Annotated in this window: 53 protein-coding genes and 1 riboswitch (2 of these 54 only partly in view); of the genes, 27 read left to right on the top strand and 26 right to left on the bottom strand. The window is 72.2% G+C overall.

Features of this window, described 5'->3' with window-relative positions:
* Positions 1-361 carry the 5' portion of a hypothetical protein gene (locus tag ACFWPQ_RS06905; protein ID WP_384030688.1) on the bottom strand. The gene continues 5,420 nt to the left of window position 1, outside the view, so only the first 361 of its 5,781 coding nucleotides appear in the window; its start codon is at positions 359-361; its stop codon lies beyond the left edge, outside the window.
* A 298-nt stretch (positions 362-659) separates the two neighbouring features.
* On the opposite strand from ACFWPQ_RS06905, the gene ACFWPQ_RS06900 reads away from it, so the two are divergent.
* The 3 genes from ACFWPQ_RS06900 to tyrS all read left to right on the top strand — a co-directional run bounded on the left by ACFWPQ_RS06900 (position 660) and on the right by tyrS (position 5,008).
* Positions 660-2,183 carry a TldD/PmbA family protein gene (locus tag ACFWPQ_RS06900; protein ID WP_384030685.1) on the top strand — a complete coding sequence of 508 codons (1,524 nt, stop codon included), beginning with the start codon at positions 660-662 and terminating at the stop codon, positions 2,181-2,183.
* Between the two features lie 82 nt (positions 2,184-2,265).
* Positions 2,266-3,660: a metallopeptidase TldD-related protein gene (locus ACFWPQ_RS06895; RefSeq protein WP_384030683.1), complete on the top strand. Its 1,395-nt coding sequence runs from the start codon at positions 2,266-2,268 to the stop codon at positions 3,658-3,660.
* A 79-nt stretch (positions 3,661-3,739) separates the two neighbouring features.
* Entirely contained in the window at positions 3,740-5,008 is a 1,269-nt protein-coding gene (tyrS, locus tag ACFWPQ_RS06890; protein WP_384030681.1) for a tyrosine--tRNA ligase, read from the top strand.
* A gap of 88 nt (positions 5,009-5,096) precedes the next feature.
* Here the strand turns inward: tyrS and ACFWPQ_RS06885 are convergent, their stop codons facing one another.
* The gene (locus ACFWPQ_RS06885) at positions 5,097-5,378 is read right to left on the bottom strand and encodes a GlsB/YeaQ/YmgE family stress response membrane protein (RefSeq protein ID WP_384030679.1); all 282 of its coding nucleotides are present in this window, start codon (positions 5,376-5,378) and stop codon (positions 5,097-5,099) included.
* 245 nt (positions 5,379-5,623) lie between these two features.
* On the opposite strand from ACFWPQ_RS06885, the gene ACFWPQ_RS06880 reads away from it, so the two are divergent.
* On the top strand, positions 5,624-6,025 hold the full coding sequence (locus tag ACFWPQ_RS06880) for a DUF3099 domain-containing protein (RefSeq protein ID WP_384030677.1): 402 nt from the start codon (positions 5,624-5,626) through the stop codon (positions 6,023-6,025).
* A 231-nt stretch (positions 6,026-6,256) separates the two neighbouring features.
* Positions 6,257-6,490: a hypothetical protein gene (locus ACFWPQ_RS06875; RefSeq protein WP_384030675.1), complete on the top strand. Its 234-nt coding sequence runs from the start codon at positions 6,257-6,259 to the stop codon at positions 6,488-6,490.
* A gap of 6 nt (positions 6,491-6,496) precedes the next feature.
* Here the strand turns inward: ACFWPQ_RS06875 and moaA are convergent, their stop codons facing one another.
* The 3 genes from moaA to ACFWPQ_RS06860 all read right to left on the bottom strand — a co-directional run bounded on the left by moaA (position 6,497) and on the right by ACFWPQ_RS06860 (position 9,612).
* Positions 6,497-7,486, bottom strand: a complete 990-nt coding sequence (gene moaA, locus ACFWPQ_RS06870) for a GTP 3',8-cyclase MoaA (protein ID WP_384030673.1) — start codon at positions 7,484-7,486, stop codon at positions 6,497-6,499.
* 153 nt (positions 7,487-7,639) lie between these two features.
* Complete coding sequence (locus ACFWPQ_RS06865; protein ID WP_384030671.1) at positions 7,640-9,259, bottom strand: cation acetate symporter; 1,620 nt, start codon at positions 9,257-9,259, stop codon at positions 7,640-7,642.
* Positions 9,256-9,612, bottom strand: coding sequence for a DUF485 domain-containing protein (locus ACFWPQ_RS06860; RefSeq protein ID WP_361284477.1), 357 nt, complete (start codon positions 9,610-9,612; stop codon positions 9,256-9,258). Before ACFWPQ_RS06860 ends, ACFWPQ_RS06865 begins: the two co-directional genes overlap by 4 nt.
* Positions 9,613-9,960: 348 nt before the next feature.
* Between ACFWPQ_RS06860 and ACFWPQ_RS06855 the strand changes: the two genes are divergently transcribed.
* The 4 genes from ACFWPQ_RS06855 to ACFWPQ_RS06840 all read left to right on the top strand — a co-directional run bounded on the left by ACFWPQ_RS06855 (position 9,961) and on the right by ACFWPQ_RS06840 (position 15,612).
* Positions 9,961-11,487, top strand: coding sequence for a S8 family serine peptidase (locus tag ACFWPQ_RS06855; protein WP_384030668.1), 1,527 nt, complete (start codon positions 9,961-9,963; stop codon positions 11,485-11,487).
* Between the two features lie 62 nt (positions 11,488-11,549).
* On the top strand, positions 11,550-13,085 hold the full coding sequence (locus ACFWPQ_RS06850; RefSeq protein ID WP_384030666.1) for a S8 family serine peptidase: 1,536 nt from the start codon (positions 11,550-11,552) through the stop codon (positions 13,083-13,085).
* Between the two features lie 39 nt (positions 13,086-13,124).
* The gene (locus ACFWPQ_RS06845; RefSeq protein ID WP_384030664.1) at positions 13,125-14,501 is read left to right on the top strand and encodes a CoA transferase; all 1,377 of its coding nucleotides are present in this window, start codon (positions 13,125-13,127) and stop codon (positions 14,499-14,501) included.
* A gap of 109 nt (positions 14,502-14,610) precedes the next feature.
* Complete coding sequence (locus tag ACFWPQ_RS06840; RefSeq protein ID WP_384030662.1) at positions 14,611-15,612, top strand: CopD family protein; 1,002 nt, start codon at positions 14,611-14,613, stop codon at positions 15,610-15,612.
* 73 nt (positions 15,613-15,685) lie between these two features.
* Here ACFWPQ_RS06840 and ACFWPQ_RS06835 read toward each other — a convergent pair whose 3' ends face one another.
* From ACFWPQ_RS06835 to ACFWPQ_RS06800, 8 genes are all read right to left on the bottom strand, one after another.
* Positions 15,686-16,732, bottom strand: a complete 1,047-nt coding sequence (locus ACFWPQ_RS06835; RefSeq protein ID WP_361284462.1) for a zinc-dependent alcohol dehydrogenase family protein — start codon at positions 16,730-16,732, stop codon at positions 15,686-15,688.
* Positions 16,733-16,768: 36 nt separating this feature from the next.
* Complete coding sequence (locus ACFWPQ_RS06830; RefSeq protein ID WP_384030660.1) at positions 16,769-17,434, bottom strand: lysoplasmalogenase; 666 nt, start codon at positions 17,432-17,434, stop codon at positions 16,769-16,771.
* Complete coding sequence (locus tag ACFWPQ_RS06825) at positions 17,431-18,297, bottom strand: sterol desaturase family protein (RefSeq protein WP_361284456.1); 867 nt, start codon at positions 18,295-18,297, stop codon at positions 17,431-17,433. The genes ACFWPQ_RS06830 and ACFWPQ_RS06825 overlap by 4 nt, the downstream gene beginning before the upstream one ends.
* Before the next feature lie 100 nt (positions 18,298-18,397).
* Positions 18,398-19,111 carry a VIT family protein gene (locus tag ACFWPQ_RS06820; RefSeq protein ID WP_384030657.1) on the bottom strand — a complete coding sequence of 238 codons (714 nt, stop codon included), beginning with the start codon at positions 19,109-19,111 and terminating at the stop codon, positions 18,398-18,400.
* A gap of 65 nt (positions 19,112-19,176) precedes the next feature.
* Positions 19,177-20,409, bottom strand: a complete 1,233-nt coding sequence (locus ACFWPQ_RS06815) for an amidohydrolase family protein (protein WP_384030655.1) — start codon at positions 20,407-20,409, stop codon at positions 19,177-19,179.
* Positions 20,406-21,692, bottom strand: a complete 1,287-nt coding sequence (locus ACFWPQ_RS06810) for an amidohydrolase family protein (protein WP_384030653.1) — start codon at positions 21,690-21,692, stop codon at positions 20,406-20,408. The genes ACFWPQ_RS06815 and ACFWPQ_RS06810 overlap by 4 nt, the downstream gene beginning before the upstream one ends.
* Positions 21,693-21,705: 13 nt before the next feature.
* Entirely contained in the window at positions 21,706-22,590 is an 885-nt protein-coding gene (locus ACFWPQ_RS06805) for an SDR family NAD(P)-dependent oxidoreductase (RefSeq protein ID WP_384030651.1), read from the bottom strand.
* The gene (locus ACFWPQ_RS06800) at positions 22,590-23,396 is read right to left on the bottom strand and encodes an acetoacetate decarboxylase family protein (protein ID WP_384030649.1); all 807 of its coding nucleotides are present in this window, start codon (positions 23,394-23,396) and stop codon (positions 22,590-22,592) included. The genes ACFWPQ_RS06805 and ACFWPQ_RS06800 overlap by 1 nt, the downstream gene beginning before the upstream one ends.
* Positions 23,397-23,646: 250 nt before the next feature.
* Between ACFWPQ_RS06800 and ACFWPQ_RS06795 the strand changes: the two genes are divergently transcribed.
* The 5 genes from ACFWPQ_RS06795 to ACFWPQ_RS06775 all read left to right on the top strand — a co-directional run bounded on the left by ACFWPQ_RS06795 (position 23,647) and on the right by ACFWPQ_RS06775 (position 28,466).
* Positions 23,647-24,639, top strand: coding sequence for a DEDDh family exonuclease (locus ACFWPQ_RS06795; RefSeq protein WP_384030763.1), 993 nt, complete (start codon positions 23,647-23,649; stop codon positions 24,637-24,639).
* A gap of 133 nt (positions 24,640-24,772) precedes the next feature.
* On the top strand, positions 24,773-25,006 hold the full coding sequence (locus tag ACFWPQ_RS06790) for a hypothetical protein (RefSeq protein WP_361284438.1): 234 nt from the start codon (positions 24,773-24,775) through the stop codon (positions 25,004-25,006).
* 49 nt (positions 25,007-25,055) lie between these two features.
* Complete coding sequence (locus ACFWPQ_RS06785; protein WP_384030647.1) at positions 25,056-25,850, top strand: SURF1 family protein; 795 nt, start codon at positions 25,056-25,058, stop codon at positions 25,848-25,850.
* Between the two features lie 70 nt (positions 25,851-25,920).
* Positions 25,921-27,705 carry a glycoside hydrolase family 15 protein gene (locus ACFWPQ_RS06780; RefSeq protein WP_384030645.1) on the top strand — a complete coding sequence of 595 codons (1,785 nt, stop codon included), beginning with the start codon at positions 25,921-25,923 and terminating at the stop codon, positions 27,703-27,705.
* Between the two features lie 5 nt (positions 27,706-27,710).
* Positions 27,711-28,466: an SDR family oxidoreductase gene (locus tag ACFWPQ_RS06775; RefSeq protein ID WP_384030643.1), complete on the top strand. Its 756-nt coding sequence runs from the start codon at positions 27,711-27,713 to the stop codon at positions 28,464-28,466.
* A gap of 114 nt (positions 28,467-28,580) precedes the next feature.
* Here the strand turns inward: ACFWPQ_RS06775 and amaP are convergent, their stop codons facing one another.
* The 5 genes from amaP to ACFWPQ_RS06750 form a co-directional block, all read right to left on the bottom strand.
* The gene (amaP, locus tag ACFWPQ_RS06770; protein ID WP_384030641.1) at positions 28,581-29,159 is read right to left on the bottom strand and encodes an alkaline shock response membrane anchor protein AmaP; all 579 of its coding nucleotides are present in this window, start codon (positions 29,157-29,159) and stop codon (positions 28,581-28,583) included.
* Between the two features lie 4 nt (positions 29,160-29,163).
* Positions 29,164-29,772 carry a DUF6286 domain-containing protein gene (locus tag ACFWPQ_RS06765; RefSeq protein WP_384030639.1) on the bottom strand — a complete coding sequence of 203 codons (609 nt, stop codon included), beginning with the start codon at positions 29,770-29,772 and terminating at the stop codon, positions 29,164-29,166.
* Positions 29,772-30,131 (bottom strand): Asp23/Gls24 family envelope stress response protein, encoded by a 360-nt coding sequence (locus ACFWPQ_RS06760; RefSeq protein WP_384030637.1) that lies wholly within the window; start codon positions 30,129-30,131, stop codon positions 29,772-29,774. The genes ACFWPQ_RS06765 and ACFWPQ_RS06760 overlap by 1 nt, the downstream gene beginning before the upstream one ends.
* A complete protein-coding gene (locus ACFWPQ_RS06755; RefSeq protein ID WP_053654947.1) occupies positions 30,128-30,322 on the bottom strand; it encodes a hypothetical protein in 195 nt (64 codons plus the stop codon). The genes ACFWPQ_RS06760 and ACFWPQ_RS06755 overlap by 4 nt, the downstream gene beginning before the upstream one ends.
* Before the next feature lie 86 nt (positions 30,323-30,408).
* The gene (locus ACFWPQ_RS06750) at positions 30,409-30,873 is read right to left on the bottom strand and encodes an Asp23/Gls24 family envelope stress response protein (protein ID WP_089101589.1); all 465 of its coding nucleotides are present in this window, start codon (positions 30,871-30,873) and stop codon (positions 30,409-30,411) included.
* 87 nt (positions 30,874-30,960) lie between these two features.
* Between ACFWPQ_RS06750 and ACFWPQ_RS06745 the strand changes: the two genes are divergently transcribed.
* Positions 30,961-31,656 carry a nucleopolyhedrovirus P10 family protein gene (locus ACFWPQ_RS06745; RefSeq protein WP_384030635.1) on the top strand — a complete coding sequence of 232 codons (696 nt, stop codon included), beginning with the start codon at positions 30,961-30,963 and terminating at the stop codon, positions 31,654-31,656.
* Between the two features lie 98 nt (positions 31,657-31,754).
* Here ACFWPQ_RS06745 and ACFWPQ_RS06740 read toward each other — a convergent pair whose 3' ends face one another.
* The 4 genes from ACFWPQ_RS06740 to ACFWPQ_RS06725 form a co-directional block, all read right to left on the bottom strand.
* Positions 31,755-32,558 carry an enoyl-CoA hydratase/isomerase family protein gene (locus ACFWPQ_RS06740; RefSeq protein ID WP_384030633.1) on the bottom strand — a complete coding sequence of 268 codons (804 nt, stop codon included), beginning with the start codon at positions 32,556-32,558 and terminating at the stop codon, positions 31,755-31,757.
* 128 nt (positions 32,559-32,686) lie between these two features.
* Entirely contained in the window at positions 32,687-32,905 is a 219-nt protein-coding gene (locus ACFWPQ_RS06735; protein ID WP_046727957.1) for a helix-turn-helix domain-containing protein, read from the bottom strand.
* 410 nt (positions 32,906-33,315) lie between these two features.
* Entirely contained in the window at positions 33,316-34,914 is a 1,599-nt protein-coding gene (locus ACFWPQ_RS06730) for an ABC-F family ATP-binding cassette domain-containing protein (RefSeq protein WP_384030631.1), read from the bottom strand.
* A gap of 92 nt (positions 34,915-35,006) precedes the next feature.
* Positions 35,007-35,918: a hypothetical protein gene (locus ACFWPQ_RS06725; protein WP_384030629.1), complete on the bottom strand. Its 912-nt coding sequence runs from the start codon at positions 35,916-35,918 to the stop codon at positions 35,007-35,009.
* Positions 35,919-36,126: 208 nt separating this feature from the next.
* Here ACFWPQ_RS06725 and ACFWPQ_RS06720 point away from each other — a divergent pair, with 208 nt between their 5' ends.
* Positions 36,127-37,017 (top strand): neutral zinc metallopeptidase, encoded by an 891-nt coding sequence (locus ACFWPQ_RS06720; protein ID WP_384030627.1) that lies wholly within the window; start codon positions 36,127-36,129, stop codon positions 37,015-37,017.
* Positions 37,018-37,133: 116 nt separating this feature from the next.
* The gene (locus ACFWPQ_RS06715; RefSeq protein WP_384030625.1) at positions 37,134-37,547 is read left to right on the top strand and encodes a VOC family protein; all 414 of its coding nucleotides are present in this window, start codon (positions 37,134-37,136) and stop codon (positions 37,545-37,547) included.
* Positions 37,548-37,560: 13 nt separating this feature from the next.
* On the opposite strand, the gene ACFWPQ_RS06710 is transcribed toward ACFWPQ_RS06715, so the two are convergent.
* The 3 genes from ACFWPQ_RS06710 to ACFWPQ_RS06700 all read right to left on the bottom strand — a co-directional run bounded on the left by ACFWPQ_RS06710 (position 37,561) and on the right by ACFWPQ_RS06700 (position 41,323).
* Positions 37,561-38,943, bottom strand: coding sequence for a hypothetical protein (locus ACFWPQ_RS06710; RefSeq protein ID WP_384030623.1), 1,383 nt, complete (start codon positions 38,941-38,943; stop codon positions 37,561-37,563).
* A gap of 397 nt (positions 38,944-39,340) precedes the next feature.
* On the bottom strand, positions 39,341-40,468 hold the full coding sequence (locus tag ACFWPQ_RS06705) for an alpha/beta hydrolase (RefSeq protein ID WP_384030621.1): 1,128 nt from the start codon (positions 40,466-40,468) through the stop codon (positions 39,341-39,343).
* Positions 40,469-40,588: 120 nt separating this feature from the next.
* A complete protein-coding gene (locus tag ACFWPQ_RS06700) occupies positions 40,589-41,323 on the bottom strand; it encodes a class II aldolase/adducin family protein (protein WP_384030619.1) in 735 nt (244 codons plus the stop codon).
* 196 nt (positions 41,324-41,519) lie between these two features.
* Between ACFWPQ_RS06700 and ACFWPQ_RS06695 the strand changes: the two genes are divergently transcribed.
* The 10 genes from ACFWPQ_RS06695 (at position 41,520) to cobI (ending at position 55,439) form a co-directional block, all read left to right on the top strand.
* Positions 41,520-42,275 (top strand): lysozyme, encoded by a 756-nt coding sequence (locus tag ACFWPQ_RS06695; protein WP_384030617.1) that lies wholly within the window; start codon positions 41,520-41,522, stop codon positions 42,273-42,275.
* Positions 42,276-42,449: 174 nt separating this feature from the next.
* On the top strand, positions 42,450-43,706 hold the full coding sequence (locus tag ACFWPQ_RS06690) for an anion permease (protein WP_384030615.1): 1,257 nt from the start codon (positions 42,450-42,452) through the stop codon (positions 43,704-43,706).
* Positions 43,707-43,725: 19 nt separating this feature from the next.
* Entirely contained in the window at positions 43,726-43,953 is a 228-nt protein-coding gene (locus tag ACFWPQ_RS06685) for a hypothetical protein (protein WP_384030613.1), read from the top strand.
* A 142-nt stretch (positions 43,954-44,095) separates the two neighbouring features.
* A riboswitch (cobalamin riboswitch) is annotated at positions 44,096-44,236 on the top strand.
* 100 nt (positions 44,237-44,336) lie between these two features.
* Positions 44,337-45,347: a cobalamin biosynthesis protein gene (locus ACFWPQ_RS06680; RefSeq protein ID WP_384030611.1), complete on the top strand. Its 1,011-nt coding sequence runs from the start codon at positions 44,337-44,339 to the stop codon at positions 45,345-45,347.
* Positions 45,344-46,867 (top strand): cobyric acid synthase, encoded by a 1,524-nt coding sequence (locus ACFWPQ_RS06675; RefSeq protein WP_384030609.1) that lies wholly within the window; start codon positions 45,344-45,346, stop codon positions 46,865-46,867. Before ACFWPQ_RS06680 ends, ACFWPQ_RS06675 begins: the two co-directional genes overlap by 4 nt.
* The gene (gene cobN / locus ACFWPQ_RS06670) at positions 46,864-50,532 is read left to right on the top strand and encodes a cobaltochelatase subunit CobN (protein WP_384030607.1); all 3,669 of its coding nucleotides are present in this window, start codon (positions 46,864-46,866) and stop codon (positions 50,530-50,532) included. Before ACFWPQ_RS06675 ends, cobN begins: the two co-directional genes overlap by 4 nt.
* The gene (locus ACFWPQ_RS06665) at positions 50,529-52,574 is read left to right on the top strand and encodes a putative cobaltochelatase (RefSeq protein WP_384030605.1); all 2,046 of its coding nucleotides are present in this window, start codon (positions 50,529-50,531) and stop codon (positions 52,572-52,574) included. The genes cobN and ACFWPQ_RS06665 overlap by 4 nt, the downstream gene beginning before the upstream one ends.
* A complete protein-coding gene (gene cobO, locus ACFWPQ_RS06660) occupies positions 52,574-53,173 on the top strand; it encodes a cob(I)yrinic acid a,c-diamide adenosyltransferase (protein ID WP_217544094.1) in 600 nt (199 codons plus the stop codon). Before ACFWPQ_RS06665 ends, cobO begins: the two co-directional genes overlap by 1 nt.
* Positions 53,173-54,690, top strand: coding sequence for a cobyrinate a,c-diamide synthase (locus ACFWPQ_RS06655; protein ID WP_384030603.1), 1,518 nt, complete (start codon positions 53,173-53,175; stop codon positions 54,688-54,690). The genes cobO and ACFWPQ_RS06655 overlap by 1 nt, the downstream gene beginning before the upstream one ends.
* Positions 54,675-55,439: a precorrin-2 C(20)-methyltransferase gene (cobI, locus tag ACFWPQ_RS06650; protein ID WP_384030601.1), complete on the top strand. Its 765-nt coding sequence runs from the start codon at positions 54,675-54,677 to the stop codon at positions 55,437-55,439. Before ACFWPQ_RS06655 ends, cobI begins: the two co-directional genes overlap by 16 nt.
* An 11-nt stretch (positions 55,440-55,450) precedes the next feature.
* Here the strand turns inward: cobI and ACFWPQ_RS06645 are convergent, their stop codons facing one another.
* On the bottom strand, positions 55,451-55,912 hold the 3' portion of the coding sequence (locus ACFWPQ_RS06645) for a ZIP family metal transporter (RefSeq protein WP_384030599.1). The gene runs 267 nt beyond the window's last position; the window shows 462 of its 729 coding nt (coding positions 268-729); the start codon falls outside the window, past its right edge; it ends in the stop codon at positions 55,451-55,453.

Raw genomic sequence — 55,912 nt, 5'->3', positions numbered from 1 at the left:
CGGCGGTGGTGAGGGCGTTCAACGACGGGCCGATGTCATGTGCGTGGGGCGGCGGTTCGCAGTCGGCGGCGTGAAAGTACCTCTCCGGCTGCTCCTCGACCAGTTCCGCGACGGGCAGTTGGGCCGAGCGCGGATGAAGAAGGCCGTGAACCACGCATCGCGCGAACTCGGGGTCGAGCACCTCCAGCAGGGTGACGAGTTGTCCGGCGGTCGGCTCAGCGACCACGTGGCCCGGAAAGCCGTACTCGTCACGCAGCATCCTGGCCGCCCTGGCCACGGCACAGACCGCCGCGTCGGCCAACTGGGCCTCTTTCGCCCGGGCGAACCAGACCCGCGCGGCCTGTACCTCCTGGCGTGTCACGCCCTGGGCCGCTCGGGATTCCTTCGGGTAGCGGCAGACGCATCGGCGCCGCCGCAGGCACACATGGCGTATCAACAATCGCCGCATCCGGACATCGTCGAGCGACGACAACCAGGCACGGAACTGGCGTCCCCACCCCTCCATGCCCAGATATTGTCACGCCCCTCTGACAACGCGTGAGGTACTTGCGTCATCCGACGGGGACGCGGCCTGGCGCAAACCTTTGGCCGGTGGTGGTCGGGCGCGACATGATCAGGGTGACCACCACTCGTCGTCACGCCGGCAGGAAGAGACGCAGATGCCTCATACCATCGACGAAGCCTTCACGGCGCTTCCGCTACGGGCTCTGGCCGACGCCGCGCTGGCACGCGCGCGTGCGCTGGGGGCCGAGCACGCGGACTTCCGGTTCGAGCGGGTGCGCAGCGCGTCCTGGCGGCTGAGGGACGCCAAGCCCGCCGGATCGTCGGACACCACCGACCTCGGGTACGCGGTCCGGGTCGTGCACGGCGGCACGTGGGGCTTCGCGTCGGGGGTGGACCTGAGCCTCGACGCGGCCGCCAAGGTCGCCTCGCAGGCGGTGGCGATGGCGAAGCTCTCGGCGCAGGTCATCAAGGCCGCAGGGTCCGACGAGCGGGTGCAGCTGGCCGACGAGCCGGTGCACGCGGAGAAGACGTGGGTCTCGTCGTACGAGATCGATCCGTTCTCCGTGCCGGACGAGGAGAAGGCGGCGCTGCTCGCGGAGTGGAGCGCGCGGCTGCTGGCGGCGAACGGCGTCAACCACGTCGACGCCTCGCTGCTCACCGTGCACGAGAACAAGTTCTATGCGGACACGGCCGGGACCGTGACGACCCAGCAGCGGGTGCGGCTGCATCCGCAGCTGACGGCGGTGTCGGTCGACGAGTCCAGCGGCGAGTTCGACTCGATGCGGACCATCGCACCGCCGGTCGGCCGCGGCTGGGAGTACCTCACCGGCACCGGCTGGGACTGGGACACCGAGCTGGAGCAGATTCCGGAGCTGCTGGCCGAGAAGATGCGGGCGCCGAGCGTCGAGGCGGGTCTGTACGACCTGGTGGTCGACCCCTCCAACCTGTGGCTGACCATCCACGAGTCCATCGGCCACGCCACCGAACTGGACCGCGCGCTCGGCTACGAGGCCGCCTACGCCGGCACCTCCTTCGCCACGTTCGACCAGCTCGGCAAGTTGAAGTACGGCTCCGAGCTGATGAACGTCACCGGCGACCGCACCGCCGAGCACGGCCTCGCGACCATCGGCTACGACGACGAGGGCGTCGCGGGCCAGTCCTGGGACCTGGTGAAGGACGGCACGCTCGTCGGCTACCAGCTGGACCGCAGGATCGCGAAGCTGACCGGCTTCGACCGCTCCAACGGGTGCGCGTACGCCGACTCCCCCGGGCACGTCCCCGTGCAGCGCATGGCCAACGTGTCCCTGCAGCCGGACCCGGCCGGGCTGGCGACGGAGGACCTGATCGGCGGGGTCGACCGCGGGATCTACGTGGTCGGCGACCGCTCCTGGTCCATCGACATGCAGCGCTACAACTTCCAGTTCACCGGCCAGCGGTTCTTCAGGATCGAGAACGGCCGGATCACCGGGCAGCTGCGCGATGTCGCCTACCAGGCGACGACCACCGACTTCTGGGGCTCCATGGCGGCCGTCGGCGGCCCCCAGACGTACGTCCTCGGCGGCGCCTTCAACTGCGGCAAGGCCCAGCCGGGACAGGTCGCCGCCGTGTCGCACGGCTGCCCGTCGGCCCTCTTCAAGGGCGTCAACATCCTCAACACCACGCAGGAGGCCGGTCGATGAACGTCAGTGCAGGACTCGGCCGGGGGTCCGGGGGTTGCCCCTCGGGTAAGCACAGTCTCAACACCACGCAGGAGGCCGGTCGATGAGCGCCCGTACCAACAAGCCGCACGAGATCGTCGAGCGTGCGCTGGAACTGTCGCGGGCCGACGGCTGTGTGGTCATCGCCGACGAGCACTCCACCGCCAACCTGCGCTGGGCCGGCAACGCGCTCACCACCAACGGCGTCACGCGCGGCCGCTCGCTCACCGTCATCGCCACCGTCGACGGCAAGGAGGGCACCGCCTCGGGCGTGGTGTCCCGGTCGGCCGTGACCGCGGACGACCTGGAGCCGCTGGTGCGGGCCGCCGAGGCCGCCGCCCGCGGTGCCGGGCCCGCCGAGGACGCCCAGCCGCTGGTCACCGGCGTACCGGAGGCCCCGGACTTCGCGGACGCGCCCGCCGAGACCTCCTCCGCTGTGTTCTCCGACTTCGCCCCGGCGCTCGGCGAGGCCTTCGCACGCGCGCGTGCCGGCGGTCGCGAGCTGTACGGCTTCGCCAACCACGAGCTGGTGTCGACGTACGTGGGCACCTCGACCGGGCTGCGGCTGCGGCACGACCAGCCCACCGGCACGCTGGAGCTGAACGCCAAGTCGCCGGACCGTACGCGCTCCGCGTGGGCCGGGCGGTCCACGCGGGACTTCAAGGACGTCGACCCCGGCACGCTCGACGCCGAGCTCGCCGTACGGCTGGGCTGGGCCGAGCGGCGCGTGGACCTCCCGGCCGGCCGGTACGAGACGCTGCTGCCGCCGACCGCCGTCGCCGACCTGCTGATCTACCAGCTGTGGTCGGCGTCGGGCCGGGACGCGGCCGAAGGACGGACCGTCTTCTCCAAGCCGGGCGGCGGCACCCGGGTCGGCGAGAAACTGACCGACCTGCCGCTGACCCTGCGCAGCGACCCGAACGAGCCGGGTCTGGAGTCCGCGCCCTTCGTCCTCGCGCACTCCTCCGGCGGGGACCAGTCGGTCTTCGACAACGGGCTGCCCGTCGCCCCCACCGAGTGGGTCGCGCGCGGTGAGCTGAAGAACCTGACGACCACCCGGCACAGCGCGGGCCTCACCGGGCTGCCGGTCGCCCCGGCGGGCGGCAACCTGATCCTCGACGGCGGCCAGGACCGCTCCCTGGAGGACATGGTCGCGTCGACCGAACGCGGGCTCTTGCTGACCTGCCTCTGGTACATCCGCGAGGTCGACCCGGCGACGCTGCTGCTCACGGGCCTGACCCGGGACGGCGTCTACCTGGTGGAGAACGGGCAGGTCACCGGGCAGGTGAACAACTTCCGGTTCAACGAGTCGCCGGTGGACCTGCTGGGGCGGGCGACCGAGGCCGGGCGCACGGAAAAGACGCTGCCGAGGGAGTGGAGCGACTGGTTCACTAGGGCTGCGATGCCCGCGCTGCGCGTGCCCGACTTCAATATGAGCTCTGTCAGTCAGGGCGTATAACCTCGTAGCCGGTGGTCGCACGACTACCCGAAGATCATCCAGAGATCTGCCGAAGATCGTTCAAGGAGATACGAGAACCGTGACGGACATCGTCGACGAACTGAAGTGGCGGGGGCTCATCGCCCTCTCCACGGACGAGGACGCATTGCGCAAGGCGTTCGCGGACGGTCCCGTCACGTTCTATTGCGGCTTCGACCCGACCGCGCCCAGCCTGCACCTCGGCAACCTCGTGCAGATCCTCACGATGCGCCGGATCCAGCAGGCGGGCCACCGCCCGCTGGGCCTGGTCGGGGGTGCCACCGGCCTGATCGGTGACCCGAAGCCGAACTCCGAGCGCACGCTCAACGACCCCGAGGTCGTCGCCCAGTGGGTGGAGCGACTGCGCGCCCAGATCGCTCCGCTGCTGGACTTCGAGGGTCCGAACGCGGCGGTCATGGTCAACAACCTGGACTGGACGCAGGGCCTGTCGGCCATCGAGTTCCTGCGGGACATCGGCAAGCACTTCCGCGTGAACAAGATGATCGCGAAGGAGGCCGTGGCCCGGCGCCTGGAGTCCCAGGAGGGCATCAGCTACACGGAGTTCAGCTACCAGATCCTGCAGGGCATGGACTTCCTGCAGCTGTACCGGCGGTACGGCTGCACGTTGCAGACCGGCGGCAGCGACCAGTGGGGCAACCTCACCTCGGGCACCGACCTGATCCACAAGGTCGAGCCCGACGCCGTGGTGCACGCACTGGGCACGCCGTTGATCACCAAGGCCGACGGCACCAAGTTCGGCAAGACGGAGTCCGGCACGGTCTGGCTCGACCCGGAGATGACCACGCCGTACGCCTTCTACCAGTTCTGGCTGAACGCGGACGACCGGGACGTCTCCAAGTTCCTGCGGATCTTCAGCTTCAGGTCCCACGAGGAGATCGAGGAGCTGGAGCAGCAGACCGAGGAGCGTCCGCAGGCGCGGGCGGCCCAGCGCGCGCTGGCCGAGGAGCTGACGACGCTGGTGCACGGCGCCGACCAGACGGCTGCCGTGATGGCCGCCTCCCGTGCCCTCTTCGGGCAGGGCGAGCTGGCGGAGCTGGACGGTCCGACGCTGGCCGCCGCGCTGTCCGAGGTGCCGCATGTCCGGGTCGCCGAGCTGGGTCCGGTGGTCGACCTGTTCGCCGAGGTCGGGCTGGTGGCCAGCAAGTCCGCCGCGCGGCGGACCGTGAAGGAGGGCGGGGCCTACGTGAACAACGTGAAGGTGACCGCCGAGGACGCGGTACCCGCCGCCGACGAGCTGCTGCACGGGCGGTGGCTGGTGCTGCGGCGGGGGAAGAAGAACCTGGCGGCCGTGGAGGTCGTCGGTTCGTAGGGGTGCGGGGTGCGTTGGCGGCCGCGGGTTCGATGTGGCTGAGTTCGCCCACGCGGCGGAGCCGCACATTGGCACAGCCCCGCGCCCCTTACGGGGCGTGCTGTTTCCGCTTCCCCAGTGTCGCCGTGTACGCCATGTCGCCCAGGAAGACGATGATGATCGCCGCCACCAGCTGGAACAGGTGACGGGTCCAGTCGATGCCCTTCGTCTCCGCCACGCCCACCGCGCGGGCGATCGCGTTGCCGGCGACGGCGCCCAGGATGCCGAAGATGGTCGTCAGCCAGAGTGGACTGTGCTGCTTGCCCGGGATGACCGCCTTCGCGATCAGACCCAGCACGAAACCCACGATGATCGCCCACAACCAGCCCATGACTGCCTCCTCGTACGGCTCGACGTGAGCATTACGCCAAGTCTGGGTCCGTACGCCGTACGGCGCATGTCGGTAGGGCCGTACGCGCTACGGCGCAGGGCGTTCACGCAGGCGGGAGGGCGACCCGGTCTCGAAGGCGGCGCAGGCGCGGCGTAACGTGGAAAGCGTCCTGGCCCGGTTCCCCGAGCGGGTGCGGACCGGGTACGGGCCGGTGGGAGTCCGATGCGGGCGAATGGTGGAATGTGATGCGGAAGCAGCGCGGCGACGGCAACGTCCAGGTGTTCCGGATCACCGGAGCCCGCACCGGCCTGGCGGAGGACGTACGCGGCCGGCAGCGGCGGTACATCATCTCGATGACCGTGCGGACCATGTCGGTGATCCTCGCGGTGACGTTGTGGAACGTCGAACGGTACGTGGCCGTCGTGGCTTTGGTGCTCGGGGCGCTGCTCCCCTATGTCGCCGTCGTGATCGCCAACGCCGGACGGGAACGGCCGCCGTCGCTTCCGTCGACCTTCGGGGTCGCGCCGACCCGGCTGATGATCACGCCGCCGCGGGCGGAGGCGCCGCATGCGGAATCCGTCCCGGAGGACGTGGTGGCGGACCCGGCGGCGGGGGCGGTGAGGGGCGAGCGTCCGGATTCGGCCTGACGATCGGGACGTGTCGCGGACAGGCGGCGACCCGGCTCGAAGCTCAAGAAATGCTCAGATCTATCGTGCTGTTCCAGTGCCGGGCCAAGGGTGACCCGTGACATACTGCGTACGCGCTCCGCATCCCCCGTCGGAGCGACGGACCGACGCCGGGCAGCTCCCCCCGTGGCTGCTCGGCGTCGCCTTGTTTGCGGGGCTTTTTTGCGAGACGAAGCAGTGCGAGACGAAGCAGTGAGTGACGTTATTTGCTCAGCGAAGGGCTGTCGCGCCGCCGCCGTGTGGGTGCTGGCGTGGAACAACCCGAAGATCCACACGCCGGAGCGGCGCAAGACCTGGCTCGCCTGTGAGGAGCACCGGGAGCATCTCTCGCAGTTCCTGGGGGTGCGAGGGTTCCTGAAGGACGTGGTGCTGTTGCGGGAGTGGGAGTCGGAGTCGGAGGCGGATTCGCCCGGGCGGGCCGAGTAGGCCGGGCTAGCCGCCGATCGCGGACATCGGGCGGTCCGGCTGCACGAACGTCGGATCGTCCAGTCCCGCCCCTGCCTTCTTCCCCCACATCGCCAGCCGCCATCTGCGGGCGATCTCCTCGTCCGGCGCGCCCGAGCGGAGCGCGCCGCGCAGGTCCGTCTCCTCCCGCGCGAACAGGCAGGTCCGTATCTGGCCGTCGGCCGTGAGGCGGGTGCGGTCGCAGGCCGCGCAGAACGGGCGGGTGACGGAGGCGATGACGCCGACGCGGTGCGGGCCGCCGTCGACCAGCCAGCGCTCCGCCGGGGCCGAGCCGCGGTCGTCCGCGCCCTCGGGGGTGAGGTCGAAGCGGGTGCGCAGCGAGGCGAGGATGTCCCCGGCCGTCACCATGCTGTCGCGCTTCCAGCCGTGCTGGGCGTCCAGGGGCATCTGCTCGATGAAGCGCAGTTCGTAGCCGTGGGCCACCGCCCAGGCGAGCAGGTCGGGGGCCTCGTCCTCGTTCAGTCCCGGCATCAGGACCGTGTTCACCTTGACCGGGGTGAGGCCGGCGTCGTGGGCGGCCCGGAGGCCGTCCAGGACGTCCTGGTGGCGGTCACGGCGGGTGAGGGTCTTGAAGACGTCGGGGCGGAGGGTGTCCAGGGAGACGTTGACCCGGTCCAGGCCGGCCGCCTTCAGAGCCGTCGCGGTGCGGCGCAGGCCTATGCCGTTGGTCGTCAGGGACATCCGGGGGCGGGGGGCCAGGGCCGCCACCCGCTCCACGATGCCGACCAGGCCGGGACGGAGCAGCGGCTCGCCGCCGGTGAAGCGGACCTCCTCGACGCCCAGCAGACGGACGGCGATGTCGATCAGCCGGACGATCTCGTCGTCCGTGAGCAGGTCGGGCTTGGCCAGCCACTGCAGCCCCTCCTCGGGCATGCAGTACGTACAGCGCAGATTGCACCGGTCGGTCAGCGAGACCCTCAGATCGGTGGCCACCCGGCCATAGGTGTCGATGAGCACGTGGGCCCCCTCCCGCGTCCGGACCAGTTCTTTCCCGTCACCTGCGAGCCTACGTGACACCACCGACATCGCGAGGGGCCCGATGCCACGAGGTACGACGCGGCCGCGTCGTAGGACTCTACGATCCCGTCGACGCGGCCAGTCGTACGAAGCTCAGTGTGCTCCGGTACCTGTCAGGGACCGCACCTCCAGCTCCGCGTACTTCTGGGTGTCCGGTGCCTCCTTGGACAGCGGGGTGCCCACGACGCCGAGGAGGAATCCGACCGGGATCGAGATGATGCCCGGGTTCTCCAGCGGGAACCAGTGGAAGTCGACGCTCGGGAACATCGACGTCTCCTTGCCGGAGACCACCGGCGAGAACAGCACGAGGCCGACCGCGGTGACCAGACCGCCGTAGATCGACCAGAGGGCTCCGGCGGTGGTGAACCGCTTCCAGAAGAGGCTGTAGAGGATGGTCGGCAGGTTGGCGGAGGCGGCGACCGCGAAGGCGAGGGCGACCAGGCCGGCGACGTTCAGGTCGCGGGCGAGGGCGCCGAGCAGGATGGAGACGGCGCCGATGCCGACCGTGGCGTAGCGGGCCGCGTTGATCTCCTGCTTCTCGGTGGCCTGGCCCTTCTTGATGACGTTGGCGTAGATGTCGTGCGCGAAGGACGACGAGGACGCCAGGGTGAGGCCCGCGACCACCGCGAGGATCGTCGCGAAGGCCACCGCCGAGATGGTGGCCAGCAGGATCGCGCCCCAGTTGGAGTCGACGCCGCCGAGGTGGAGGGCGAGGAGGGGGGCCGCGGTGTTGCCGGACTTGTTGGACGCGATGATCTCGTCCGGTTTGATCAGCGCGGCGGCGCCGAAGCCGAGGGCGAGGGTCATCAGGTAGAAGGTGCCGATCAGGCCGATCGCCCAGAGGACCGACTTCCGGGCCGCCTTGGCGGTGGGCACGGTGTAGAAGCGGATCAGGATGTGCGGCAGGCCGGCGGTGCCGAGGACCAGGGCGATGCCGAGGGAGAGGAAGTCCAGCTTGCTGGTGCCGGTGGCGCCGTACTTCAGGCCGGGCTCCAGGAAGGCGGCGCCCTTGCCGCTGTTGTCGGCGGCCTTGCCGAGCAGGTCGGAGACGTTGAAGTTGAACTTGGCCAGGACCATGAGGGTCAGCAGCAGGGCGCCCGCGATGAGCAGCACGGCCTTGACCATCTGGACCCACGTGGTGCCCTTCATGCCGCCGATGGTGACGTAGACGATCATCAGGACGCCGACCAGGGCGACGATGCCGATCTTGCCGCCGTCGCTGGTGATGCCGAGGAGGAGGGAGACGAGGACGCCCGCTCCCGCCATCTGGGCCAGCAGGTAGAAGATCGAGACGACGATGGTGGAGGTGCCGGCGGCGGTCCGGACGGGGCGCTGGCGCATGCGGTAGGCCAGCACGTCGCCCATGGTGTAGCGGCCGGAGTTGCGCAGCGGCTCGGCGACCAGGAGGAGGGCGACCAGCCAGGCGACCAGGAAGCCGATGGAGTACAGGAAGCCGTCGTAGCCGAAGAGGGCGATGGCGCCGGCGATGCCCAGGAAGGACGCGGCGGACATGTAGTCGCCGGAGACGGCGAGGCCGTTCTGGAAACCGGTGAACTGGCGGCCGCCCGCGTAGAAGTCGGCGGCGTCCTTGGTCTGGCGGCCCGCCCAGACGGTGATGACGAGGGTCGCGGCGACGAACACCGCGAACAGGGTGATGATCAGGGTCCGGTGCTCGCTGGCCTCACCGGCCGCCAGCGTGATCGCGGGGCTCATGCGCCGCCCTCCATCCGGGACTTGATGGCCTCGGCCTTGGGGTCGAGCTTGGCGGCGGCGTGCCGGGCGTACCACCAGGCGATGAGGAACGTGGTGAGGAACTGGGCGAGGCCGAGGACCAGGGCCACGTTGATGTTGCCGACGACCTTGGTGCCCATGAAGCCGTCCGCGTAGCTGGAGAGCAGGACGTACAGCAGGTACCAGGCGATGAAGGCGACGGTCAGCGGGAAGGCGAAGGAGCGGTAGGAGTGCCGCAGTTCGGCGAACTCCGGACTCTGCTGCACCTCGGCGAACTCCTCGCCGGAGGGGAGCCGGGTCTGTGTGTTCGAGGGCGGTGGTGTCTCGGTGGCCACGGAGTCTCCTCGCGATACGGACATGCGGATTCTGACCTCACAGACATGTGGATCACCCACCCGTAGTGACGAAGCGACTCCGGTGAGTGAATCCGACGGGGGGCCTCGATCCTGCTGCGGCTCCCTCCCCGAGGTCACGGCGCCACGCGTGGACAGGTTCAACTCGCCCGGCTTCTTTCGGAAGTCGTCGGCGCAAGTGACCTCCGGTCATTGCTGGCCGGTGACTGCGGGAGATAGCTTCGGCCGTGCACCACCCGTCATGTACCTGCCCAAGCGCCACTCGCGTCTTGGGCGGTCCCGTTTTCGGCCGATGTTTTCGGCCGATGTTCCGGATGATGTGGAGACCCCATGGCTCATCTGCGTTCCAGACGCGGGCTGGCGCTCGCCGTCCCGGTCGTCCTGTCGCTGACCGCCTCGCTCGGCCTCGTGCCGGCGGCGGCCTCCGCGGCCCCGCTGACCGCCCGGGCCGCACAGTCGGAGGACGGGCCGAACCTGGCTTATGTCGTCAACACCAGGACAGACCATCGCACGATCGACTCGGTGCAGCGGGCAGTCGTCCGCAACGGCGGCACGATCATCGCGACGTACGACAGGATCGGCGTGATCGTCGTGCACTCGGCGAACCCGGACTTCGGCGCGGCCATGCGCGCGGTGCGCGGAGTGCAGTCGGCGGGCGCCACCCGGACCGCTCCGCTGAGCGCGGCGGGAACCACGGACGAGGGCGCCGTGCAGGTCCTGTCGAAGGCGGCGGCCGCGAAGGCCGAGCAGCGGGCGACGGCGGGCCAGGAGCCTCTCGAGGCCGACCAGTGGGACCTGCGGGCCATCGGCGCCGACAAGGCCGCCGCGATCAACCCGGGGAGCCGCTCGGTGACGGTCGGCATCATCGACACCGGCGTCGACGACACCCACCCGGACATCGCCCCGAACTTCTCCGCCTCGCAGTCCGCCAACTGCGTGAGCGGCAAGGCGGACACGACGTACGGCGCCTGGCGGCCGGTGGACGCCGACCACTACCACGGCACCCATGTCGCCGGTGAGATAGCCGCGGCCCGCAACGGGATCGGCGTGGCCGGCGTGGCACCGGGCGTGAAGGTCGCGAGCATCACCGTGGCCCAGCCCGACTCGACGCAGCTGTTCTACCCGGAGAGCGTCGTCTGCGCCTTCGTCTTCGCCGCCGACCACGGCATCGAGATCACCAACAACAGCTACTACGTCGATCCATGGCTGTACAACTGCATGGACGACCCCGATCAACGTGCCATCGTTGACGCGGTCAACAGGGCCCAGCTGTACGCCCAACGCAAGGGCACGCTCAATGTGGCCTCGGCGGGCAACTCGAACGACGACCTCGACTCGCACGCCCTCACGGACGACTCCAGCCCGGACGACTCGACGGCGACCACCCGGACGGTCGACCCGCACGAGTGCTTCGACGTGCCGACCCAGCTGCCCGGTGTGGTCACCGTGAGCGCGGTCGGCGTCAACAACACGAAGTCGTACTACTCCAGCTACGGCCAGGGCGTCATCGACGTGGCGGGCCCGGGCGGCGACAAGTACCAGATCCCGGACACGCCGTCGAAGAACGGCCGCATCCTGTCCACCCTGCCGAACGACCAGTACGGCTTCCTCCAGGGCACCTCGATGGCGTCCCCGCACGTGGCCGCCGTGGCCGCGCTGCTGAAGTCGACCCACCCGCACGCCACTCCGGCCCAGCTGCAGGCCCTCCTCAAAGCCGAGGCGGACAACCCGGGCTGCCCGTCCGGCCCGTACGACGGGGACGGCGACGGCGTCGTCGACGCCACCTGCGTGGGCGGCAAGCACGTCAACGGCTTCTACGGCTCCGGTGTCGTCGACGCGCTGCGCGCCGTCAAGTAGTCACCGCAGAGCAGGACTTCCCGCACGGCATGCCCGTTCCGCGAACGAACTGGAGACCTCAGATGACCGCGCCCAAGCCGCGCTACCGTCGCGTCCTCGCCCTCCCGCTCGGTATGGCCATGGCCACGGCCCTCGCCTTCCTGCCCAACGTCTCGGCGTCCGCCGCCGACACCGGCGCGGCTGCGTCCGCGGCCGCAACCGACGGCACGACATCCCTCAGCTACGTCGTCAACGTCCGCCCCGGACACGGCACTTCCGCGCGGGTCCAGAAGGCGATCGAGCGGGCCGGCGGCTCGGTGGTGATCGCGTACGACGAGATCGGTGTGATCGTCGTCCACTCGTCGAACGCCGACTTCGCCAAGATCATCCGCAAGGTGCCCGGCGTGGACTCCGCCGGGAACACCCGCAACGCGCCGCTGCCCGCCCAGTCGACCACCGACGTCGGCACGCCCGAGGTGCTGAGCTCCGAGCAGGTCTCGGCGGCGGACGCGCAGGCGACCGACGGGCAGGACCCGCTGGAGCCGCTGCAGTGGGACCTGCCGGCCATCAAGGCGGACAAGGCGCACGAGAAGACCCTGGGCAGCTCGAAGGTCACCGTCGCCGTCATCGACACCGGCGTCGACGACACCCACCCGGACATCGCCCCCAACTTCTCCGCCTCGCAGTCCACCAACTGCGTCACGGGCAAGCCGGACACGACGTACGGCGCCTGGCGGCCCACCGCGGCGGAGAGCCCGCACGGGACGCACGTGGCGGGCGAGATCGCGGGCGCCAAGAACGGGATCGGCATCACCGGTGTGGCACCGGGCGTCAAGGTGGCCGGCATCAAGGTCGCCACCACCGCCGGTTACTTCTACACGGAGGCCGTGGTCTGCGGCTTCGTGTGGGCGGCCGAGCACCACATCGACGTCACCAACAACAGCTATTACACCGACCCCTGGTACTTCAACTGCACGGACGACCCGGACCAGAAGGCGCTCGTCGACGCCATCACCCGGGCCTCGCAGTTCGCGGAGCGCAAGGGCACGGTCAACGTCGCGGCGGCCGGCAACGAGAGCTACGACCTGGCCTCCCACTCCATCACCGACCCGGTCTCGCCGAACGACGCCACCCCCAGCGACCGGGTGATCGACCCGCACACGTGCTTCGACATACCGACCCAGCTGCCGGGCGTCGTCACGGTCGCGGCGACCGGTGCGAGGGGCCTCAAGTCGTCGTTCTCCAACTACGGTCTCGGCGTCATCGACATCGCCGCGCCCGGCGGCGACGCGACGGCCTACCAGACGCCGGAGCCCCCGGCCACCAGCGGCCTGATCCTGGGCCCGCTGCCGGGCGGCCGGTGGGGCTACATGGCGGGCACGTCGATGGCGACCCCGCATGTCGTCGGTGTCGCCGCATTGATCAAGTCAACCCATCCGCACGCCTCCGCCGCGCTGGTGAAGGCCCTGCTGTACGCCGAGGCGACCGCGACGCCGTGCACCGACCCGTACGACATCAACGGCGACGGCAAGATCGACGCGGTGTGCGAGGGCTCCAGGAACCGCAACGGCTTCTACGGCTGGGGCACCGCCGACGCACTGGCGGCGGTGACCAGGTAGGTACATATATTGATCCAGTCAATAATGCATAGTGCAGTCATGACTGGAATCAAGTACGCGTGGTCCGCGCTGGGCGGCGATCCGTCGCTGCCCGCGCGGGTCACGACCGTGACGCGCGCGGGCACGCTTCCGGCACACCTTCCGGTACGCCGACTGGCCCGCGCCTGCGTCGGCGTGTGCGCACTGGCCGCCGCCGAGCTGGGAGCACGGCGGACCGGGGCCGCGGAGGTGCCCGGGGTCCGGGTGGACGACGGGGCCGTGGCGACGGCCTTCACCAGTGAGCGGCACCTGCTGGTCGACGGGCGGGCGCCCGTGCAGTTCGCCCCGCTGTCCCGGTTCTGGCGCACCGCTGACGGCTGGGTGCGCACCCACGCCAACTACCCGCACCACAGGGCCCGGCTGCTGGACGCGCTGGGGCTGGCGGAGGGCGCCTCGGTGGCGGACGTGGCGGCCCGGATCGCCGAGCGGCCCGCCCGGGATGTGGAGAACGCGGTCTACGCCACCGGCGGGCTCGCCGTGGCGCTGCGCTCGCCCGAGGAGTGGGCCGCGCACGAGCAGGCCGCCGAGGTGGCCGCGCGGCCCCTGGTCGAGCGGGGCCGCCTGGACGCGGCGCACGCGCGCGTGCTCCCACCGCTCGACGTCGGCGCCGCTCCCCTGCTGCCCGCCGCCGGCCTGCGCGTCCTGGACCTGACCCGGGTCCTGGCCGGCCCGGTCGCCACCCGCACCCTCGGGCTGCTGGGCGCCGACGTCCTGCGGCTGGACGCGCCATGGCTGCCCGAACTCCCATACCAGCACGCCGACACGGGCTTCGGGAAGCGCTCGGCGACGCTCGACCTGACGACGGACCGGGCTGCCTTCGAGGAGCTGCTGGCCGCGGCGGACGTCGTGGTCACCGGCTACCGGCCGGGCGCCCTGGACCGGTTCGGGCTCTCCCCCGAGGCGCTGGCCGAACGGCGGCCCGGGCTGGTCGTGGCCCAGGTGTCGGCGTGGGGCGCGTACGGGCCGTGGGGCGGCCGGCGCGGCTTCGACAGCCTGGTCCAGGTCGCCACGGGCATCGCGGAGATCGAGGGCTCGGCGGACCGGCCGGGCGCGCTGCCCGCGCAGGCGCTGGACCACGGCACCGGCTATCTGCTGGCGGCCGGCGTGCTGCGGGCGCTGACCGAGCAGTCCTACGACGGCGGCAGCAGGTTCGTACGGCTGGCTCTGGCGCGGACCGCGCGGTGGCTGATGGAGGAGCTGGAGCCGGGTTCCGGGACCGGTGAGCCGTACGACGGGCCGGACGCCTGGCTCGCGGAGACGGACAGCGCGCTGGGGCGGCTGCGGTACGCGCGGCCGCCGGTGTCCTTCGCGGGCGGACCGGCCGACTGGGCCCGGCCTCCGGTGCCCTGGGGGTCGGTTCCGGCCCGCTGGGTATGAAGTACGCACCGGATGGCCGGAAACGGACGAATAGGTGGTATGCCGTTCCGCCAGCTGTTTTCCTGTACTTGCCCGCTTCTGTGATGGCTGGTGGAGATCAGGGGGGCCGTTGACACGACCGACCGCCGAGGTGGCCGCGAGCGGCCCCGCGAGACGCCCGGGGACCTGGCGGGCCGTCGCCGTCCTGGTCCTGGTGGCGGCGGCCGCGCTGGTGCCGCTGCTCGGGCCGTCCATGGCGCTGCGGGACACCGGGGAGGCCGCGGCACCCGGGGTGGGCGGCATCGCCCTGCTGCGCGGGGTGCTGTTCGCCGCCCTGTGCGTGCCGTCGGGCGAGCTGTTCGTGGCCCGGCTGGTCCGCCGGCTGCCGGACGCGCCGCCCGAACGGCCGCCCAGTTGGGCGGTGTTCGCGGCCGTCGCCGGTTTCGTCGCCGCACTGGGGCTCGCGTCGGTCGTGTCGACGGGCAACCTGGTGCCGCGCTCGCTCGCCGACGTCGACGTGGGCGGCCTGTACCAGTCGCGTGACGGCAAGTTGGCGCTGATCGAGGTCAACGCCTTTCTGCTGGCCGGTCTGTGCGCCCGCTCGCGCCGCCCGGCGGCCCAGGTGTGGCCGCTGGCGGCGGTGGCCGTCGCCGAGGCGCTGCGCGCCCATCCCGCGCCCGAGCACAGCCCGTTGCTCGGCTCCGCGCTGACCCTGGTGCATCTGACGTGCGCGACGCTGTGGGTGGGCGGTCTGCTGCACGCGCTGCGCATGCTGCGCCGGTGGCGCGGCCGGGCGGCCGGGGCGGCGCTGCTCGGGCTCTACGCGCGCGTGGCGGCCGTACTGCTCGCGGCCATCGTCGCGACGGGCGTGTGGAGTTCGCTGCGGCGGATGCCCGCGGGCACGGTCCTGGACCAGCTGACGACGACGGCGTACGGGCGCACCCTGCTGGCCAAGGTGATCCTCGTCGCCGCCGTCGCCGTGCTCGCGCTGTGGGCGCGGTTCCGGCTGCGCCGGGCGGCCGACCCGCTGACCGCGTACGTGCCCGCGCGGGCCGAGGTGGCCGTGCTGGGGGTGGTGGTCGCGGTGTCGGGGGTGCTGACGGCGCTGCCGCTGCCGATCAGATGGACTTGATCGATGCTGCCGTTGCCGATCAGGCGGACTTGATCGATGGTCGGCTCGATCAAGTGTTGATCGGGGCGTTGATTCAGCCGTTGGTGACGAGCACCTTCAGGGCGGTGCGCTCGTCCATCGCCTTGTAGCCGTCGGGCACGCCCTCGATGCCGACGGTCAGGTCGAAGACCGGCGACGGGTCGATCGTGCCGTCCAGGACGTCGGGCAGCAGGTCGGGGATGTAGGCGCGGACCGGGGCGACGCCGCCGCGCAGGGCGATGTTCCGGTCGAACATGACGCCGAGGTCCAGGCCGGTGCCGCTGCCGTGCGGGACGCCGACGAAGCCGATCGCGCCGCCGTCGCGGGTGATCTCGACGGCCGTCCGCATGGACTGCTCGGTGCCGACGGCCTCGACGACGGAGTGCGCGCCCTGGCCCCGGGTGAGTTCGCGTACGGCCGCCACGGCCGCTTCCCCGCGTTCGGCGACGACGTCGGTGGCGCCGAAGCGGCGCGCGATGTCGGTGCGGACCTCGTGCCGGCCCAGCGCGATGATCCGCTCGGCGCCCAGCCGCTTGGCGGCCAGCACGGCGCACAGGCCGACCGCGCCGTCGCCGACGACGGCGACCGTGGCACCGGGCCGGGCGCCCGCGCCGAGGGCCGCGTGGTGGCCGGTGCCGAGCACGTCGGAGAGGGTGAGCAGGGCGGACAGCAGGTGGTCGTCGGAGGCGGCGTCCTTGGGCAGCCGGACCAGGGTGCCGTCGGCGAACGGGACGCGCACGGCCTCGCCCTGGCCGCCGTCGTACCCCACGGCGCCCCAGAAGCCGCCGTGCTCGCAGGACGTGGTCAGGCCCTCGCGGCAGTAGTCGCAGACGCCGTCGGACCACATGAAGGGGGCGACCACGAGGTCGCCGCGCCGCACGGTGCCCACCTCGGAGCCGGTCTCCTCGACCACGCCGAGGAACTCGTGCCCGATGCGCTGCCCCGGCTGCCGGGCCGACTCGCCCCGGTACGCCCACAGGTCGCTGCCGCAGATGCAGGCGCGCAGCACCCGTACGACGGCGTCGGTGGGCAGCTGCACCACGGGCTCGGGCACGTCCTCCACGCGCATGTCGAACGGGGCGTGGATGGTGGTGGCACGCATGGCGAGGGTCCTTCTCGTGCGGTGTCGTGGATGCGCTCAGGGGGTGGTCGAGCGCACTTCACGGTACGCCGTGGCCGATGCGGACCGCGCGTCGAGGGTGCCCCGGACCAGCAGGAACTGTGCCACCGCGTAGGTGAGCATGATCCAGAGGTCGGGGCGCGGCAGCTGCGGCCAGTCGGCGACGCCGGTCGCGATCAGCGTGTCGGAGAGCATGAAGAGCGCGCCGCCGAGCCCGGCGAGAGGGCCGAGCCGGGTGGCGGCGGTGTACGCCATGGCGGTGAGCAGGGTGCTGTAGCCGGCCACCGGGACGCGCAGGCCGGCGGGCAGGTCCGGCCACAGCAGGACGACCAGGATGACGAGGGCGGCCGCGTAGGCGGGGGCGAGGAGGCGGGCACGCGCGTGTGGCGGGCCCTGGCGGCGGAAGAGGACGAGGTAGCAGACGTGGCCGGCGGCGAAGGACGCCATGCCCGCCATGAAGGCGGGGTCGGCGTCGGAGAGGAGCAGGACGTCGCCGCCCCAGCCGCACAGCAGGGCGGCGACGAGGAGCCGCGGGGCACCCGCGCGGGCGGCGGACGCGGCCAGCAGGGGCATCAGGAGCACCTTGGCGACGGCATGCCCGGTGCGGAAGCCGACGGCCAGGCAGGCGAGGTCGAGGACGACGGCGAGGGCGAAGGCGGCGAGCAGTTCCCGGGACGCTCTCACGCGGCCACGGACTCCTCGGCCTGCTCCACGGCGGGCGCCGGCGCCCAGCCCGGTCCCCGGAACACCCGCCCGGCCCGCTCCCGCCAGCTGCGCGCGGCCCTGATGTCCTTGGCGATGGCCGCGTACTCGTGGGTGGCCACCTTGACGGGGTTGAACGTGTTGATGTTCTTGGTCAACCCGTACACGGGCCGCTCGGTCTCCGGCACCCAGGACCCGAACAGCCGGTCCCAGACGATCAGGATCCCGCCGAAGTTGCGGTCCAGGTAGCCGCCCTGGGAGGCGTGGTGCACCCGGTGGTGGGACGGCGTGTTGAAGACGAACTCGAACCAGCGGGGCATCTTGTCGATGCGTTCGGTGTGGATCCAGAACTGGTAGACGAGGTTGGCGGAGGAGCAGAAGGCCAGCGCGGCCGGGTGCACCCCCACGGCCACGAGCGGGACGTAGAACGGCCAGACGGTCAGCGAGGTCCAGGGTTGGCGCAGCGCGGTGGAGAGGTTGAACTTCTTGCTGGAGTGGTGCACGACGTGGCAGGCCCACAGGATGCGGATGACGTGGTGGCCGCGGTGCGACCAGTAGTAGAAGAAGTCCTGCGCGAGCAGCATCAGCGGGACCGTCCACCACAGGACGGGAACGCGCAGCGGGGTCAGTTCGTACACCGCCGTGTAGATCGCGACGATCGGGATCTTCCACACGAAGTCGAAGACGAGCGACCCGAGCCCCATGCCGATGCTCGTGGCCGCGTCCTTGGCCTGGTACCCGGCGGCATCGTCGTCGGGATGGATGCGGTAGCTGATCACCTCGATCACGGTGAGCAGCACGAAGGCGGGTATCGACCACAGCACGACATCGGGCAGGTTCGGCATGGGGGCACCGTAGAACCGCCGGTCGGCCGCGGCTAGACGTTGTTACCCACAAGTATTGGCGGCGGTACGCGCTTGCCTGTTGGCGATCTCCGCCAATGAGCTAGACCCCGGCGGCCCCCAGCAGGGTCCCCGCCGCATAGGTGACCCCCATGGCCAGCGCCCCGCCCACGACGTTGCGCAGCACCGCCGGACCCACCGCGGCCGCTCCCAGGCGTGCGCTGGCCCAGCCGGTCAGGACCAGCGCCGCCAGCACCGAGCCCACCGTCACCGGAAGCCGCCAGCCGGCCGGCGGCAGGACCATCGCGAGCAGCGGCAGCAGCGCCCCGACCGTGAACGCCAGGAAGCTGGCGAGGGCCGCGTTCCACGGGTTGGTCAGCTCGTCCGGGTCGATGCCCAGCTCGACGCTGGCGTGGGCCTTCAGCGCGTCCCGCTCCGTCAGCTGGACGGCCGCCTCACGAGCCACGTCCCGTGACAGGCCGCGCCGCTCCAGCAGCTCGGTCAGCTCCTCCAGCTCGGCCTCGGGCTGCTCCTTCAGCTCCCGTTTCTCCTGTGCCAGCGCGGCCAGTTCCGAGTCGCGCTGGGTGGAGACCGACACGTACTCCCCCGCCGCCATCGACATCGACCCGGCGAGCAGCCCCGCCAAGCCCGCCGTCAGCAGGGCGCCCCGGTCGGCGGTGGCGCCCGCGACGCCGACGACGATGCCCGCCGTCGACACGATGCCGTCGTTCGCGCCCAGTACGGCCGCCCGCAGCCAGTTCAGCCGGGAGCCGAGGGCTCCCCCGTGGGCCTCGTTGTCGTGCGTTGGTTCGGTCACAGCAGGGAGGATCGCACCCCGGGGCCGGTACACGCCGTACTGACTTCACCGGACCCGTACCGACGTCACCAGACCCGTACCGAGGCCCCGCGTGCGAACACCGGGCTCGTCGCGTCGGCCGGCGGCTCCGGCAGGGGCTCGGCGATCTCCGCGACCGTGGGTCCCACCTTCGCCGCGATCGGGTCCAGAAGGTCCAGGTCGAAGCCGTACACGCGGGCCGCGTTGCCGCCCAGCATCTCGGCGAGTTCCTCGCGCGGGACGCCGGCGAAGGCGAAGCGCAGGCCCTCCCTGGTGTACGGGTAGGTCCCCTCGTCGTGCGGGTAGTCGCTGCCCCACATGATCTTGTCCACGCCGATGCGGTCGCGCAGCGGTACTTCGTGCGGGCGCATGAAGCTGGCGCCGACGAAGCAGTTCTCGTGCCAGACCGAGGACGGCGGTTCGCCCATCGCCTCCGCCAGGCCGACTCCGAACTTCGACTCGGCGGTCGTCGCCTTCGTGGCCGCCGCCAGCATGCGGCCGTGGTAGTAGTCCAGCATGGCCAGCACCCCGGGGATCCAGCCGGAACCCTGTTCGGTCAGGACCAGTCTCAGCTCCGGGTGGCGGCGGAAGGCACCGCCGAAGACCAGGTGCCACAGCGCGCGGTGCGAGAACCAGGTCGTCTCGACCATGAAGACCGCGCGGGCGGCCGGTTCGTCGCCGAGCGGCGGAGACGCGGAGCCCGCGTGGTGGTTGACGGGGACGCCGAGTTCCGCGCAGACGGCCCAGATCGGGTCGTACACGCGCGCGTGCAGTTCGGGCAGGCCCGAGCCCGGCGGGGTGCCGGGGAGCATCAGGCCGCCTTTCAGGCCCGCCCCGGCCGCCCACCGGATCTCCTTCACGGCCTCCTCGACGTCGTTGAGGAGGATCTGGAAGACGCCCGCCCTGCGGCCAGGTGCGGCGGCGCAGAAGTCGGCCAGCCAGCGGTTGTGGGCGCGCAGGCCCGCCCAGCGAAGCTCGGACTCCGCCGCCGTCGGCGCGGGGGCCATGAGCGAGCCGGACGGGAAGAACGGCGGGATGGTGTTCGGGAAGATCACCTCCGCGACGATCCCGTCCTCCTCCAGCTCCGCGAGCCGCCGCGCGGAGTTCCAGTTCCGGTCCGCCGAGTCGGCGAGCAGGTCCTCGTACGGGTTGACGTACGTCGCCGCCCACACGTCGAAGTCGTCGTGGTGGCGCTTCTCCAGGTAGGGGCGGTAGTCGAGGAGGTCCGCGCCCGCGTGACAGTCGGCCGAGATCACCGTGTAGCGGTCCTGTCCGTTCATCGATCCGCTCCCAGCACAGGGAAGTCGTTGTCCGTCAGCCAGTGGCGGCCCACCTCGCGCGAGCGGGCCCAGGAGGCCTCCACGGCCGCCTGGTCGGCCTGCTGGCCGAGGTCGGCGGGGGTGGGGCCGATGCGGTGGGCCAGCGGGGTCAGGCGGTCCACGTCGAAGCCGAAGACCTCGGCCGCCGCGAATCCCAGCATCCGGCGGGTCTCGGCCACCGGGATGTCGTGGAAGGTGCTGCGCAGCCACGCGCGCGTGTCGGGCCAGGTGCCCTCGGGGTGCGGGAAGTCGCTGCCCCAGAGGATGTTGTCGACGCCGATCTCGTAGCGCTGGGCGAGTTCCCGGCGCTTGGTGTTGGTGGCGCAGACGAACACCTGGCGGTCCAGGTACTCGTGCGGCGGGCGTCGCAGCTCCTCGAACGGGGAGAGTTTCTTGCCGCCGTGCGCGCCGAGGTAGAGGCGGTCCATGAACCACAGCAGGTTCGGCAGCCACCAGCAGCCCGACTCGGCGACGCCGAAGCGCAGTCCGGGATGGCGTTCGAAGACGCCGGACCAGAGCAGGAACCACAGCGGGCGGGCCGGCCACCACGTCACCTCGCTGACGTAGATGCCGAGATGGTCGCCGTACTCGTGGCGCGGGGCCGCGCCGGAGTGGGTGAGGACCGGCATCCCGCAGTCGGCGGCAGCCGCCCAGACGGGGTCGTAACGGCGGTCGTGGTAGGGCTCCTTGTCGACCCACATGGACGGGATCATCAGGGCGCCGAGGCCGGACTCCTTCGCGCGGTACACCTCGGCGACGACGCGGTCCGTCGGGGCCGTGACCGGCAACAGGGCCACCCCGCAGTGCCGTTCGGGGTTCTCGGAGACGAAACCGGCCAGCCAGCGGTTGTGGGCCTGCGCCCCCGCCATGCCCAGCTCCGGGTCCTGGTCCCCGGACAGGCCGAGACCCACCCCGAAGGGTGCCGCGGTCCGGCTGTCGACCGCGTCGGCGTCCGGGAAGACCACCTCGGCGGCCACCCCGTCGCCGTCCAGCTCCTTCAGGCGCTGCGCGCTGTCCCAGCCGCCGCGCAGCCCCTCCTCGTTGTCCTGGAACCACTTGGCCGCGAACGCCTCGTTGCGGATGCCGAGCCGGGTCATCTCCTCCCGGCGGCGGTCGCGCCCGGCGAGGAACTCGTCGAAGTCCCGGTGGAACCGGGCGTCCAGATAGGGCCGGTACTCCTCGGTGGGCAGCCCGGCGTGGCAGTCGGAGGAGATGATCAGGTATGGGTCGTCGTACGCGGTCACCACTGCCCCCTGTTCAGTCCAGGATGAAGCTTTCGAGGTACGACGGGTTCGTCCGGTCCAGCATCGAGCGGGCCCGCGCCCTGATCTGGGCGTCGCTGTGCTCGCTGGGCGGCAGCAGCCAGAAGCGGTCCGCGCGGATTCCCGCCACGACGAAGTCGGCGACCTCCTCGACGGGCGTGAAGGCGACCTCCTTGCCCGCCGCTCGCATCGCCGCCTCCCACTGGTCGAGGCTGCGGTACGGCGTCCTGCGGGGCCGTTCCTTGGCATGGCGGTCGGGGCGGTTGCGGTGCGACTCCCACAGGCCCGTGCGCAGCATGTGCGGCCCCGGGAAGAGCACCGAGGCGCCCACGCGCGCGTGCTCCGCCTTCAGATGGGCGTACAGGGACTCGGTGAGCGTGACGACGGCCGCTTTCGTGACCGCGTACACGGAAGCCGTCGGCAGCGGTGCGATACCGCCGTCACCGGAGGATGTATTGACCACATGACCGGGTTGACCCGACTTGATCATCCTCGGCAGGAAAGCCTGGACGCCGTGGAAGACGCCCCACACATTGACCTCGAACGCCCATGTCCAGTCGTTCGGTTCGTGCTCCCACATCCGGCCCTCGGCGCCGGAGCCGACCCCGGCGTTGTTGCACAGGACGTGCACCGCGCCGTAGGAGTCGTAGGCCGACTCGGCCAGTTCCAGGACCTGTTCGCGCACGCCGACGTCGACCACGCGCGCGTGCACGTCGGCGCCCTCGGCGCGCAGCCCGTCGGCGGCCTTCTCCAGGGCGGCCGGCTCCACGTCGGCGAGGACGACCTTCAGCCCCTCGGCGGCGAACCGCCGGGCCATCGCGAGCCCGATCCCGCTCGCCGCGCCGGTGACGACGGCGACCTGTCCTTCGTGCAGTTCCATCAGACCCCGCTCCCTTCGCCGCTGTCCTCCGGGGGCGCGTCGTGGATCTGGCGCGGGTCGTCGTAGCGCTGGTGGACGTACGGCAACAAGGCCTGGGCGTCGACCCGTTCGGCGACCCGGCCGCGCTGGTCGCTGGTCTTCTCGCCCAGGGTGAGGTCCAGCAGGCGCAGCACCGGCAGGTCGGCGACCGGGTCGTACGCCGACTCGCGGAGGATCACCTCCCCGGTGACGCGCTCCAGGCGGCGGACCCTCTCCTCGCGGACGCAGTGCACCAGCAGCGGGTCGCCGTCGAAGCCCGAACCGTCCACCGCCGGGAGGAACTTGAAGTAGAAGTCGGTCTTCGGGGCGGGCGCGGGCAGCGGCAGCGGGCCGTCGACCGTGCCGCGCACCTCGACGAAGGCGACCCCGTGCCGGGCGAGGGCCGCACGGACGGCGGAACCCTCGCGCTCGACGGTGACCTCGCCCAGCTTCTTGGGCTCGCCGAAGACCTCGCGGCCGCCGGTGAGGGCACGCTCGTGGGTCATCGGCATGACCAGCGGGTACCAGCCCTCGACCGCGCCGTGCGCGGCGGCGACCGCGAACGAGCCCGCGCCGAGTGGGTATCCGGGCAGTTCGACCTTGCTGATGTTGACGCGGGCCAGGGGCCGGCCGGCCGGCTTCAGCGGTGGCGGCAGGACGGCCGCGACCGCGTCCGGGTCGGTCTCCCAGACGGCCACCACCCCGGTGGACCAGATGTCCGGGAGCTTCGCGGTGCGCCCGGCCGCGATCTCCGCCTCGGTCCGAGCGCCGTACCGTACGCGTGCCATCCGCCGTACCGCCCTTCCGTCGACCACCGGCTCGTCGCGTCGGCGCGGAGTCGTCACGGAGTCGTCGCGTCTGCGCGCCGGGCGGGGTGCACGCTTGCACCGGGCGACGAAAAGGTCCATAGCCACGCGAAGGGCAATCAGGTCGGACGGGCGGTCGCGGCGGACGAGCAATCAGGACATTCGAACGGGCGGCTGCGGCAGGCGACCTGACGGACAGGGCTGTCGGTCCGGACCGATATCCTCAATGACCATGCTCGAAGACCGTACGACCACAGTGTCCCCCGGCACCCCGTGGCCCGCCGCATACCCCAAGGGGTACGCCGTCGTCGACGTGGAGACCACCGGACTGGCCCGGGACGACCGGATAATCAGCGCGGCCGTCTACCGGCTGGACGAGCGCGGCGAGGTCGAGGACCACTGGTACACGCTGGTCAACCCCGAGCGTGATCCGGGTCCCGTGTGGATCCACGGACTGACGAGCGAGGTGCTCGAAGGCGCGCCGCTCTTCGGCGACATCGCCGAGGAGTTCTCGGCCCGGCTGGACGGCCGGGTGCTGGTCGCGCACAACGCGGTCTTCGACTGGCAGATGATCGCGCGGGAGTACGCGCGGGCGAAGGCCGAGGCCCCGGTGCGGCAGCGGCTGTGCACGATCGCGCTCTCCAAGGAGCTGGGCCTGCCGCTGCCCAACCACAAACTGGAGACCCTGGCCGCGCACTTCGGTGTCGTACAGCGGCGGGCGCACCACGCGCTGGACGACGCGCGGGTGCTCGCGGAGGCGTTCCGGCCCAGTCTGCGGGCCGCGGCGGCGGGCAACGTACGGCTGCCGCTCCTGGAGTGCCGGCCGCTGACGGAGTGGTCGGACACGCCCCGCATCGGGCAGCAGGCGAGCGGGGGCCACGGCGGCTACCGGCCGACCAGCTGGCGGCCGTCCCGCAGGCGGCCGGCGTGCCCCTACCCGAACCCGGGACGGTACGAGGACGGCAAGCCGCTGATGCAGGGCATGCGGGTGGCGTTCTCCGGGGACACCTCGATCGACCGGGAGCTGCTGGAGGACCGGGCCGCCGAGGCCGGTCTGCACGTCTCCACGAGCATCTCGCGGCTCACGAGCCTGCTCGTCACCAACGACCCCGACTCGGGCACGTCGAAGGTCCTCAAGGCCCGTCAGTTCGGGACGCCGGTCGTCGACGAGGCGGCCTTCGGGCAGCTGCTGCGGGACGTGGCGCCGGCGACGGAGGAGAAGTGACCGCGGCGGCGGAGAAGTGACCCCGGCGGCGGGCCGTACACCCGTCCGCACGGGCCGTACGGACGGGTGATTGCCGTACGACTCGCCCGGCGCCCGCTCGCCCCCGCGCGGGCGACCGCCCACCCTGTGGCGCATGGCGAAATGTGAAGTCTGCGGCAATGACTACGGAATGACCTTCGAGGTGCACGCGCAGGGCGCGGTCCATGTCTTCGACTGCTTCTCCTGCGCGATCCACCGCATGGCCCCGCTCTGCGAGCACTGCAAGGTCTCGATCATCGGGCAGGGCGTCGAGGCCGAGAACCAGTGGTACTGCGGCGCCCACTGCGCCCGGGAGGCGGGGAAGGCGGGCATCGTCGACCGCGTGTGACCCGGTACCCGCCCGATCGCGCCCCACGACCGAGTTGTACGGTCGTGGGGTGTACCGCTTCCTGTTGACCCGGCAGTGGGTGATCCTCACCCTCATCTCGCTGCTTCTCATCCCCACGATGATCCGGCTGGGGTTCTGGCAGAAGCACCGGTACGAGGAGCGCAGCGCCCGCAACCAGCTGGTCGCCGAGGCGCTCGGCGCCAAGCCGGTGCCGGTCGAGCGGGTGACCGAGCCGGGGCACGCCGTGACCCGCAAGGAGCGGTACCACACCGTCTCCGCGACCGGCACCTTCGACACCGCCGACGAGGTCGTCGTCCGCCGCCGTACCAACTCCGACGACGAGGTCGGCTACCACGTCCTGACCCCCTTCGTGCTGACCGACGGCAAGGTGCTGCTGGTCAACCGGGGCTGGATCCCGTCGGACGGCCCCAGCCAGACCGCCTTCCCGAAGATCCCCGCGCCGCCGGCCGGCAAGGTCACCATCCAGGGTCGGCTGATGCCCGACGAGACCACCGCGGCCAGCGGCATCAAGGACCTCAAGGGCCTGCCCGACCGGCAGATCATGCTGATCAACAGCGAGGAGCAGGCGCGCCGGCTCGGCAAGCAGGTCCTCGGCGGCTACGTCGAGCAGACGGCGCCGCAGCCCAAGGGCGACACCCCGGAACAGATCTCCGATCCGGGCAAGGAAGACGCCCCGCTGAACTACGCGTACATGATCCAGTGGTGGCTGTTCGCCGCGGGCGTCCCCTACGGCTTCTTCGTGCTGGTGCGCCGTGAGGCACGCACGCGTGCGGAGGCGGCGGAGCAGGAGACGGCCGAGGAAGCGGAACCGGCCGCCGTCTGAGCGCCGTGCCGCGTCACTCCCCCGGCCCACCCCCTGGTTCGCGCCCCGGCCGGACGGGAAACCGGGTCCCGTGGACCGACGCATCGAGGACTACGCGCTCATCGGCGACGAGCAGACCGCGGCTCTGGTCGGCCGAGACGGCTCCATCGACTGGCTGTGCCTGCCCCGCTTCGACTCGGCGGCCTGTTTCGCCAGGCTCCTGGGCGACGAGGACCACGGCCACTGGCGGATCGCCCCGCAGGGCGCTACAACCTGTACCCGGCGCGGCTACCGGCCCGACACCCTGGTTCTGGACACCGAGTGGGAGACCGACGGGGGCACGGTCCGCGTCACCGACCTGATGCCCCAGCGCGACCGCGCGCCCGACGTCGTACGCATCGTCGAGGGCGTCAGCGGCCGCGTCACCGTGCACAGCACGCTCCGGCTCCGCTTCGACTACGGCTCGGTCATCCCGTGGATGCGCCGCTCCGGCGGGCACCGCGTCGCCGTCGCCGGTCCCGATTCGGTATGGCTGCGCAGCGATCCGTCCGTGCGCACCTGGGGCGAGGACTTCGGCACCCACTCGGAGTTCACCGTCGCCGAGGGCGAGCGGGTCGCGTTCGTGCTGACCTGGCACCCCTCGCACGAGCCGCGCCCGCCGCTCGTGGACCCGTACGAGGCGCTGCGCGCCAGCGTCACCGACTGGCGCCGCTGGACCGCCCGCTGCACCTACACCGGCCCCCACCGGGACACGGTCGTGCGCTCCCTGATCACCCTCAAGGCGCTCAGCTACGCGCCGACCGGCGGCATCGTCGCCGCGGCCACCAGCTCGCTCCCCGAGGAGCTGGGCGGGGTGCGCAACTGGGACTACCGCTTCTGCTGGCTGCGCGACTCCACCCTCACCCTCGGCGCCCTGCTCGCCGCCGGCTACCACAAGGAGGCCGAGCGCTGGCGCGACTGGCTGGTCCGGGCGGTCGCCGGCGACCCGGCGGACCTGCAGATCATGTACGGCCTCGCGGGCGAGCGCCGGCTGCCCGAGTTCGAACTGCCCTGGCTGCCCGGCTTCGCCGGCTCCAGTCCGGTACGCGTCGGCAACGACGCCGTCGACCAGCTCCAGCTGGACGTGTACGGCGAGGTCATGGACTCGCTGTCGCTGGCCCGCACCGCCGGGCTGCCCACCAGGCCGCACATGTGGGCCATCCAGTGCGCGCTGATGAAGTTCCTGGAGAAGGCCTGGCGGCAGCCGGACGAGGGCCTGTGGGAGGTCCGCGGCGGCCGCCGGCACTTCGTGCACTCCAAGGTGCTGGTGTGGGTGGCCGCGGACCGCGCGGTGCGGACCCTGGAGGACCACGCGGAGCTCAAGGGCAATCTGCAGGGCTGGCGCGCGCTGCGCGACGAGGTGCACCGGGAGGTGTGCGAGAAGGGGTTCGACACGCAGCGCAACACCTTCACGCAGTACTACGGCTCCCGCGAACTCGACGCCTCCCTGCTGCTGATCCCGCGCGTCGGCTTCCTGCCGCCGGACGACCCCCGGGTGATCGGCACGGTGGACGCGATCCGCGACGACCTGGGGCAGAACGGGTTCCTGCGCCGCTACGACACCGACGCGATCGGCGTCGACGGGATGCCGGGCGGCGAGGGCGCCTTCCTGGCCTGCTCGTTCTGGCTCGCCGACGCGCTGCACATGACGGGCCGCACCGACGAGGCGAAGGAACTGTTCGAACGGCTGGTGAGCCTCGTCAACGACGTGGGGCTGCTGTCCGAGGAGTACGACCCGGAGACCGGGCGTCAGCTGGGCAACTTCCCGCAGGCGTTCAGTCACATCGGGCTGGTGAACACCGCCCTCACGCTCTTCGACGGCGAGAAGGCAGGATAGGAGCCATGGATCTTGGACTGAAGGACCGGGTGTACGTCGTCACCGGAGCCACCCGCGGGCTGGGCCACGCGGCAGCGCGCGAGCTGGTCGCGGACGGGGCGAAGGTCGTGGTGACCGGACGGGACGAGAAGCGGGCCGCCGACGTGGCGGCCGAGCTGGGGCCGAACGCCGTGGGCGCGGCCGTCGACAACGCGGACCCGGCGGCGCCGGAGCGGCTGATCGCACTCGCGCGTGAGCGTTTCGGGGGGTTCGACGGCATCCTCGTGAGCGTGGGCGGGCCCGCGGCCGGGTTCGTCGCGGACAACACGGACGAGCAGTGGCAGAGCGCGTTCGAGTCCGTGTTCCTGGGAGCGGTACGGCTCGCCCGCGCGGCCGCGGCCGAGCTGGAGGACGGCGGTGTCATCGGGTTCGTGCTGTCCGCGTCGGTGTACGAGCCGATTCCCGGACTGACGATCTCCAACGGGCTGCGGCCGGGGCTCGCCGGGTTCGCCAAGTCGCTGGCGGACGAGCTGGGGCCGCGCGGGGTCCGGGTGGTGGGGTTGCTGCCGTCGCGGATCGACACGGACCGGGTGCGGGAGCTGGACGCCATGTCCGCCGACCCGGAGGCGACCCGGGCCGAGCACGAGTCGCGGATTCCGCTGCGGCGGTACGGGACGGCGGAGGAGTTCGGGCGGGTGGCGGCGTTTTTGCTTTCTCCGGCCGCGTCTTATCTGACGGGGGTCATGGTGCCTGTGGACGGGGGGATGAGGCACGGGTTCTGACGGTTGAGTTGTGAGTGCGGGTGAGTGGGGGCTGATCGCGCCCACGCGGCGGCAGCCCCACATTGATACAGCCCCGCGCCCCTGAAGACAGGGGCGCGTCTCTGGGCGGCGCTGTCAAGCCACCCTCTCCGCACGATGCTTCACCGACGTCAGTCGGACCTCTGCGGGGAGCTTCTTCAGTGCCGCCGAGTCCCTGGCATGTGTCAGGGCCTGGGCCGTCAGGGTGTCCAGAGCCTCCTCCGGGGCCACGTCCGGCTCCAGTTGGAGCCATACCCTTACCTCCGGTGCCGTGCGCGTGCCCTTCAGGACCGCCTGGGCATGGGAGACGCCGTCCTGGTGGGCCGCGTCCGTGGCCAGGACCGTCTCCAGGGCCCTGCCGCGCAGCAGCGCGCTCTCGCCGTCTCCCGTGTCCACCCGGACCTCGGTCAGGCGGCGTCGGCGCAGTTGCGCGGTCAGCCACCAGAGGGCGAGCAGGACCAGGACGGCCAGCGCGGCCAGGACCGTCGGCCACCACCAGCCCGCGTCGCGCCAGTGGGTGCGCTCGGCCGTGCTGAGCAGGACGTCGTGGCGGCCGGTGTGGATCCACCAGGACGGGGACGGGGCGCCGAGGCCGACGGCCAGGACCGAGCCGCCGAGGGCGAGGAGCAGGAGACCCGCGAGGGCGATCAGTACGCGGTTGACGGTGCCGAGCACGGCGTCACCCCTTCCGGCCGGGGCGGATCACATGGAGGGTCAGGGCGGGTGGGCGGGCCAGCCCCATCGCGCGGATCGCGTCGGTCAGGGCCGCCTCCAGGTCGCCCCGCACCTCGTCGAGTTCGCGGAAGTGGGAGACGGCGAGGACATGGGCGCGGGAGCGGCGCAGCCGTACCCGCACCCGGCGCACGCCCGAGATCTCCATGGCCCGGTCGCGCAGCAGCAGGGCGGCCGCGTCACGGCGCAGCCCGGCGCGCACGTCGGGGTGGGTGCGGCGCATGGGCAGCAGGTCCCGCAGCCCGGGCGTGACGGCCAGGACCAGCAGCCACAGGCCGAGGGCGGCGGCGATGCCCGCGCCCACCAGGACCCAGGTGCCGTCGAGGGGCTGCCGGGCGAGTTGGCTGGCCAGTTCGCGGCGCCAGTGCATGGCGGGGTGGTGGGCCCGTACGGCCGCGATGTCGTACAGGAAGGCGCCCGCGGTCACCAGGACGAGCACCCCGACCAGGGCCGCGGGGACCCGGCGCGGGGACCAGAAGCGGCGCTCGTGGCCGGCCGGGGGTGCGGCCGGTGGCGGCGGCGGCTTCTCGACGACCGGTGCCTGCTCGGTGTTCATCACGCCCTCCCCTGGGTGTGGGCCGGGTGCAGCCGTTCCACGTGGACGGCGACCTCCGGCACCTCCATGTCCACCAACGCGCCTACCCGCTCGACCACATGCCGACGCACCGCCGCGCAGCGGGCGCCGATGTCGGACGGGTAGTCCAGTTCGAGGTGGACCCGGACGCGGGCCGTTTCGTGGTGCGTGACCACGGTGGCGTGCGGGGGCACGGCGTCCTTCGGCAGGGGGCCGAGCGCCTCGCGGGCCGCCTGTGCGGCGATCTTCGCCACGACCCGGTCGGCGATCCGGATGGCGCCGCGGTCACCGGGCGCCACGACCGTCGGGGCGCCGTGCGTCTCACCGCTCGCGAAGCTCATCGCCGGCGGTCACGCCGGTCGTCGCGGGTGCGGAAGAAGTCGCCGAGTTCGAGGTCCCCCTCCGCGAACCGGCCGACGACGAACCCGATGGCCCCGAGCGCCGCCACCAGCAGAAAGGCGCCGAACCCGCCGAAGTACCCGGCGAAGCCCAGCGCCATGCCGGCGATCATGCCGACAACGGCCATACTCATGGTGCGCTCCCCTCAAAGGTCCCGGTCACCGGTCCCGATCACCGGTTTCCCGGTCTGCAGTCCCGGTCGGCAGCCGCGGTCGGCGGTCACTGGAGCCGGGACTCCGGCTCCTCTTCCTCTTCCTCCGGAAGCTTCACATCACTCACCGCGATGTTGACCTCGACCACTTCGAGCCCGGTCATGCGCTCCACGGCCGCGATCACGTTCTCCCGGACCGCGCGGGCCACGTCGGCGATCGACACCCCGTAGTCCACGACGATCTCCAGGTCGAGCGCGGTCTGCACCTCGCCGACCTCGGCCTTCACGCCCCGGCTCACGGACTTGGAGCCGCCGGGCACCCGGTCGCGCACGACGCCGAAGGTGCGGGCGAGGCCGCTGCCCATCGCGTGCACGCCGACCACGTCCCGGGCCGCCAGTCCGGCGATCTTCTCGACGACTCCGTCGGCGATCGTCGTCCGCCCCCGGGTCGCCGGGTCGCCACCGCCGCGCCGGACGGTCTTCCGGGTCTGTACCGTCGGGTCCTTCTCGGGCTCCGCCGCCATCTCGGTCATCGCCGTGCGTCCCTTCCCGTCGTCGTCCTGCGACCACGGTACGTGCGGATGTCCTGTCGTGCCCCGGAGATGCGGCAGGCTGGAGCAATGACGGCGGACCGACGGACAGAGACGGTACGGCACCCCCTGGGCTTCGGCAGGCTGCTTCCGCTGGGCGGGCCGCGGGACGGGGCGTGGCTCACGGAGGCGGTGGCGGACGCGGTGCTGCGGCGGGCGGCGGCCGGGGTGCCGGGGGTGCGGCTGGGCGCGGTGCGGATCGCCCTGGCGGATCCGGCGGACGTGGCGGAGCCCGTCGTACCGTCACCGCCCGGTGCGGTGCCGCCGGGGCCGCTGCGTCTTTCGGCGGACTTCGCGGCGACGGCCGCCGAACCCCTGCCGACCACGGCGTCCCGGCTGCGGCGGGCGCTGGCCGCGGCCGCGGTACGGCTGGGGCTGGCGGTGACCGAGGTGGACCTGCGGGTGACCGACCTGCTGGAGGAGGAGCCGGCGGCGCCGGAGGCGGTACGTGCGCCCCGGCCGCCGTCGGTCCGGGAAGGGACGAATGCCGACGGGGCCCTGGTGACGGCGGCGGCGCTGGCGGTGCCGGGGGTGGCACGGGTGACGGGGGCGCTGAGCCGCGAGGTCCATTTCCAGGCCGCGCTGCCCCGCCGACATGTGCGGGTGGAGGTGGCGCTGACCGACGGCCCGCGGGCCGTGGAGGTGGCCCGCCGGGTCCGTACGGCGGTCGGCGAGGCGCTCGACGAGCAGCCGACGGTGGCGCTGGTGGTGACAGCGGTCGAGTGACTGTCGGCCGTACGAAACGTGCAGGCCGGTGGGGGTTGGTCGCGCAGTTCCTCCCCCAGCCTTCGGCCGGGGGTACCCCCAGCGCCCCTTGCGGGGCGCTACTCACCCACCCCCGCAAGGTCCCGCAGCCGCCGAGCCTGCGCCTGCCGCTCGGCGGCCCGCTGCTCGTCATACGTACGACCAACGGCACCCCGCAGCAGCGCCTTGGTCTCCACCACGGCGTCCCGCGGCGCAGCCAGCAGCGCGCCCGCCAGGTCCTGGACCGCCGCGTCGAGTTCGCCCACCGGCACGGCAACGCTGGCCAGCCCGGAAGCCACCGCCTCCGCGGCCTGGACGTACCGTCCGGTCGCACAGATCTCCAGCGCGCGGGCATAGCCGACGAGGGAGACCAGCGGATGCGTGCCGGTCAGGTCCGGCACCAGTCCGAGGCTGGTCTCGCGCATGGCGAACTGCACGTCGTCCGCGACGACGCGCAGGTCACACGCGAGGGCCAGCTGGAAGCCGGCCCCGATGGCGTGTCCCTGCACGGCGGCGATCGACACGATGTCGCTCTGCCGCCACCAGGTGAACGCCTCCTGGAATCCGGCGATGGCCGCGTCGAGTTCGGCGTCGTCACGGCGCGCGAGATCGATGAAGCTCGGCTCGCCCGGGATCCCCTCCGGCGTGAACATCTGCCGGTCGAGGCCCGCGGAGAAGGACTGGCCCTCACCGCGCAGCACGACGACCCGGACCGACCCCGGCAGCGACCGCCCGGCCTCGGCCAACGCCCGCCACAGTGCGGGACTCTGGGCGTTGCGCTTGGCCGGGTTGGTCAGCGTCACCGTGGCGAGCGCGTCGTCAACGGTGAGCCGTACGCCGTCCTTGTCGAGAACAGGAGCGAGGTCCTGGTCGGGCGAAGCCATGGGGCGCCTCCGATGTGTGCGGTCATCACGCATTGCCTTACGGCATGCTAAGTGACTGCACAGTAACCACCCGGCCGATCACCCGACCGACCGGGTGGCCACCATCGAAGCCGATGGGCCGCCCGGGGTCAGGACGCGGCTTTCTTGCCCCGCGTCGCCCCGCCACGCCCACGCAGCGTGACACCCGACTCGCTGAGCATCCGGTGGACGAAGCCATACGAGCGGCCGGTTTCCTCGGCCAGTGCCCGAATGCTCGCACCGGAGTCGTACTTCTTCTTCAGGTCTGCCGCGAGCTTGTCGCGCGCGGCGCCGGTCACCCGGCTGCCCTTCTTCAGAGTCTCGGCCACCCGTGCCTCCTCATGGGAAGTGCGCTCTGGTCCCCTCATGATCACCCCTCCGGGGCGTGATGGCCACCCATTCGGCAAGGTCCGTGAGACATCGTTGTGACGACAGGAGCGCATCCCCACATACGGAATCCAGGATTCCGCTGGAGGTTGTCCGCAGGGCCGAACGGGTTCATCCGCGAAGTGCCAGGTCAGAAGCAGAAAGCGGCCGATCCCTTGTCGACAAAGGGATCGGCCGCAAAATCGATGTAGGACACACCTCGATACGAGGAGATCTCACACAGATGATGGATCACCGATAGGCCGAATGATCCATAGCCAGTGGATCAGGCATTCGATCAAACGAGGGCGACGCGATCGGATCTTCGGATCTCACCGGATCTCACCGGGATCCCACCGGGTCCCACCGGGTCTCAGGCGAGGGCGACCAGGTCCGCGTAGTCGGCGCCCCACAGGTCCTCGACGCCGTCGGGAAGCAGGATGATCCGCTCGGGCTGGAGCGCCTCCACGGCGCCCTCGTCGTGGGTGACGAGGACGACCGCGCCCTTGTAGGTGCGCAGGGCGCCGAGGATCTCCTCGCGGCTGGCGGGGTCGAGGTTGTTGGTCGGCTCGTCCAGGAGCAGGACGTTCGCGGAGGAGACGACCAGGGTCGCGAGGGCGAGGCGGGTCTTCTCGCCGCCGGAGAGGACCCCGGCCGGCTTGTCGACGTCGTCGCCGGAGAACAGGAACGAACCCAGCACCTTGCGGACCTCGACGAGGTCCATGTCGGGGGCCGCGGAGCGCATGTTCTCCAGGACCGTGCGGGTCGGGTCCAGGGTCTCGTGCTCCTGGGCGTAGTAGCCGAGCTTGAGGCCGTGGCCTTCGACGACCTCGCCGGTGTCGGGCTGCTCGACGCCGCCGAGGAGGCGCAGCAGGGTGGTCTTGCCGGCGCCGTTGAGCCCGAGGATGACGACCCTCGACCCCTTGTCGATGGCAAGGTCGACGTCGGTGAAGATCTCCAGCGAGCCGTACGACTTCGACAGGCCCTCGGCGGTCAGCGGGGTCTTGCCGCAGGGCGCGGGCTCCGGGAAGCGGAGCTTGGCGACCTTGTCGGAGACGCGGACGGCGTCCAGGCCGGCCAGCAGCTTGTCGGCGCGCCGGGCCATGTTCTGGGCGGCGACCGTCTTGGTGGCCTTGGCGCGCATCTTGTCGGCCTGCGAGTGCAGTGCGGCGGCCTTCTTCTCGGCGTTGGCGCGCTCGCGCTTGCGGCGCTTCTCGTCGGCCTCGCGCTGCTGCTGGTAGAGCTTCCAGCCCATGTTGTAGACGTCGATCTGGGAGCGGTTGGCGTCCAGGTAGAAGACCTTGTTGACGACCGTCTCCACCAGGTCGACGTCGTGGGAGATCACGATGAAGCCGCCGCGGTAGGTCTTCAGGTAGTCGCGCAGCCAGACGATCGAGTCCGCGTCCAGGTGGTTGGTCGGCTCGTCGAGCAGGAGGGTGTCCGCGTCGGAGAACAGGATCCGGGCCAGCTCGATACGGCGGCGCTGACCGCCGGAGAGCGTGTGCAGGGGCTGGCCGAGCACCCGGTCGGGCAGGTTGAGCGCGGCGGCGATGGTGGCGGCCTCGGCCTCGGCGGCGTACCCGCCCTTGGTGAGGAACTCGGTCTCCTGGCGCTCGTACTGCTTGAGCGCCTTCTCGCGGGTGGCGCCCTGGCCGTTGGCGATGCGCTGCTCGTTCTCGCGCATCTTGCGGATCAGGACGTCCAGGCCGCGCGCGGACAGGACGCGGTCGCGGGCGAGCACGTCGAGGTCGCCGGTGCGGGGGTCCTGCGGGAGGTAGCCGACCTCGCCGGAGCGGGTGACGGTGCCCGCGGCGGGGATGCCGTCACCGGCCAGGACCTTGGTGAGGGTGGTCTTGCCTGCGCCGTTGCGGCCGACCAGGCCGATGCGGTCGCCCTTGGCGACGCGGAAGGTGGCGTTCTCGATGAGGATGCGGGCACCGGCGCGCAGCTCGATACCGGAGGCGGAGATCACGGACAGACTCCAGAGCGTACGGATAGTGACGGGTGGGCGGCTGAGGACGTTCCCGCCGTCTAATGCGCGAGGAGAATGGCCATGGGCCAAGTCTAACGGGGCGGCGCAAGCACTTTTTCGGTGCGCGGGTGTTCGGGGCCGCCCGTGCCGGGCCGGTCGTTGCCCAGTGGCGTGCGGTGCGCAGCGATTCCCCCCAGGTCGTCCACGGCGACGAGCTGCGCGGTCCAGGCGCCGTGCGCGCAGGGCTGGGCGACGAGCAGGGCATGGCCGTGACGTACGGCACGTTCGGGGCGGAACGCACAGCCCGCGCGGGCGGGCAGCACCCAGCGCAGGTCGCCGTCGACGGTGCGGTAGGCGGTGATCCGGGCCGGGGTGACGATCGCGAGGATGCCGCGGTCCAGGGGGCGCAGGACGCCGGCGCCGCCCCTGGCGCGCAGCCAGCCGGCCGCCGCGGGCAGGGCGCGGTGCCAGCGCACGGAGCGGCCGTCGGTGTCGGTGACGAGCCCGTCGTCCCAGACGGTGAACGCGTGCCCGCGCGTGGGCAGCACGCTGAGCGGGCGGCGGCCCACGCGCGCGTAGCGCCAGCGCAGGGTCCGCCCGTCGTAGGCCTCGACGACGTCCCCACGCGCGCGTGCGGTGTGCGCGGGCGGGCCCGGGGTGAGGCGGTCGCCGTAGGGGGCGGGGCGGATCTGGTGGGCGACGGCCACGAGCACGGCCACGACGAGCAGGGCGAGGGCAAGGGTGAGGAGGCGCTTGAGGGGCTCGACGGGGCCGCGGGCCGGGGGCGATCCCGGGAGGGCGGTCTGCGGCCGCTGCGGGAGGGCGGTCTGCAGCCGCTTCGGAAGGGCGGTCTGCGGCCCTTGCGGGTGGGCCGCCGAGGACTGCTCCGGAACGGTGGTCCGGGGCTGCTCGGGGCGAGGCCGCTTCGAGTGGGCGGTCGCAGACCGCTCCGGGCAGGCCTCGGTGTCGGGTGGCTCGGTCCTCCCGTGGTGCAGAACCGCCACCCCTTCCCCCCTCGGCGCCCGGCCGGGCGCCCCTGTGCCATGAGTCAGGCGCAGAGCGTAGCCACGCGTGCGAGGGGCGGGCGGGCGTGACGCGGGGTCGGGGCGGGACGTCGCCCGTTCGGGCGTTCGTCCGGTCATCGACGCGAAGTGGCGGCGCGGATGGCGCAAGGTGGTGGTGGGGGACGGTGCGAGCAGAAGGCGGTGCCCCATGCAGTTCGACGACGACGCGAACCTGGACACCTCCGAGGTGCAGGATGTGCGGGGCAGCCGGATCCCGGGCGGAAAGGCGACCGTCGGCGGCGGCCTGGTCGGCCTGATCGCACTGCTTCTCGCCCTCTTCCTCGGTGTCGGCCCGGACCAGCTGGGGCTCTCCTCCGGGGACAGCTCGCCCGCGCCCGCCTCCTCCTCGCTGGCGCAGGTGCAGCAGACCTGCCGTACCGGACAGGACGCGAACGCCAAGGAGGACTGCCGGATCGTGGCGGTGGTCAACAGCGTGCAGGACTTCTGGACGCAGGAGTTCCGCCGCCGCCACGGCACCTACACGGCCTCCCCCACGGTCTTCTTCAGCGGGCGGGTCGGCACCGCGTGCGGGACGGCGACCGCGGCGGTGGGGCCGTTCTACTGCCCGGGCGACCGGAAGGTCTATCTGGACTTCGGCTTCTTCGACGAGCTGCGGACCAAGTTCGGGGCGAGCGGCGGGCCGTTCGCCCAGGCGTACGTCGTGGCACACGAGTACGGGCACCATGTGCAGCACCTGATGGGCACGTTGAGCAGGTCCCAGGACAACCTGACCGGCGCGAGCAGCAATTCGGTGCGGACGGAGCTGCAGGCCGACTGCTACGCCGGGGTGTGGGCGCACCACGCGACGACCACGAACGACAAGTCGACCGGCCGGCCGCTGATCACGAGTCTGACGACCGCGGACATCGAGGACGGGCTGGACGCGGCGGCGGCCGTGGGCGACGACCGGATCCAGGAGCGGTACCAGGGGCGGGTGACACCGGAGACGTGGACGCACGGGTCGGCGCAGCAACGGCAGCAGTGGTTCTACCAGGGGTACCGGAGCGGGGACATGGCGCGCTGCAACACCTTCCGGTGAGCCGTTGACCTGCAACGACGGTACGGGCCGGGGGCGTTGTCAGTGCCGGGTGCAAGACTGGGGACCAGGCCGGAACGACGGCTTTCGGGGGACCGACACACAAGGGAGTGATCGGGATGGCGGGCACGAGTGGCGGGCGGCCGAGCATCTATCCGTCGCTGCTGTACACGGACGCGAAGGCGGCGATCAAGCAGCTGACGGAGGCCTTCGGCTTCACCGAACTGTCGGTGTACGAGGGCGAGGACGGCATGATCCTCCACGCCGAGCTGGTGCAGGGCAACGGCGCGATCATGCTGGGCTCCAAGGGCCGCGGCGGCCGGTTCGACGCGGCGATGGAGGCTGCGGGCCCGACCGGGGTGTACATCGTCGTGGACGACGTCGACGCACACCACCAGCGCGCCGTGGACCACGGCGCCGAGATCCTGATGCCCCCGACCGAGCAGGACTACGGTTCGCGGGACTACATGGCCCGGGACGTCGAGGGCAATGTCTGGAGTTTCGGCACGTACGCCCCGGAGATAGGGGCCTGATCCGCCCCCGCCGTCAGCCGCCGGTGTGCACCTGGAAGGCGGCTCTGCGGACGGCCTTGGCCAGCGCCGGGTCGGGGTGGGCGGCGGCGAGCGCGACCAGGACCTGCACGGTGCGCGGGTGGCCGACCGCGCGCACCTCGTCGAGCAGCACGGGGACGGTGGGCTGCAGCGCCGACTCGAGGTGGCGGACCAGCAGCGGCGCCTCACCGTGGTCGGCGACCGCGGCGGCCGTGTCCACCCAGAGCCAGGTCGCCTCTTCCCTGGTGAGCACCTCGTGGGCGTCCTCGGGGTCGACCCCGTCGTGCTCGGCCAGCCACAGCAGGGCGTACGGCCGCAGGGTCGGCTCGTCGACGACCGCGCGGACGTCCGGTTCGGCAGGGGCGCCGACGACGCGCAGCGCCTCGAAGGCGAGGCCGCGCAGCAGGGCGTCCTCGCCGCGGGCCGCGTCCACGAGTTCGGTGACGGCGCCGCCGACGGGGCGGGCGGCGAGCCAGGCGCGGTACTCGGCGCGGGCCGCGTTGGGCCGGAGCTGGGCGCAGCCGCGCAGCATCTCCTCGGCGGCGACCTCGATGTTCCCGGCGGGGCTCTGCGCGGCGACGCAGATCTGCTCCAGCTTGACCCAGACCGCCCAGCTGCCCAGCGGGGTGAGGGTGGCCTGGCCGTCGCCGCAGGTCAGCGCGCCGACGGAGGCGAGTGCGTGCAGGGACCAGTCGAGGAGCGGGGCGAGCTCGGCCTCGTCGGCGGGGGCCGGGTCCTCGGCCGGGGCGTGGTCCGCCGGGTCGGCGTCGGCGGAGCGCACGGCGGCGAGCGGCCCCGCGGTGCCGGTCTCCGGGTCGTAGGGGACCTCGCAGCGCTCGGTGCGCAGTTCGGTGACCCGCTGCCCCAGCAGGTCCAGGAGCTGCTCGACCGGGACGGGACCGGCGGACAGCTGGAGGAAGGAGAGCACCTGGGGCATGGCCGAGACGACCTCGGCGACGGCGGCGGCCTCGAACTCCGCGGGCTCCGGGTGCGCGAGCGACCAGGCGTCGAAGAGGGCGACCCAGCCGCGCAGCACGGCACTGTCGTCGCGGTCCCAGGCGCGCAGGCGCCAGCCGGGGCGTGCGCTGTCGCCGTGCACCTCGACCAGACCGGCGAGGCGGGCGGTGTCCCAGTCGGCGCGGACCTGAGCGGCGGTCAGGCCCAGGTCCTCGGACGCGCGTTCGGCGGACGCGTCGGAGAGGGTGGCCTTGCCGTCGGCGGTGGCGCCGTCGCTGCCGGGCCCGAGGGCGGCGTCGGCCCAGTGGGCGACGCGGGCCGCGCCGGCGAGGCCGAACCGTGCCATTCTGGCCAGCTCGGCGGGGGCCGGGGTGCCCTCGGGCGGGCGGGGTGCGGGGCGGCGCGCGGGCCGCTGGTTCATCGCTCGGGGGGCGGCGGCCAGGGGTCGCGTTCGGACGAGTCGAAGCCTTGAGTCGCGCGGGATACGGGACGTCACGGGTGCAGTCTTCCGGTTGACGGTCCGAAAACCCAAACGGAATGTCACGGCGGGCGACGGGGCTGGCCAACGCACGGGGTGCGAGGGGAGGCGAGGAGACATGTTCAGGCCAGTGGTACGGCCTTAAACGGAACCTTCGGAACCGGCCGGAATCAGGGTTTCCGGCTTGGGACGGAGAGAGGCCGGGGACGCGGAGGGGAAGGACCGGCGGGTGCGGGAAGAATCACATCGGGGGCGCCACCGGACGAAGGGGCGCGCATCAGGGAGGGCACGCGCCGGGGCGCATGGCATCGGGGGCACATGACATCAGCGGCGGGGCGCATCACATCAGCGGCGTGAGGAACCGGCGCAGTCGTTCCTCGTACTCCTCCGGGTCGGCGTTCCACATCGCGCCGTGCGGGGCGTCCGGGACGGTGTGCAGGGCCACCCGGTCGGGGCGCCGCTCGGCGAGCCGGCGGGAGTACACCCAGGGGGCCACCGTGTCGTCCGGGCCGTGCACGATCAGGGTGGGCACGGTGAGGTGCTCCGGGTCGACGGGGTCGCCGACGTGGTCGGCGTGCAGACCGACGCGGCCCTGGGCGGCGCGCACCGCGAGCGGCAGCAGGGGCTCGGGGGTGTGCCGGGCCTGGGCGAGGGCGCGCAGGGTGGCCTCCCAGCTGAGCACCGGGGAGTCCAGGACGAGGCCGCAGACGCGTTCGCGCAGTGCCGAGTGGGCGGCGGCGCGCAGCGCCATGGTGGCGCCGGTGGACCAGCCGTGCAGGACGACCCGGCGGGCGCCGTAGCGGACGGCGTAGCGGATCGCCGCGTCCAGGTCGCGCCACTCGCTCTCGCCGAGGTGGTTCAGGCCGTCCGGGGAGCGTGGGGCGCCGAGGTCGCCGCGGTAGGCGAGGGCGAGGACCGGCAGGCGCCGGGCGTGCAGGAACGCCATGACGTTCATGGGGTGCTCGCGGGTGGTGCCGAGGCCGTGCACCGCGATCACCCAGGTGTCCCGGTGGCCGGGCACGAACCAGGCGGGCAGCGGGCCGAGTTCGCCGGGCAGGTCGACGTCGGCGTACTCCAGGCCCAGTGCGGTGCCCGGGTTGCCGATGTGGAGGTTGGCGGTGAGCCAGGCCCTGTCGCCGGTCTCGAAGGTGCCGTGGGTCACCCGCTCCAGCCGCCGTACGACGGTGTCGGCGGTGTCCGCGGCGGCCTCCAGGACGGCTCCGACGACCGCGTGCGAGCCGTCGCCGGCCAGGCCGTAGGTGCCGGGGCGCAGCGAGGCGAGGTCACGGGTGAGGGTGATGCGGCCGGCCGCGGTGCCGTGCACGGTGAGCCGGGGTTCGGTGGGCAGGGGCCGGCCGGGCGGTGCCTTCAGCGCGGCGTCACTCGCGTACCGCCCCGCGGCCACGCCGGCCGCACCGGCGGCCAGGACGGCACCGACGGCAGCGGCCGTGACTTTGACTGGGCGCACCTGTCCAGTGTCGGGTCGGAGACCGACGGCGGCCAGTGGAGCGGAAGGGGCCGTCGCGCCGGAGAAGGACGCAGAGGGACGGAGAAGGGCGGAGAAGGGTCGAGGGCGGTCCGGGCGGGCTCAGTGCCGTCGCTGCCCGTACCCCCGCAGCCGCTCGCCGACCTCCGTGATCTGTTCCGGGGACAGCAGGCTCGGGGTCAGGCCGGGCACCGAGGACGCCGTGAGCCACAGGCGGCACATCCACTCCAGCTGGGCGGTGCGGTCGTAGGCCTGGGTGAGGGTGGTGCCGTAGGTGATCGTGCCGTGGTTCTGGAGGAGGCAGCCGGAGCGGCCGGTCAGGGCGCGGAGCATGTTCTCGGCCAACTCGTCGGTGCCGTACGTCGCATACGGGGCAACCCGGACCGCGCCGCCGAGGGCCGCGGACATGTAGTGGATCGCCGGCAGCTCGGGGACGAGCGTCGAGACGGCGGTGGCGTGGACGGCGTGGGTGTGGACGACCGCTCCGGCGCCGGTGCTGCCGTAGATCGCGAGATGCATCGGCAGTTCGCTGGTCGGGACCAGGGTGCCGAGGACCTGGCGGCCGGCGAGGTCCACGCCCGTCACGTCGTCCGGGGTGAGGCTGTCGTACGGCACGCCCGACGGTGTGACCAGCACGGTGTCGCCGACGCGGACCGAGACGTTGCCGGAGGTGCCGACGACCAGCCCGTCGGACACCGTGCGGCGGGCCGTGGCGACGAGTTCGCGCCAGGCAATCGCCTCCTCCGCGCGTACATCCCGCCTTCGCGGCTCCGACACACGTTGTGCGCCGGCCCGTCCACCCCGTCCGTCACGCTCGTCCCGCTGCTGCTCAGCCATGGCCCGATCCTGTCAGGCGGTGTCCCAACCGCCCCGCACGGCAGGGCACTTTAGACCGGACGTCCCGAATCCAGTAGAGCGCAAATCATCCCAAAGCGTTCCATTTCCTGGCTTGGCCGAAGATCGCCGAGGATACGCCGATCTTCCAATAATCTCTGGACGATTTTCCGTACACGTTGCCATTCCGGGGGGAAACATGGCCCGTGACCGCATTCCGCCGTCCCGCCACCGCGTCCGCGTCCTGGCGGCGTCCGTGGCGGCGCTCGCCCTCGCAGGGACCGCGGCCGCGCTCGCCGGGGCACCGGCGTCCGCGGCGAGCCTGCCGAAGGGACACGACGTCTCCTCGCACCAGAAGAGCGTCGACTGGCCGAGCGCCAAGGCGAAGGGCGCCAGGTTCGTCTACATCAAGGCGACCGAGTCCACCACCTACCGCAACCCGTACTTCGGCCAGCAGTACAACGGCTCGCGCAAGGCGGGGATCATGCGGGGCGCGTACCACTTCGCCCTGCCGGACAAGTCGTCGGGCGCCCAGCAGGCCGCGTACTTCGTGAGCCACGGCGGCACCTGGACGGCGGACGGCTGGACCCTGCCGCCCGCGCTCGACGTCGAGTACAACCCGTACGACAAGAAGCACAGGTGCTACGGGCTGAGCCACTCCAGGATGGTCAAGTGGATCAGGTCCTTCAGCGACGAGCTGCAGCGGGAGACCGGCCGGCGGCCGGTGATCTACACGACCACCAACTGGTGGAACCTCTGCACCGGCGGCAGCAGCGCCTTCGCCGACCACCCGCTGTGGATCGCCCGCCACGGCTCGGCGGACGCCGGGACACTGCCGGCCGGATGGTCGTCCTGGACCTTCTGGCAGTACGACAACAGCGGCAGCCTGCCGGGTGACCAGAATCTCTTCAACGGGTCGGCGGGCCGGCTGAAGTCGTTCGCCATGGGCCTCTAGCCAAGGGGCGACTGGGCCGCCGGACCGGCAACGGGACGGCGGCCCCGGTCCGCCCGGCCCCCGGGCGCACTCAAGCCGATCCCATACACCGTCAAGACCGCCCTAGTTCACCTTCTGTTCATCCAGGTTGCCTACGGTCCAACAGCCAATGACCTCGAAAGATTGCCTGGGTAAATGGAAAACTTCTCGCTGATCCTCGCGATTGTGGTGGTCACCGCACTCGCGTTTGATTTCACGAACGGTTTCCACGACACCGCCAACGCGATGGCCACGACCATCTCGACCGGCGCGCTCAAGCCCAAGATCGCGGTGACCATGTCCGCCGCGCTCAACCTGGTGGGCGCCTTCCTCTCGGTGGAGGTCGCCAACACGATCTCCAAGGGTCTCGTCGACGAGAACGGCATTCGTCCCGAGGTCATCTTCGCCGCGCTCGTCGGCGCCATCCTCTGGAACCTCGTGACCTGGCTGGTGGGCCTGCCCTCCAGTTCCTCGCACGCCCTCATGGGCGGTCTGGTCGGCGCCACCGTCGCCTCCGCCGGCTTCGGCGCGGTCCACGGCGACGTGCTCGTCACCAAGGTCCTGCTCCCGGCGGTCGCCGCCCCCCTGGTCGCGGGCCTCGCGGCGACGCTCGCCACCCGCCTGTCCTACGCGATCGGCAAGAACGCCGACGACAACGCCACCCGCAAGGGCTTCCGCGCCGGCCAGATCGCCTCCGCCGGACTGGTCTCGCTCGCGCACGGCACCAACGACGCGCAGAAGACGATGGGCATCATCACCCTCGCGCTGATCGCGGGCGGCTCCATCGCGCCCGGCTCCAACCCTCCCACCTGGGTCATCCTCTCCGCCGGCCTCGCGATCGCGCTCGGCACCTACATCGGCGGCTGGCGGATCATCCGCACCATGGGCAAGGGCCTGACCGACCTTCAGCCGCAGCAGGGCTTCGCCGCCCAGACCAGCGCGGCCACCGCGATCCTGGCCTCCTCCCACCTCGGCTTCTCCCTCTCCACCACGCACGTCGTCTCCGGTTCGGTGATGGGCGCGGGCCTCGGCCGCAAGGGCGGCACGGTCCGCTGGTCCACCGCGACCCGCATGATGGTCGCCTGGGTGCTCACGCTCCCGGCCGCCGCGCTGGTCGGCGCCCTCGCCGAGTCCGTGACGGACCTAGGCGACTGGGGCACGGCGGTCGTCGCCGTCTTCCTGGTGGCCGCCAGTGCCACGATCTGGAAGCTCTCCCGCCGCGAGGTCGTGGACAGCAGCAACGTCAACGACACGGGCGCCACGGAGCCGGCCGGCGTGGTGACCACGGCGATCGCCGCCGTGACCCCGCCCCCCGCGGGCACGGTCACGGAGGACCTGACCGCCACGATCCCCTCCCCTTCCCCCTCCCCCGCCACGGCTGCCCCCGCGACCGACCCGGCCGCCACCGTCTGACCCCCGAGGAAGAAGCGACATGAACATCGACTGGGCAGCCATCGGCTCCGTCTTCGGCGTCAGCCTCGTGGCCACGGTGGGCCTGGTGGCCCTCTTCACCCTCGGCATCAAGGGCCTCTCCGCCCGCGAACGCGCCACCGCCCAGGGCAACTCCGCGGCTCTGGCCGTGACCGCCGCCTACCTCTGCTTCGCCGGCTGCACGGCCGCCGTGGCATGGGGCATCCACCTGATCGTGGCGAAGGCCTGACGCCGAAGGGCCTCACCGGCGCCGAGAAGGCTCCTCTCCGTCCGCTCGGAGAGGAGCCTTCGGCATGCCCCACGGGCCCCGCCGGGCAACCGGTGTGGGCCTTCCCACACACTCCCCTCCCAGGTCAACGGCAAGTTGACGGGTCTTCCAGGGGCGTGGTGGACTTCCGAAGCCATGTACGGCGGCAAGGGAGGAAGCCGGTGTGAATCCGGCGCGGTCCCGCCACTGTCACCGGGGTAGCAATCCCCGGGAGCCAGGAACTCCCACCGCCGGTCTCGTCGAACCAGGGCGCGGACACCCTGAGTGAGGACATATCGCCATGCGCGGCTGCCGACCGAGGTTCAGCAACCGGCCCGTCCCCGACCCCGCGGCCGGCTGAGCCGATGGGTGCCGATCGCGTCTTCGCGTACGGCGCCGCCGCCGGCCTTCTCGGTGACCTGCTGCTCGGCGACCCGCGCCGGGGGCATCCGGTCGCCGTGTTCGGGCGGGCGGCCGGGGCCGTGGAGCGGGTGCTGTGGCGGGACCACCGCGGGTGGGGCGCGCTGCACACCGCCGTGTGCGCCGGCGGCGCCGTGGCGCTGGGCGCCGTGGCCCAGCGGGCCGTACGACCGTCCACCGCCGCGTCCGTCGCGCTGACCGCGGCCGCCACCTGGGCCGTCGTCGGGGGCACTTCGCTCGCCCGCGAGGCCCGCGTCATCGGGCGTGCCCTGGAGGCGGGTGACGTCGAGGCGGCCCGTGCCCGGCTGCCGCATCTGTGCGGACGGGATCCGCAGGCCCTGGACGCCGACGGGATCGCGCGGGCGGTCGTGGAGTCCGTCGCCGAGAACACGAGCGACGCGGTCGTCGGGGCGCTGGTGTGGGGGGCGGTGGGGGGTGTGCCCGGGCTGGTGGGGTTCCGGGCCGTCAACACCCTGGACGCCATGGTCGGGCACAGGTCGGCCCGGTACCGGAGGTACGGATGGGCCTCGGCGCGGCTGGACGACGTGGCGGGCTGGCCGGGGGCGCGGCTCACCGCCGTGCTGGCCGCGGTGGCCGGGGATGACCGGCGGGGGGCCGTACGGGCCTGGCGGGCCGATGCGGCGAAGCATCCGAGTCCCAACGCCGGGCCCGTGGAGGCTTCGTTCGCCGGGGCGTTGGGGGTGCGGCTCGGGGGGACGTTGTCGTACGGCGGGCGGGTCGAGCACCGGCCGGTGCTGAACGGGGAGGGGCGGAGCGTGGAGACCGGGGACATCCAGCGGGCGGTGCGGCTGTCACGGCGGGTGGGGTGGCTGGCGTTGGGGGTGAGTGCGGCGACTGCCTTGCTGCGGGGGCGGGTCGACCGGCCACAGCCGTTGCGGGTCGACCAGGCTCAGCGGTCGCGGTCGGCCATGCAGCGCCCCGGGGGTTCCTCATGAACAACCTCAAGAACAACGGAGGCCTCCTCGTCGCCGGTACCACCTCCGACGCCGGGAAGAGCGTCGTCACCGCCGGTATCTGCCGGTGGCTGGTGCGGCAGGGGGTGAAGGTCGCGCCGTTCAAGGCGCAGAACATGTCCCTCAACTCCTTTGTCACGCGCGAAGGTGCCGAGATCGGGCGGGCGCAGGCCATGCAGGCGCAGGCCTGCCGGGTGGAGCCGACCGCGCTCATGAACCCCGTGCTGCTCAAGCCCGGTGGCGAACAGAGCAGTCAGGTCGTGCTGCTCGGCAAGCCGGTCGGTGAGCTCAGCGCACGCGGGTACCACGGTGGACGGCAGCAGCGGCTGCTCGGCACCGTGCTCGACTGTCTCGCCGAGTTGCGGGGCACGTATGACGCGGTGATCTGTGAGGGGGCGGGCAGTCCGGCGGAGATCAACCTGCGCCGGACCGACATCGTGAACATGGGGATCGCCCGGAACGCCGGGCTGCCCGTGCTCGTGGTCGGGGACATCGACCGCGGGGGCGTGTTCGCCTCCTTCTTCGGGACCGTGGCGCTGTTGTCGCCGGAGGACCAGGCCCTCGTCGCCGGGTTCCTCGTCAACAAGTTCCGGGGGGACGTGTCCCTGTTGGAGCCGGGCCTGGACATGCTGCACGGGCTCACCGGGCGGCACACCTACGGCGTCCTCCCCTTCCGGCACGGGCTCGGGATCGACGAGGAGGACGGACTGAGGGTGTCCCTGCGCGGGACCGTCCGGGAGTCGAACACGGCCCCGCCCGTCGGGGCGGACGTGCTCCGGGTCGCCGTCTGTGCGATCCCGCTGATGTCCAACTTCACGGACGTGGACGCGCTGGCCGCCGAACCGGGCGTCGTGGTGCGGTTCGTGGACCGGCCGGAGGAGCTGGCCGACGCCGATCTCGTCATCGTCCCCGGCACCCGGGGGACGGTCCGGGCCCTGGAGTGGCTGCACGAGCGGGGGCTCGCGGACGCGCTGCGGCGCCGGGCCGCCGAACAGCGGCCCGTGCTCGGCATCTGCGGTGGCTTCCAGATCCTCGGCGAGCACATCGAGGACGAGGTCGAGAGCCGGCGCGGACAGGTGGACGGGCTCGGGGTGCTGCCCGTGCGCGTCCGGTTCGCCCGGGAGAAGACGCTCACCCGGCCCGTCGGGGAGGCCCTCGGCGAGCGGGTAGAGGGGTACGAGATCCATCACGGGGTCGGTGAGGTGACCGGCGGGGAGCCCTTCCTCGACGGGTGCCGGGTCGGGCAGACCTGGGGCACGCACTGGCACGGCTCCCTGGAGTCGGACGGTTTCCGGCGGGCCTTCCTGCGCGAGGTGGCGGCCGCCGCGGGCCGCCGGTTCGTGCCGGCCCCCGACACCTCGTTCGCCGCGCTGCGCGAGGAGCAGCTCGACCGGCTCGGCGACCTGATCGAACAGCACGCGGACACGGACGCGCTCTGGCGGCTCATCGAGTCGGGCGCGCCGCAAGGACTGCCTTTCATTCCACCGGGAGCGCCCGCATGAGCACTGTGTTGTTGTTGTCGACCGCCGACACCGATCTGCTGGCGGCCCGGGCCGCCTCCGGTGCCGACTACCGGATCGGCAATCCGACGCGCGTCGACGTCACGGCGGAGCTGCCCGCGCTCCTCGCGGGCGCGGACATCGCCGTCGTACGACTGCTCGGCGGCAAGCGGGCCTGGGAGGACGGGCTCGCCGCGCTGAAGGCCGCCGGGATCCCGACCGTGCTGCTCGGCGGCGAGACGGTGCCGGACGCCGAGCTGATGGCCGAGTCGTCGGTGCCGGCGGGCGTGGTCGCCGAGGCCCTCAGGTACCTCGTCGAGGGCGGCCCCGGCAACCTCACCGAGCTGGCCCGGTTCCTCTCCGACACCGTGCTGCTGACCGGTGAGGGGTTCGTCGAGCCGCAGAAGATGCCCGAGTACGGCGTCCACGGCTCCCGTACCCGGGAGAGCGGCCGGCCGACCGTCGGGGTGCTCTTCTACCGGGCCCACGAACTGAGCGGCAACACGGGCTTCGTGGACACCCTGTGCGACGCGATCGAGGCGCGCGGCGCGAACGCCCTTCCGGTGTACTGCGGTTCGCTGCGCGGGGCGGACGCCGGGCTGTACGAGCTCCTCGCCGGGGCCGACGCACTGGTCGCGACCGTCCTGGCGGCCGGCGGCACGCACGCCTCGCAGGCCTCGGCCGGCGGCGACGAGGAGGCCTGGGACATCGGGGCGCTCGCCGACCTCGACGTGCCGGTGCTGCAGGGGCTCTGCCTGACCTCCTCCCGGCAGGCCTGGGACGACTCCGACGCCGCCCTCTCCCCCATGGACGCGGCGATGCAGGTCGCGATCCCGGAGTTCGACGGACGGCTGATCACGGTCCCGTTCTCCTTCAAGGAGCAGGGACCGGACGACGTCCCGGTGTACGTCGCCGACCCCGAGCGGGCCGGACGCGTCGCCGGGATCGCCGTACGGCACGCGCGCCTGCGGCACAAGCCGAACGCGGAGAAGAAGGTCGCGCTGGTCTTCACCGCGTACCCGACCAAGCACTCCCGGGTCGGCAACGCGGTGGGCCTCGACACGCCCGCGTCCGCGGTGGGCGTGCTGGACGCGCTGCGGAACGCCGGGTACGTGGTCGAAGGACACCCGGACAACGGCGACGAGTTGATCCACCGGCTCATCAACGCCGGCGGCCACGACGTCGAATGGCTCACCGAGGAGCAGCTGGCCGCCGCGCCCGCGCGGGTGCCGCTCGCCGACTACCGGGCCTGGTTCGAGAAGCTCGACCCGGGGCTCCGGGACGCGATGACCGAGGCGTGGGGCGAGCCGCCGGGCTCGCTGTACGTCGACGGCGACGACATCGTGCTCGCTTCCCTCCGGTTCGGGAACGTCGTGGTGATGATCCAGCCGCCGCGTGGTTTCGGCGAGAACCCGATCGCCATCTACCACGACCCGGACATGCCGCCGTCGCACCACTACATGGCCGCCTACCGGTGGCTGGAGAACAGTTTCGGCGCCGACGCGATCGTGCACATGGGCAAGCACGGCACGATGGAGTGGCTGCCCGGCAAGGGGCTCGGGCTGAGCGCCGGCTGTGCGCCGGACGCGGTCCTCGGCGAACTGCCGCTGATCTACCCGTTCATCGTCAACGACCCCGGTGAGGGCACCCAGGCAAAGCGGCGCGGGCACGCCACCGTGGTCGACCACCTGGTGCCGCCGATGGCCCGTGCCGACACCTACGGCGACCTGGCCAAGCTGGAGCAGCTGCTCGACGAGTACGCGCTGGTGTCGGACCTGGACCCGACGAAGGCGCCGGCCGTCCGCGCCCAGATCTGGACGCTGGTGAAGGCGGCCGAGCTCCACCACGACCTGCATGTGGACGAGCAGCCGGAGGACGACGACTTCGACTCGTTCGTCATGCACATCGACGGCTACCTGTGCGAGATCAAGGACGTGCAGATCCGCGACGGCCTGCACATCCTCGGCGGCGGTCCGGTCGGCGAGCCGCGGGTGAACCTGGTGCTGGCCGTGCTGCGCGCGTCCCAGGTGTGGGGCGGCCAGGCGAACGCGCTGCCGGGGCTCAGGGCCTGCTTCGCGGCCCATTTCGGGCTGGTGGAGAAGGAGTTGCTGGCCGAGCCGGGCACGCCGGTGAAGGTACCGGTCGAGCTGACGGATCTCGTCGAGGGCCCGGCGCGCACCGGCGCCGACGCGATCGACCTGCTGGAGCAGCTGTGCCGCCGGGTCGCGGAGGGCATGGAGCAGCGGGACTGGGCCGCCGCCGAGAGCCGCACGCTGGTGCGCGAGGTCCTCGGCACCGAACTCCCGGACGCCGTCGCGGTGCTGGAGTTCGCGTGCGACGAGGTCGTACCGCGCCTCGCCCGGACCACGGACGAGATCGGGCACATCCTCAAGGCCCTGGACGGCGGTTACGTCCCGGCCGGTCCGTCCGGGTCGCCGACGCGCGGCCTGGTCAACGTCCTGCCGACCGGCCGGAACTTCTACTCGGTCGACCCCAAGGCCATTCCCTCCCGGCTGAGTTGGGAGGTGGGCCAGTCGCTGGCGGACTCGCTCGTGCAGCGGTATCTGAGCGACACCGGCGAGTACCCGAAGTCCGTCGGCCTGACGGTGTGGGGCACCTCCGCGATGCGCACCCAGGGCGACGACATCGCCGAGATCCTGGCGCTGCTGGGCTGCCGCCCGGTCTGGGACGAGGCGTCCCGGCGGGTGACCGGCTTCGAGGTGATCCCGCTCGGCGAGCTGGGCCGGCCGCGCATCGACGTCACGGTCCGGATCTCCGGCTTCTTCCGGGACGCGTTCCCGCACGTGGTCGGGCTGATCGACGACGCGGTGCGCACGGTCGCCGAGCTGGCCGAGCCGGCGGAGTCCAACTACGTGCGGGCGCACGCCGACGAGGACACCGCCGGGCACGGCGACCGGCGGCGCGCGACGGCCCGGATCTTCGGGTCGAAGCCGGGGGCCTACGGCGCCGGGCTGCTGCCGCTGATCGACGCCCGCAACTGGCGCTCCGACGCCGACCTCGCCGAGGTGTACGCGGTGTGGGGCGGTTACGCGTACGGGCGCGGGCTCGACGGGCGGGCGGCGCGCGGGGACATGGAGACCGCGTTCCGGCGGATCGCCGTCGCCGCGAAGAACGTGGACACCCGCGAGCACGACCTCGTGGACGCCGACGACTACTTCCAGTACCACGGCGGCATGGTCGCCATGGTGCGCCACCTGACCGGCACCAACCCCGAGGCGTACGTGGGTGATTCGGCCACCCCCGACCAGGTGAGGACCCGGACCCTCGGCGAGGAGACGCACCGCGTCTTCCGGGCCCGGGTGGTGAACCCCCGCTGGATGGCGGCCATGCGCCGGCACGGCTACAAGGGCGCCTTCGAGATGGCGGCGACCGTCGACTACCTCTTCGGCTACGACGCCACCGCCGGGGTCGTGGACGACTGGATGTACGAGAAGCTCAGCGCGGAGTACGTCTTCGACGCGGAGAACCGGGACTTCATGAAGAAGTCCAACCCGTGGGCGCTGCGCGGGATCACCGAACGGCTCCTGGAGGCCGCCGACCGGGGCCTGTGGGCCGAGCCGGACGCGGACACCCTGGAGCGGCTGCGCGCCACCTATCTGGAGCTCGAAGGCGACCTGGAAGGCAACTCGGAGGGCGACGACCAGTGAGTACCCCGTTCCCGTTCACAGCCGTCGTCGGCCAGGACGACCTGCGGCTCGCGCTGCTGCTGAACGCCGTCTCGCCGGCGGTCGGCGGAGTGCTGGTGCGCGGCGAGAAGGGCACCGCCAAGTCCACGGCGGTACGCGCCCTCTCGGCGCTGCTGCCGGCCGTGGACGTCGTCGCCGGCTGCCGTTTCTCCTGCGACCCGGCCGCCCCGGACCCGGCCTGCCCGGACGGCCCGCACGAGCCCGGCGCCTTCGAGTCCCGCCCGTCACGGATGGTCGAACTGCCGGTCGGTGCCTCCGAGGACCGGCTCGTGGGCGCGCTGGACATCGAACGTGCCCTCGCCGAGGGCGTGAAGGCCTTCGAACCGGGCCTGCTGGCCGACGCGCACCGGGGCATCCTGTACGTCGACGAGGTCAACCTCCTCCACGACCACCTCGTCGACCTGCTGCTGGACGCGGCCGCGATGGGCGCGTCGTACGTGGAGCGCGAGGGTGTCTCGGTGCGGCACGCCGCGAAGTTCCTGCTCGTCGGCACCATGAACCCCGAAGAGGGCGAACTGCGGCCGCAGTTGCTCGACCGGTTCGGCCTGACGGTGGAGGTGGCCGCCTCCCGCGAACCCGACCAGCGGGTGGAGGTCGTACGACGGCGGCTCGCCTACGACGACGACCCGGCGGGTTTCGCGGCGCGTTGGGCCGACGAGGAGGCCGCCGTACGGCAACGGATCGTGGCGGCACGGGAGTTGCTGCCGTCGGTGCGGCTGGGCGACGGGGCGCTGCGGCAGATCGCGGCGACCTGCGCGGCGTTCGAGGTCGACGGGATGCGCGCCGACATCGTGATGGCGCGGACCGCCACCGCGCTGGCCGCGTGGGCGGGGCGGACCGAGGTGCTGGCGGAGGACGTGCGCCAGGCGGCGCTGCTCGCGCTGCCGCACCGCAGGCGCCGCAATCCCTTCGACGCGCCGGGACTCGACGAGGACAAGCTGGACCGGACGCTGGAGGAGTTCTCCGGCGCCGACGAGAACTCGGGCGAGGACTCGGGGGAAGACTCGGGGGACGACGATCCCGGTCCGGAGGATCCCGGTGGGGGCGGCGGGCAGCCGGCGCCCGACGACGGCGGCCCGCAGGGCGGGGACACGGGTGCCCGGCCCGAGGCCGGGGACGACGGCGAACCGCAGACCTCCGGCGGCGCTTCGGGCGAAAAGGCTCCGGTGCGGGCCGCGGAGCCCTTTCGCACCAAGGCGCTGAGCGTGCCGGGGATCGGTGAGGGTGCCGCCGGGCGGCGGTCCCGGGCGCGGACCGAGCACGGCCGTACGACGGGTGCGCGCCGGCCGCGGGGTGCCCTGACCAAGCTGCACCTGGCGGCGACCGTGCAGGCCGCCGCCCCGCACCAGCGGGCGCGTGGGCGGTCCGGGCCGGGGCTGGTGATCCGGCGGGACGATCTGCGGCAGGCGACCCGGGAGGGGCGTGAGGGCAACCTCGTGCTGTTCGTGGTCGACGCGTCGGGGTCGATGGCGGCCCGGCAGCGGATGGGTGCCGTGAAGGGGGCCGTGCTGTCGCTGCTGCTCGACGCGTACCAGCGGCGGGACAAGGTGGGGCTGGTGACCTTCCGGGGCTCGGCCGCCGATGTCGCGCTGCCGCCGACCTCGTCCGTGGACGCGGCGGCGGCCCGGCTGGAGTCGCTGCCGACCGGCGGTCGTACACCGCTCGCGGCCGGGCTGCTCAAGGCGCACGACGTGCTGCGGGTGGAGCGGTTGCGGGATCCGGCGCGGCGGGCGCTGGTCGTGGTCGTGACGGACGGGCGGGCCACCGGCGGTCCGGAGCCCGTCGCGCTCGCCGGCCGGGCGGCCCGGCTGTTCGCGGCCGAGGGGGTCGCCTCCGTGGTCGTGGACTGCGAGTCGGGGCCGGTACGGCTGGGTCTCGCCGGGCAGTTGGCGGGTGAGCTGAGCGGTACGGCGGTGACGCTCGACGAACTGCGGGCGGACTCGATCGCCGGGCTGGTGAAGGACGTTCAGAACGTTCAGGGTCGTTCGAGGAGGGCCGCGTAATGCCGCAGGGACAGCCGAGTGTCGTGCCCGACGACGGTCTGACGACCCGGCAGCGGCGCAACCGGCCGCTCGTCGTGGTGCACACGGGGATCGGGAAGGGCAAGTCCACCGCCGCGTTCGGGCTCGCACTGCGGGCCTGGAACCAGGGGTGGCCCATCGGGGTGTTCCAGTTCGTGAAGTCGGCGAAGTGGAAGGTCGGCGAGGAGAACGCGCTGCGGGTGCTGGGCGCCTCCGGCGAGGGCGGGTCCGTCGACTGGCACAAGATGGGCGAGGGCTGGTCCTGGGTCCAGCGCGACGCGCAGATGGACAACGAGGAGAAGGCCCGGGAGGGCTGGGAGCAGGTCAAGCGGGACCTCGCCGCCGAGACGTACCAGCTGTACGTGCTGGACGAGTTCGCGTACCCGATGCACTGGGGGTGGGTGGACACCGACGAGGTCGTCGAGGTGCTGCGGAACCGGCCCGGGACCCAGCATGTCGTGATCACCGGGCGGAACGCGCCGGAGCAGCTCGTCGACTTCGCCGACCTCGTCACCGACATGTCCAAGGTCAAGCACCCGATGGACGCGGGGCAGAAGGGGCAGAGGGGCATCGAGTGGTGATGTCCTCGTCCGTGCCCCGGCTGGTCATTGCCGCGCCCTCCTCGGGCAGCGGCAAGACCACCGTCGCCACGGGGCTGATGGCCGCGTTCGCCGCGCGGGGGCTCGCCGTGTCCCCGCACAAGGTCGGGCCGGACTACATCGACCCCGGGTACCACGCGCTCGCGACCGGGCGGGTGGGGCGGAACCTCGACGCGTACCTGTGCGGGCCGGAGCTGGTCGGTCCGCTGTTCGCGCACGGTGCGCGGGGCTGTGACCTGGCCGTCGTCGAGGGCGTGATGGGGCTGTACGACGGGGCCGTGGGGGAAGGGGAACTGGCGTCCACCGCGCAGGTCGCGAAGCTGTTGCGGGCGCCGGTGGTGCTGGTCGTGGACGCGTCGTCGCAGTCGCGGTCGGTGGCGGCGCTGGTGCACGGGTTCGCGTCGTGGGATCCGGAGGTGCGGGTCGGGGGCGTGATCCTCAACAAGGTGGGGTCGGACCGGCACGAGGAGTTGCTGCGGGAGGCGCTGGAGGCTGCCGGGGTACCGGTGTTCGGGGTGCTGCGGCGGGTGGCCCAGGTGGATACGCCGTCGCGGCATCTGGGGTTGGTGCCGGTGGCGGAGCGGCGGGGGGCGGCGGTTGCGGCGGTGGCTGCGATGGCCGCGCAGGTCTCCGACGGGTGCGATCTGGAAGCGCTGATGGGGCTGGCGCGGGGGGCGGGGGCGGTGCCGGGTGCGGCGTGGGATGCGGCTGAGGCGCTGGCTTCCTCGCCCCCGCCGCCCCTACCCGTCCCGTCACCAGGGGCTGCCGCCCCTTCGACCCCGCCTTCGGGGGCTGCCGCCCCCGGACCCCCGCTTCGGCCTGAAGGGCCTCGTCCTCAAACGCCGGACGGGCTGAGAGTGGGGGTGCGGACCGGCCTTCGTCCGCAGGCGTCCGGCAGGCCGGTTGTCGCGGTTGCCGGTGGGGCCGCGTTCACCTTCTCCTACGCCGAGCATGCCGAGTTGCTTGCCGCTGCCGGGGCCGAAGTTGTCGTGTTCGATCCGCTTCGGGACGAGCGACTGCCCGACGGGACGTGCGGGTTGGTCATCGGGGGTGGGTTTCCCGAGGTGTACGGGGGTGAGTTGGCGGCAAATGAGGCGCTGCGGAAGGACGTCGCCGCCCTCGCGGAGCGCGGTGCTCCCGTCGCCGCCGAGTGTGCCGGGCTGCTGTATCTGGGCCGGGAGCTGGACGGGCTGCCCATGTGCGGGGTGCTCGATGTGCACGCGCGGATGTCGGAGCGGCTCACTCTCGGCTATCGGGACGCCGTCGCCGTGAGCGACAGTGTGCTGGCCGTCGCCGGGACGCGGATGCGCGGGCACGAGTTCCACCGGACGGTGGTGGAGCCGGCGGCGGGGGCGGCTCCCGCGTGGGGTGTGCGTACGCCCCGGCCGCGTGTCGAAGGTTTTGTACAGCGGGGTGTGCACGCCAGTTATCTGCACACGCACTGGGCGTCCGAGCCCGGTGTGGCCCGAAGGTTCGTGGAGAGGTGCCGGACGTCATGAGCAGCAGCAGGTTGATCGGAGTCGGTGTCGGGCCCGGCGATCCCGAACTGGTGACCGTCAAGGGGGTCAACGCCCTGCGCGCGGCCGCTGTCGTCGTGGTGCCTGTCATGGCTGCACCTGATGGAAACGATGGCGGTGAGCGGGGGCGGGCCGAGGCCACCGTGCTGCACTACGTCGGCGCGGAGAAGGTCGTACGGGTCGTCTTCGCGCTGAACGAGCGCAGTGACCGGGAGCGGCGGGAGGCCGCCTGGGACGCGGCGGGGGCCAGGGTGGCCGAGCTGCTGCGCGGGCACGGGACGGTCGCCTTTGCCACCATCGGGGATCCGAATGTCTATTCGACGTTCACGTATCTCGCACAGACCATCGCCGAGCTGGTGCCGGACGTGGTCGTGGAGACCGTGCCCGGGATCACCGCCATGCAGGACCTCGCCGCCCGGTCCGGGGCCGTGCTCACCGAGGGGACCGAGCCGCTGACGCTGGTGCCGGTGACGGCGGGCGCCGAGGTGCTCAAGGACGCGCTGGGCGGGCCGGGGACGGTCGTGGCGTACAAGTTCGGGCGGCAGGCCGGCGCGGTCCTGGCAGCGCTGCGGGAGACCGGGCGGATCGAGGATGCCGTGTGGGGGTCGGCGCTGGGGCTGGCGGAGGAGTCCGTCCGGCCCGCCGCCGAGCTGGACGGCTCCCCGCTGCCGTACCTCTCCACGCTCATCGCGCCCCCGCGCCGGGACGGTGGCAGAGGCGGGAAGCTGTGAGCGGGCCTGCGTCAGCTGGAGATGCCCACCACCAGCCAGATGAAGGCCGCGCCGGCGACCGTGCACAGCAGCGTCGAGCGGGCCGGGTGCTCGTGGTGGGCCTCGGGCAGGATCTCGGCGGCGGCCAGGTAGAGCAGGACGCCGCCGAAGAGGCCGAGATAGCCGCCGAGCAGGGCTTCCGGGATGGTGAAGAAGACCGTGGAGAGCGCGCCGAGGACCGGTGCGCAGGCGTCGGCGACGAGCATCGCTATCGCCCGGCGCCGCGCGTTGCCGTACAGGCTCGTGATCGTGAACGTGTTGAAGCCGTCCGCGAAGTCGTGCGCGATGACCGCGACCGCGACCGCCGCGCCCATGCCGCCGCCCACCTGGAAGGCCGCGCCGATCGCCACGCCGTCCATCGCGCTGTGGCCGACCATCGCCCCGGCCGCCGTCAGGCCCACCTCGGGTGCCCGGTGACCGTGCTCGTCGGCGCC

Origin of the sequence: Streptomyces sp. NPDC058464 (assembly GCF_042721035.1) — a bacterium.
Classification (GTDB): Bacteria; Actinomycetota; Actinomycetes; order Streptomycetales; family Streptomycetaceae; genus Streptomyces.
Note: the sequence above shows the minus strand (reverse complement) of the source record. Positions and strands in the feature narration are given on the sequence as shown.

Coding starts and splice junctions, on each gene's coding strand:
- ACFWPQ_RS06900 (WP_384030685.1), top strand. CDS start 660: ATGCCTCATACCATCGACGAAGCCTTCACGGCGCTTCCGCTACGGGCT.
- ACFWPQ_RS06895 (WP_384030683.1), top strand. CDS start 2,266: ATGAGCGCCCGTACCAACAAGCCGCACGAGATCGTCGAGCGTGCGCTG.
- ACFWPQ_RS06885 (WP_384030679.1), bottom strand. CDS start 5,378: ATGGGCTGGTTGTGGGCGATCATCGTGGGTTTCGTGCTGGGTCTGATC.
- ACFWPQ_RS06880 (WP_384030677.1), top strand. CDS start 5,624: ATGCGGAAGCAGCGCGGCGACGGCAACGTCCAGGTGTTCCGGATCACC.
- ACFWPQ_RS06865 (WP_384030671.1), bottom strand. CDS start 9,259: ATGAGCCCCGCGATCACGCTGGCGGCCGGTGAGGCCAGCGAGCACCGG.
- ACFWPQ_RS06855 (WP_384030668.1), top strand. CDS start 9,961: ATGGCTCATCTGCGTTCCAGACGCGGGCTGGCGCTCGCCGTCCCGGTC.
- ACFWPQ_RS06850 (WP_384030666.1), top strand. CDS start 11,550: ATGACCGCGCCCAAGCCGCGCTACCGTCGCGTCCTCGCCCTCCCGCTC.
- ACFWPQ_RS06845 (WP_384030664.1), top strand. CDS start 13,125: ATGACTGGAATCAAGTACGCGTGGTCCGCGCTGGGCGGCGATCCGTCG.
- ACFWPQ_RS06835 (WP_361284462.1), bottom strand. CDS start 16,732: ATGCGTGCCACCACCATCCACGCCCCGTTCGACATGCGCGTGGAGGAC.
- ACFWPQ_RS06825 (WP_361284456.1), bottom strand. CDS start 18,297: ATGCCGAACCTGCCCGATGTCGTGCTGTGGTCGATACCCGCCTTCGTG.
- ACFWPQ_RS06815 (WP_384030655.1), bottom strand. CDS start 20,409: ATGAACGGACAGGACCGCTACACGGTGATCTCGGCCGACTGTCACGCG.
- ACFWPQ_RS06805 (WP_384030651.1), bottom strand. CDS start 22,590: ATGGAACTGCACGAAGGACAGGTCGCCGTCGTCACCGGCGCGGCGAGC.
- ACFWPQ_RS06800 (WP_384030649.1), bottom strand. CDS start 23,396: ATGGCACGCGTACGGTACGGCGCTCGGACCGAGGCGGAGATCGCGGCC.
- ACFWPQ_RS06795 (WP_384030763.1), top strand. CDS start 23,647: ATGCTCGAAGACCGTACGACCACAGTGTCCCCCGGCACCCCGTGGCCC.
- ACFWPQ_RS06790 (WP_361284438.1), top strand. CDS start 24,773: ATGGCGAAATGTGAAGTCTGCGGCAATGACTACGGAATGACCTTCGAG.
- ACFWPQ_RS06775 (WP_384030643.1), top strand. CDS start 27,711: ATGGATCTTGGACTGAAGGACCGGGTGTACGTCGTCACCGGAGCCACC.
- ACFWPQ_RS06765 (WP_384030639.1), bottom strand. CDS start 29,772: ATGAACACCGAGCAGGCACCGGTCGTCGAGAAGCCGCCGCCGCCACCG.
- ACFWPQ_RS06760 (WP_384030637.1), bottom strand. CDS start 30,131: ATGAGCTTCGCGAGCGGTGAGACGCACGGCGCCCCGACGGTCGTGGCG.
- ACFWPQ_RS06755 (WP_053654947.1), bottom strand. CDS start 30,322: ATGAGTATGGCCGTTGTCGGCATGATCGCCGGCATGGCGCTGGGCTTC.
- ACFWPQ_RS06750 (WP_089101589.1), bottom strand. CDS start 30,873: ATGACCGAGATGGCGGCGGAGCCCGAGAAGGACCCGACGGTACAGACC.
- ACFWPQ_RS06745 (WP_384030635.1), top strand. CDS start 30,961: ATGACGGCGGACCGACGGACAGAGACGGTACGGCACCCCCTGGGCTTC.
- ACFWPQ_RS06740 (WP_384030633.1), bottom strand. CDS start 32,558: ATGGCTTCGCCCGACCAGGACCTCGCTCCTGTTCTCGACAAGGACGGC.
- ACFWPQ_RS06720 (WP_384030627.1), top strand. CDS start 36,127: ATGCAGTTCGACGACGACGCGAACCTGGACACCTCCGAGGTGCAGGAT.
- ACFWPQ_RS06715 (WP_384030625.1), top strand. CDS start 37,134: ATGGCGGGCACGAGTGGCGGGCGGCCGAGCATCTATCCGTCGCTGCTG.
- ACFWPQ_RS06710 (WP_384030623.1), bottom strand. CDS start 38,943: ATGAACCAGCGGCCCGCGCGCCGCCCCGCACCCCGCCCGCCCGAGGGC.
- ACFWPQ_RS06700 (WP_384030619.1), bottom strand. CDS start 41,323: ATGGCTGAGCAGCAGCGGGACGAGCGTGACGGACGGGGTGGACGGGCC.
- ACFWPQ_RS06695 (WP_384030617.1), top strand. CDS start 41,520: ATGGCCCGTGACCGCATTCCGCCGTCCCGCCACCGCGTCCGCGTCCTG.
- ACFWPQ_RS06690 (WP_384030615.1), top strand. CDS start 42,450: ATGGAAAACTTCTCGCTGATCCTCGCGATTGTGGTGGTCACCGCACTC.
- ACFWPQ_RS06685 (WP_384030613.1), top strand. CDS start 43,726: ATGAACATCGACTGGGCAGCCATCGGCTCCGTCTTCGGCGTCAGCCTC.
- ACFWPQ_RS06680 (WP_384030611.1), top strand. CDS start 44,337: ATGGGTGCCGATCGCGTCTTCGCGTACGGCGCCGCCGCCGGCCTTCTC.
- ACFWPQ_RS06675 (WP_384030609.1), top strand. CDS start 45,344: ATGAACAACCTCAAGAACAACGGAGGCCTCCTCGTCGCCGGTACCACC.
- cobN (WP_384030607.1), top strand. CDS start 46,864: ATGAGCACTGTGTTGTTGTTGTCGACCGCCGACACCGATCTGCTGGCG.
- cobO (WP_217544094.1), top strand. CDS start 52,574: ATGCCGCAGGGACAGCCGAGTGTCGTGCCCGACGACGGTCTGACGACC.
- ACFWPQ_RS06655 (WP_384030603.1), top strand. CDS start 53,173: ATGTCCTCGTCCGTGCCCCGGCTGGTCATTGCCGCGCCCTCCTCGGGC.